The sequence below is a fragment of the Halopseudomonas salina genome (assembly GCF_014637955.1).
Taxonomy (GTDB): Bacteria; Pseudomonadota; Gammaproteobacteria; order Pseudomonadales; family Pseudomonadaceae; genus Halopseudomonas; species Halopseudomonas salina.
The window spans coordinates 681,513-737,792 of record NZ_BMFF01000001.1; the positions used below are offsets into that span (position 1 = coordinate 681,513).

50 protein-coding genes and 2 tRNA genes (1 of these 52 cut by a window edge) are annotated in these 56,280 nt (G+C 58.8%); 17 read left to right on the forward strand and 35 right to left on the reverse strand.

Going from position 1 to position 56,280, the window contains the following annotated elements; all coding sequences use genetic code 11:
- The 4 genes from IEV54_RS03300 to IEV54_RS03315 form a co-directional block, all read right to left on the reverse strand.
- Positions 1–481: the 5' portion of a poly(ethylene terephthalate) hydrolase family protein gene (locus tag IEV54_RS03300; protein ID WP_373286418.1), read on the reverse strand. Its footprint begins 389 nt before the window's first position; 481 of the gene's 870 nt are visible here — the first part of the coding sequence; it begins with the start codon at positions 479–481; the stop codon falls past the left edge of the window.
- A 250-nt stretch (positions 482–731) separates the two neighbouring features.
- Complete coding sequence (locus tag IEV54_RS03305) at positions 732–1,613, reverse strand: alpha/beta hydrolase family protein (protein WP_223825416.1); 882 nt, start codon at positions 1,611–1,613, stop codon at positions 732–734.
- A 215-nt stretch (positions 1,614–1,828) separates the two neighbouring features.
- On the reverse strand, positions 1,829–3,700 hold the full coding sequence (locus tag IEV54_RS03310; protein WP_150277249.1) for a carboxylesterase/lipase family protein: 1,872 nt from the start codon (positions 3,698–3,700) through the stop codon (positions 1,829–1,831).
- Between the two features lie 131 nt (positions 3,701–3,831).
- Positions 3,832–4,761, reverse strand: coding sequence for a LysR family transcriptional regulator (locus IEV54_RS03315; protein ID WP_150277248.1), 930 nt, complete (start codon positions 4,759–4,761; stop codon positions 3,832–3,834).
- A gap of 114 nt (positions 4,762–4,875) precedes the next feature.
- Between IEV54_RS03315 and metE the strand changes: the two genes are divergently transcribed.
- Positions 4,876–7,218 (forward strand): 5-methyltetrahydropteroyltriglutamate--homocysteine S-methyltransferase, encoded by a 2,343-nt coding sequence (gene metE, locus IEV54_RS03320; protein WP_150277247.1) that lies wholly within the window; start codon positions 4,876–4,878, stop codon positions 7,216–7,218.
- A 39-nt stretch (positions 7,219–7,257) separates the two neighbouring features.
- Positions 7,258–8,343: a 23S rRNA (cytidine(2498)-2'-O)-methyltransferase RlmM gene (rlmM, locus tag IEV54_RS03325; RefSeq protein WP_150277246.1), complete on the forward strand. Its 1,086-nt coding sequence runs from the start codon at positions 7,258–7,260 to the stop codon at positions 8,341–8,343.
- Between the two features lie 3 nt (positions 8,344–8,346).
- Here the strand turns inward: rlmM and IEV54_RS03330 are convergent, their stop codons facing one another.
- Positions 8,347–8,631, reverse strand: coding sequence for an antibiotic biosynthesis monooxygenase family protein (locus tag IEV54_RS03330; protein ID WP_150277245.1), 285 nt, complete (start codon positions 8,629–8,631; stop codon positions 8,347–8,349).
- A 143-nt stretch (positions 8,632–8,774) separates the two neighbouring features.
- Here IEV54_RS03330 and tusA point away from each other — a divergent pair, with 143 nt between their 5' ends.
- Positions 8,775–9,029, forward strand: a complete 255-nt coding sequence (gene tusA / locus IEV54_RS03335) for a sulfurtransferase TusA (RefSeq protein WP_150277244.1) — start codon at positions 8,775–8,777, stop codon at positions 9,027–9,029.
- Here tusA and IEV54_RS03340 read toward each other — a convergent pair.
- A complete protein-coding gene (locus tag IEV54_RS03340; RefSeq protein ID WP_150277243.1) occupies positions 9,012–10,088 on the reverse strand; it encodes a DUF3080 family protein in 1,077 nt (358 codons plus the stop codon). The two genes, tusA and IEV54_RS03340, sit on opposite strands and share 18 nt — an antisense overlap.
- Positions 10,089–10,154: 66 nt before the next feature.
- Positions 10,155–11,561 (reverse strand): MATE family efflux transporter, encoded by a 1,407-nt coding sequence (locus IEV54_RS03345; RefSeq protein ID WP_150277242.1) that lies wholly within the window; start codon positions 11,559–11,561, stop codon positions 10,155–10,157.
- Between the two features lie 63 nt (positions 11,562–11,624).
- Here IEV54_RS03345 and IEV54_RS03350 point away from each other — a divergent pair, with 63 nt between their 5' ends.
- From IEV54_RS03350 to IEV54_RS03360, 3 genes are read left to right on the forward strand one after another with little or no spacing between them, the layout of a single operon-like run.
- On the forward strand, positions 11,625–12,167 hold the full coding sequence (locus IEV54_RS03350) for an elongation factor P hydroxylase (RefSeq protein WP_150277241.1): 543 nt from the start codon (positions 11,625–11,627) through the stop codon (positions 12,165–12,167).
- On the forward strand, positions 12,158–13,309 hold the full coding sequence (gene pdxB / locus IEV54_RS03355; protein WP_150277240.1) for a 4-phosphoerythronate dehydrogenase PdxB: 1,152 nt from the start codon (positions 12,158–12,160) through the stop codon (positions 13,307–13,309). The genes IEV54_RS03350 and pdxB overlap by 10 nt, the downstream gene beginning before the upstream one ends.
- The gene (locus IEV54_RS03360) at positions 13,306–14,442 is read left to right on the forward strand and encodes an ATP-NAD kinase family protein (RefSeq protein ID WP_150277239.1); all 1,137 of its coding nucleotides are present in this window, start codon (positions 13,306–13,308) and stop codon (positions 14,440–14,442) included. Before pdxB ends, IEV54_RS03360 begins: the two co-directional genes overlap by 4 nt.
- Before the next feature lie 153 nt (positions 14,443–14,595).
- On the opposite strand, the gene htpX is transcribed toward IEV54_RS03360, so the two are convergent.
- From htpX to IEV54_RS03375, 3 genes are all read right to left on the reverse strand, one after another.
- Positions 14,596–15,483 (reverse strand): protease HtpX, encoded by an 888-nt coding sequence (gene htpX, locus IEV54_RS03365; protein WP_150277238.1) that lies wholly within the window; start codon positions 15,481–15,483, stop codon positions 14,596–14,598.
- A 160-nt stretch (positions 15,484–15,643) separates the two neighbouring features.
- A complete protein-coding gene (locus IEV54_RS03370; RefSeq protein ID WP_150277237.1) occupies positions 15,644–16,099 on the reverse strand; it encodes a hypothetical protein in 456 nt (151 codons plus the stop codon).
- A gap of 26 nt (positions 16,100–16,125) precedes the next feature.
- Entirely contained in the window at positions 16,126–17,337 is a 1,212-nt protein-coding gene (locus IEV54_RS03375) for a pyridoxal phosphate-dependent aminotransferase (RefSeq protein ID WP_150277236.1), read from the reverse strand.
- A 98-nt stretch (positions 17,338–17,435) separates the two neighbouring features.
- On the opposite strand from IEV54_RS03375, the gene msrB reads away from it, so the two are divergent.
- Both msrB and IEV54_RS03385 read left to right on the forward strand, forming a co-directional pair.
- Positions 17,436–17,831, forward strand: coding sequence for a peptide-methionine (R)-S-oxide reductase MsrB (msrB, locus tag IEV54_RS03380; protein ID WP_150277235.1), 396 nt, complete (start codon positions 17,436–17,438; stop codon positions 17,829–17,831).
- A gap of 33 nt (positions 17,832–17,864) precedes the next feature.
- Entirely contained in the window at positions 17,865–18,374 is a 510-nt protein-coding gene (locus tag IEV54_RS03385; RefSeq protein WP_150277234.1) for a glutathione peroxidase, read from the forward strand.
- Positions 18,375–18,403: 29 nt separating this feature from the next.
- On the opposite strand, the gene IEV54_RS03390 is transcribed toward IEV54_RS03385, so the two are convergent.
- The gene (locus tag IEV54_RS03390) at positions 18,404–20,755 is read right to left on the reverse strand and encodes an ATP-binding protein (RefSeq protein ID WP_150277233.1); all 2,352 of its coding nucleotides are present in this window, start codon (positions 20,753–20,755) and stop codon (positions 18,404–18,406) included.
- Positions 20,756–20,852: 97 nt separating this feature from the next.
- On the opposite strand from IEV54_RS03390, the gene IEV54_RS03395 reads away from it, so the two are divergent.
- The gene (locus IEV54_RS03395; RefSeq protein ID WP_223825415.1) at positions 20,853–21,746 is read left to right on the forward strand and encodes an ATP-binding protein; all 894 of its coding nucleotides are present in this window, start codon (positions 20,853–20,855) and stop codon (positions 21,744–21,746) included.
- Here IEV54_RS03395 and IEV54_RS03400 read toward each other — a convergent pair.
- Both IEV54_RS03400 and IEV54_RS03405 read right to left on the reverse strand, forming a co-directional pair.
- Entirely contained in the window at positions 21,743–22,399 is a 657-nt protein-coding gene (locus IEV54_RS03400; protein ID WP_150277232.1) for a glutathione S-transferase family protein, read from the reverse strand. The genes IEV54_RS03395 and IEV54_RS03400 overlap by 4 nt on opposite strands.
- A gap of 82 nt (positions 22,400–22,481) precedes the next feature.
- Positions 22,482–23,252, reverse strand: a complete 771-nt coding sequence (locus IEV54_RS03405) for a hypothetical protein (protein ID WP_150277231.1) — start codon at positions 23,250–23,252, stop codon at positions 22,482–22,484.
- A 385-nt stretch (positions 23,253–23,637) separates the two neighbouring features.
- Between IEV54_RS03405 and IEV54_RS03410 the strand changes: the two genes are divergently transcribed.
- A tRNA-Glu gene (locus IEV54_RS03410) sits at positions 23,638–23,713 on the forward strand.
- A gap of 15 nt (positions 23,714–23,728) precedes the next feature.
- Positions 23,729–23,804 (forward strand) — tRNA-Gly (locus tag IEV54_RS03415).
- Positions 23,805–23,951: 147 nt separating this feature from the next.
- Here IEV54_RS03415 and IEV54_RS03420 read toward each other — a convergent pair.
- A complete protein-coding gene (locus IEV54_RS03420) occupies positions 23,952–24,353 on the reverse strand; it encodes a PA2817 family protein (protein WP_150277230.1) in 402 nt (133 codons plus the stop codon).
- 108 nt (positions 24,354–24,461) lie between these two features.
- Positions 24,462–26,927, reverse strand: a complete 2,466-nt coding sequence (locus tag IEV54_RS03425) for an acyl-CoA dehydrogenase (protein WP_150277485.1) — start codon at positions 26,925–26,927, stop codon at positions 24,462–24,464.
- A 242-nt stretch (positions 26,928–27,169) separates the two neighbouring features.
- Here IEV54_RS03425 and IEV54_RS03430 point away from each other — a divergent pair, with 242 nt between their 5' ends.
- The 3 genes from IEV54_RS03430 (at position 27,170) to queF (ending at position 29,796) form a co-directional block, all read left to right on the forward strand.
- A complete protein-coding gene (locus IEV54_RS03430; RefSeq protein ID WP_150277229.1) occupies positions 27,170–28,111 on the forward strand; it encodes an ABC transporter ATP-binding protein in 942 nt (313 codons plus the stop codon).
- Positions 28,108–28,884 (forward strand): ABC transporter permease, encoded by a 777-nt coding sequence (locus IEV54_RS03435; protein ID WP_150277228.1) that lies wholly within the window; start codon positions 28,108–28,110, stop codon positions 28,882–28,884. The genes IEV54_RS03430 and IEV54_RS03435 overlap by 4 nt, the downstream gene beginning before the upstream one ends.
- Before the next feature lie 75 nt (positions 28,885–28,959).
- Positions 28,960–29,796 (forward strand): NADPH-dependent 7-cyano-7-deazaguanine reductase QueF, encoded by an 837-nt coding sequence (queF, locus tag IEV54_RS03440; protein WP_150277227.1) that lies wholly within the window; start codon positions 28,960–28,962, stop codon positions 29,794–29,796.
- A 16-nt stretch (positions 29,797–29,812) separates the two neighbouring features.
- On the opposite strand, the gene IEV54_RS03445 is transcribed toward queF, so the two are convergent.
- Positions 29,813–30,088 carry a DUF4404 family protein gene (locus tag IEV54_RS03445; RefSeq protein WP_150277226.1) on the reverse strand — a complete coding sequence of 92 codons (276 nt, stop codon included), beginning with the start codon at positions 30,086–30,088 and terminating at the stop codon, positions 29,813–29,815.
- 280 nt (positions 30,089–30,368) lie between these two features.
- Here IEV54_RS03445 and IEV54_RS03450 point away from each other — a divergent pair, with 280 nt between their 5' ends.
- Entirely contained in the window at positions 30,369–31,025 is a 657-nt protein-coding gene (locus IEV54_RS03450; protein ID WP_150277484.1) for an MlaA family lipoprotein, read from the forward strand.
- A 12-nt stretch (positions 31,026–31,037) separates the two neighbouring features.
- On the opposite strand, the gene IEV54_RS03455 is transcribed toward IEV54_RS03450, so the two are convergent.
- Positions 31,038–31,343 (reverse strand): PilZ domain-containing protein, encoded by a 306-nt coding sequence (locus IEV54_RS03455; protein ID WP_150277225.1) that lies wholly within the window; start codon positions 31,341–31,343, stop codon positions 31,038–31,040.
- Positions 31,344–31,589: 246 nt separating this feature from the next.
- On the opposite strand from IEV54_RS03455, the gene IEV54_RS03460 reads away from it, so the two are divergent.
- Entirely contained in the window at positions 31,590–32,777 is a 1,188-nt protein-coding gene (locus IEV54_RS03460; protein ID WP_150277224.1) for a PP2C family protein-serine/threonine phosphatase, read from the forward strand.
- Between the two features lie 2 nt (positions 32,778–32,779).
- A complete protein-coding gene (rssC, locus tag IEV54_RS03465) occupies positions 32,780–33,262 on the forward strand; it encodes an anti-sigma factor antagonist RssC (protein WP_150277483.1) in 483 nt (160 codons plus the stop codon).
- A gap of 21 nt (positions 33,263–33,283) precedes the next feature.
- On the opposite strand, the gene tal is transcribed toward rssC, so the two are convergent.
- From tal to tssA, 18 genes are all read right to left on the reverse strand, one after another.
- Entirely contained in the window at positions 33,284–34,231 is a 948-nt protein-coding gene (tal, locus tag IEV54_RS03470; RefSeq protein WP_150277223.1) for a transaldolase, read from the reverse strand.
- Positions 34,232–34,269: 38 nt separating this feature from the next.
- Positions 34,270–35,310, reverse strand: coding sequence for a tRNA dihydrouridine(20/20a) synthase DusA (dusA, locus tag IEV54_RS03475; protein ID WP_150277222.1), 1,041 nt, complete (start codon positions 35,308–35,310; stop codon positions 34,270–34,272).
- 96 nt (positions 35,311–35,406) lie between these two features.
- Positions 35,407–36,381, reverse strand: coding sequence for a serine/threonine-protein kinase (locus IEV54_RS03480; protein WP_150277221.1), 975 nt, complete (start codon positions 36,379–36,381; stop codon positions 35,407–35,409).
- 17 nt (positions 36,382–36,398) lie between these two features.
- On the reverse strand, positions 36,399–37,130 hold the full coding sequence (locus IEV54_RS03485; RefSeq protein WP_150277220.1) for a PP2C family protein-serine/threonine phosphatase: 732 nt from the start codon (positions 37,128–37,130) through the stop codon (positions 36,399–36,401).
- Complete coding sequence (gene tssM / locus IEV54_RS03490) at positions 37,130–40,669, reverse strand: type VI secretion system membrane subunit TssM (protein ID WP_150277219.1); 3,540 nt, start codon at positions 40,667–40,669, stop codon at positions 37,130–37,132. Before tssM ends, IEV54_RS03485 begins: the two co-directional genes overlap by 1 nt.
- A gap of 1 nt (position 40,670) precedes the next feature.
- A complete protein-coding gene (gene icmH / locus IEV54_RS03495) occupies positions 40,671–41,585 on the reverse strand; it encodes a type IVB secretion system protein IcmH/DotU (RefSeq protein ID WP_150277218.1) in 915 nt (304 codons plus the stop codon).
- Between the two features lie 4 nt (positions 41,586–41,589).
- Entirely contained in the window at positions 41,590–42,921 is a 1,332-nt protein-coding gene (gene tssK / locus IEV54_RS03500) for a type VI secretion system baseplate subunit TssK (RefSeq protein WP_150277217.1), read from the reverse strand.
- A 3-nt stretch (positions 42,922–42,924) separates the two neighbouring features.
- On the reverse strand, positions 42,925–43,419 hold the full coding sequence (gene tssJ, locus IEV54_RS03505) for a type VI secretion system lipoprotein TssJ (RefSeq protein WP_150277216.1): 495 nt from the start codon (positions 43,417–43,419) through the stop codon (positions 42,925–42,927).
- Between the two features lie 5 nt (positions 43,420–43,424).
- On the reverse strand, positions 43,425–44,630 hold the full coding sequence (gene tagH, locus IEV54_RS03510; RefSeq protein ID WP_150277215.1) for a type VI secretion system-associated FHA domain protein TagH: 1,206 nt from the start codon (positions 44,628–44,630) through the stop codon (positions 43,425–43,427).
- Positions 44,631–44,649: 19 nt separating this feature from the next.
- Complete coding sequence (locus IEV54_RS03515) at positions 44,650–44,784, reverse strand: type VI secretion protein (RefSeq protein ID WP_150277214.1); 135 nt, start codon at positions 44,782–44,784, stop codon at positions 44,650–44,652.
- A gap of 48 nt (positions 44,785–44,832) precedes the next feature.
- Positions 44,833–46,383 (reverse strand): sigma-54 interaction domain-containing protein, encoded by a 1,551-nt coding sequence (locus tag IEV54_RS03520; RefSeq protein WP_150277482.1) that lies wholly within the window; start codon positions 46,381–46,383, stop codon positions 44,833–44,835.
- Between the two features lie 34 nt (positions 46,384–46,417).
- Positions 46,418–49,003 carry a type VI secretion system ATPase TssH gene (gene tssH / locus IEV54_RS03525; protein ID WP_150277213.1) on the reverse strand — a complete coding sequence of 862 codons (2,586 nt, stop codon included), beginning with the start codon at positions 49,001–49,003 and terminating at the stop codon, positions 46,418–46,420.
- Positions 49,000–50,025 carry a type VI secretion system baseplate subunit TssG gene (gene tssG, locus IEV54_RS03530; protein WP_150277212.1) on the reverse strand — a complete coding sequence of 342 codons (1,026 nt, stop codon included), beginning with the start codon at positions 50,023–50,025 and terminating at the stop codon, positions 49,000–49,002. Before tssG ends, tssH begins: the two co-directional genes overlap by 4 nt.
- On the reverse strand, positions 49,989–51,779 hold the full coding sequence (gene tssF / locus IEV54_RS03535; RefSeq protein ID WP_150277211.1) for a type VI secretion system baseplate subunit TssF: 1,791 nt from the start codon (positions 51,777–51,779) through the stop codon (positions 49,989–49,991). Before tssF ends, tssG begins: the two co-directional genes overlap by 37 nt.
- A 97-nt stretch (positions 51,780–51,876) precedes the next feature.
- A complete protein-coding gene (gene tssE, locus IEV54_RS03540) occupies positions 51,877–52,281 on the reverse strand; it encodes a type VI secretion system baseplate subunit TssE (protein WP_150277210.1) in 405 nt (134 codons plus the stop codon).
- Positions 52,282–52,284: 3 nt separating this feature from the next.
- The gene (tssC, locus tag IEV54_RS03545; RefSeq protein WP_150277209.1) at positions 52,285–53,760 is read right to left on the reverse strand and encodes a type VI secretion system contractile sheath large subunit; all 1,476 of its coding nucleotides are present in this window, start codon (positions 53,758–53,760) and stop codon (positions 52,285–52,287) included.
- 21 nt (positions 53,761–53,781) lie between these two features.
- Positions 53,782–54,291, reverse strand: coding sequence for a type VI secretion system contractile sheath small subunit (tssB, locus tag IEV54_RS03550; RefSeq protein ID WP_150277208.1), 510 nt, complete (start codon positions 54,289–54,291; stop codon positions 53,782–53,784).
- Positions 54,292–54,309: 18 nt separating this feature from the next.
- A complete protein-coding gene (tssA, locus tag IEV54_RS03555) occupies positions 54,310–55,890 on the reverse strand; it encodes a type VI secretion system protein TssA (RefSeq protein WP_150277481.1) in 1,581 nt (526 codons plus the stop codon).
- Positions 55,891–56,280: the final 390 nt, after the last annotated feature.

Below are 56,280 nucleotides of genomic sequence, written 5' to 3' on the forward strand. Positions count from 1 at the left end.
CACCACCACCCTGCGAATGGCCTGTGGTAGCCACTTTGTTCACGTTCAGGTTGCCTGCATAGGTACCAAAGCTACGGCCGTTTTCCTGTACGAGGTAGTCCAGACAATCAATCATGTCCTCGCCAGAGCCGGCATTGGAAGTGCGGGCCGCGGCAACCACGAACCCGTGACTTGCCCAATGGTTGAGCAGGCTGCCGTAGGTACCCGGTGAGCTGCCCGTACCGTTGCCCCAGATGATGATCGGGTGGCGGCGGCCTTCGGCGCCCAGGGTGCGGGGACGATAGACGGTGCAACGAGGACCTTCGTTACCGCTGGTAGTGGCAAAGGGGCCGGAGCGGCTGAAATCAGAAACGGAAGGAAAGTCAGATCCACCGCCGGAAGGGGGCGGAGTGGGTGTTGGGTCAGGCGTGGGGGTGTAAGCCATGACGCTGGTCGACATCAAGAGGGCAGCGGCAAGGCCGGTCAATTTCAAGTTTGCCATTTTCATAGTGATCTCTCTTCGGTTTGTTGTTGTTCAAGACACTGAGCCTCTGGCATCCAACCGACTGTCAGGCTCTTAGCGAGGTTGAATATAGGCCCGGTACCCCCGGATAACACTCGCCTATTCGGGTGAAAATTGAGACAGATAAAAATAATGTGTCTAATTAATGCGTTTTACAGATCAATGACAGTTGGGCAAAAAAAGGCCAGCCCATGGGGCTGGCCTCCGGTTCCTGCCTAACGCTGGGCTATCAGTTGATACCCTTGCGGCGAACTTCCCAGTTGCGGTCGCCACACAGACGGCAGTTGCTGCCGTAGAACGTGCTTTGGGCGCTGTTGTCACCCATCAGGTGGAAACGGAACCAGGCAGTCGATGGGCCACGGAACCCGCCCGCATTGCCAACTGGCTCGAAGTGGCTGGCACCGCGCAGTTCACCCCAGAACACCGGGACGTTGGCATTGTTGAACACTGGCAAGGCGTTGAGGCGAGGTGATGCGATGGTATCGCTGCTGCCGGTCATCAGGAACATGGGCCCATTTTGCTGGCTCTGCGAGCTGGAGCGATGACCCAGGCCGATGGTGTAGGGTTGGAAGGGTGCAGTGACTGTAACGCGACCATCACGACCAGCCATGATTGAGCCACCACCACCCTGGGAGTGACCTGCGGTAGCAACGCGGTTGACGTTCAGCTTACCCGCGTAAGTGCCGCTGCTGCGGCCGTTTTCCTGCACCAGGTAATCCAGGCAGTCGATCATCTCATCACCGGACCCTGCATTGGAGGTGCGCGCTGCAGCGACGACAAAACCATGGCTTGCCCAGTGGGTGAGCAGGGCGCTGTAGGTGCTCGGCGAGCTGCCTGTGCCGTTGCCCCAAAGGATGATCGGGTGGCGACGACCTGACTCGCCCAGGGTGCGTGGCCGGAAAATGGTGCAGCTTGGACCAGCGTTGCCGCTGGTGGTTGAGAAGGAGCCCGAACGGCTGAAGTCGGATACTGAAGGAAAGGCAGTGCCAGTACCCGGATCGGGGGTGGGTGTTGGCGTAGGGGTGGGCGTAGGGTTGCTGGCCAGGGCGTTGACAGAGAGCAGCATGCCAAGGGCGAGACCGGTCAGTTTGAAAGCAAAGGATGCGTTCATGGAGTTACCTGTGGAGTTCGATTGTTGTTGGTTTTATTGACAGAGCCCAATGACTGAATGCCCAAAACAGCGCTCTGACGCAATCGAATGTATGCCTCGCCAGTGAGATTGAAACTCGCCCAATCGGGTGAAAGAGTCATTTTTTACAATTGCGTCATGAAAAACGGGACCCGAAGGTCCCGTTTAGTGGGTCACTAGCCGCTTGGCGGCGTACTTCAGGGGGTGGAGTACGCTGCAGACTGGCCAAAGAAGCCTTGCAGGGTGGCTTGCTCGAATCCATTGATACCGGCGGCCGTCATGGCTGCTGTCCAGGCAGTATTGACGCCTTCAAGGGTCAGCCCTTCGTTGGACATGCTGATATCGGTTTCGGTGTTGGTTGCGTCGAAGACGATGACCTTGTCTGCCCCTGGTGTGCTTGACCAGGGCTGCCAGGCCAGCTCGTCCTTACTGAACTCACCATTGGGATTGCCGCCCCGGGCGAAGTCCGCCAGGTAATCCATCATGGCGTTTTGCAGGGCCATGCGACCAGGCGCGTTCTGTTCGGTGAAGGGCAGATTGAACAGACCCTCGCCGGCGCCATGGAAGAAGGATATTTCCGCAGCATGGCCGGCACCGTAGATGAAATTGAACGGTGATGGCCCTGATTGGGTGCCCCAGCGGAAATCATAGGCATAGGTCTTGGGCTGGTGCTTGGTTATCAATCGCGCCAGTTCATCCACATATTTGGCGCGCCATGCACGGCCACCGTGATAACCGGTAATTTCATAGGTGTCCTTGTCCTTCTGGGTGGGCAGTACCTCATCGAGGGTCTGGTTGCCGGTGAAGGCCACATCCAGCAGGTCCAGCCAGGTCTTGCCGGCCGCGGAGGGAATATTGCCGCCGAACTGGGATGCTTTAAGTGCGCCGCCGTAGAGCGGCATGAAGGACTTCTGCTCGTATTCGTTGGCACCGAGCACAACGGGAACCTTGTTGAAATTGCCACTGGTGAAGGCCGGTATCCAGCCTCCCGCGGGAATCACAGCACCATCCTCGATAGCGCCATAAGAGCCCAACTGACTGTAATTGAATACCGCCTGATAGAGGTCTCGGCCTTCAGCTGCCCGCAGGTAGTTATTCAGTGTGCCAGCAGCCTCCATATCCAGGCGCATTTGTGTGGCCTGGGCGGGGCTGATGGGCGAATTGGGTGTCTTGCGGTCTTCCTGCAGGCGAATCAACCATTCGATATGGCTGTTGGCAGATGTGCGCGCACTGTTGGTGCTGCGGGTGGTCATCGCGCCGCTTTGTGAAACGGCCTGATGGAACAATCCGCTATCGGCCTGGGGCGATACCATCAGATTAAGTACGTTGTGCGCGCCTGCAGATTCGCCAGTGATAGTGACGTTGCCGGGATCACCGCCAAACTCGGCGATGTTTTCCTGAATCCACTTCAAAGCCTGAACCGTGTCCATGGTCCCGAAATTACCTGAATCGGAGATGGGGTCGGCGCCACCGGTCTGGACGTCCGGATGGAAAAACCAGCCCAGCGGCCCTAGACGGTACTGCAACACGACCATTACCACGTCAGAGTTTTCGACGAGGTTGCGACCGTCGTATTGTTTGGCAGTACCAAAGTTGTTCGAACCACCATGGATCCAGACGTAAACCGGCAATTTCTCGTTCTGGTAGTCAGCGCGGTTAGGGCGATAGACATCGACAATCAGACAGTCTTCACTGCCGACCATATTGGATGTGCGCTGCCATTGGGTGGTGGTCTCTGCCTGCACGCATTCGGCGTGCCGTTCGGTTGCGTCCCTAACCCCTGTCCAGTTCTCCATTGGCTGAGGTGCACGCCAGCGCAGGTCGCCGACTGGGGGCTGGGCGTAGGGTAGGCCGTGCCACACCAGTACATCGTCTTCGACGATGCCCTGCACCACGCCGTTGGCCAGGCTCAACTGGCCGGCCGGCATGATATTGCTGCTGGCGCCACCGCCGCCGCCCAGACAGCCGGATAACGTCAGGGATCCGACAACGGCAAGAGCGAGGGTAGACATAGAGGGGCGGGACAAAACAGCGGTGGGAATATTGGTCGTTCGGGTGCGGGAACGCATGGAATCTCTCCTGATTCATTATTGTTGTTAGTAGGGCTTCTTGCGGCCCAATAGTCCGGTCATCCGCCGGACTGAGTCAGGATAGCGGCAAAAAGCTTCTCAGGACGAGACATAAGCAGTGAATATATCGTTCATGGCCTTTTACTTATTTTCGCACTCACGCCCTCCAGCGTGGCGAAGGAGATGTCCTTGGCGGTCAGGAGAAAGTCCTGCAGATAGGACATTTCCAGCATATCTTCTCTCACTGCAGCGTAGAGGGTACCAAACAGCCCTTCCTGCCCCAGGGGTCTGGCGCTGACATAACCACGCTGTAGGTATTCGGCCATTGCCCAGTTTGGCAGGCAACAGACGCCGCGCCCCGATGCGACCAGCTGCATCATCATCACTGTGAGTTCCGCGTTGCGAATTGCGACAGGCTCGACGCCTGCGGGGTCGAGAAACTGAGTGAAGATATCCAGCCTGTCGCGATCCACGGGGTAGCAGATCAGCGTCTCCTCACGCAAATCTGTCGCTTCGACATGGCTGCGGCTGATCAATGGGTGCTGGTTGCTGATTGCCAGCATGGCTTCGTAGGCGAACAGGGGCACGTAGCTGATGCCGGGGATGTCCTTTGGATCGGAAGTGACTACCAGATCCAGTTCTCCCCGAGCCAGGGCTGGCAGGGGAGCAAAGAAGAATCCAGAAGCGAAATCCACTTCTACTTCCGGCCATGCATTACGAAACTGATCAATCGTGGGCATCAGCCACTGAAAGCAGCTATGGCACTCAATCGCCATGTGCAGCCGGCCGGCCTGACCTCCGGCGAGCCGTTGCAGGTCGCGCTCGGCCTGACGAAGTTGCGGCAGAAGATTATCTGCCAGCCGCAGCAGGCGCAAACCCGCACTGGTGAAACGCACAGGTTTGCTCTTGCGCGCAAACAGCGGCAAGCCCAGGCGGTCTTCGAGATCCTTGATCTGGTGCGAAAGCGCGGACTGGGTCAGGTGCAGGCGCTCGGCGGCTTCTACAAGACTTTCGGCTTCACGCAGCGTTGCCAGCGTGCGCAGATGGCGGATTTCGAGCATGGAAGGACTCTCAAACATGAGTGAAATCGAAGTTTAGCATTAACAGGATGAGTTTGATTCAGCTCCCGTCAACGCAGACCATAGTCGCCACACATGAACAGGATGGAGAGCGTTATGGCATTGGCACACAATCTCGGGTTCCCCCGTATCGGACGAGACCGGGAACTGAAAAAGGCACTGGAAGCATTCTGGGCTGGCGACTTAGAGCAGGAAGAGCTGTTGCAAGCCGGCCGCCAATTGCGCGCGCGGCACTGGCAACTGCAGGGTGAAGCCGGTCTGAGCCTGGTGCCGGTGGGCGATTTCGCCTGGTACGATCAGGTGCTTACTCACAGTCTGATGGTGGGTGCTGTACCCGAGCGCTTTGCCACTGATGTCGAGCCGGATCTGGATACCCTGTTTCATATGGCCCGCGGCGTCAGCCGCACTGGCAAACAGACCTTCGCCTGCGAGATGACCAAGTGGTTTGATACCAATTACCACTATCTGGTCCCCGAATTCACTCGTGGCCAGAAGTTCAGCCTGCAGTGGACCCAATTGTTCGAGGAAGTCGACGAAGCGATCGCGCTCGGTCATCTGGTCAAGCCCGTGGTGCTGGGTCCGCTGAGTTATCTATGGTTGGGTAAGACCAAGGGTGAAGTGTTCGACAAGCTGGAACTGCTCGACACATTGCTGCCGGTGTATGTCGAGATCTTCAACCGCCTGGCGGAGCAGGGGGTCGAGTGGGTACAGATAGACGAGCCGGCGCTGGTACTGGATCTGCCGGCCGACTGGAAGGCTGCCTATGAGAGCGTCTATAACCGACTGCAGTACGCACCACTGAAAAAACTGTTGACCAGCTATTTCGGTGGCCTGGAAGACAATCTGGGATTGGCTTGTAGCTTGCCGGTGGACGGTCTGCACGTGGATCTGGTGCGCGCGCCGGAGCAACTTCCCTACGTGCTCGATCGTTTGCCTACCTACAAAGTGCTCTCAGTGGGCGTGGTGAATGGACGCAACATCTGGCGCTGTGATCTGAACGCAACGCTGGATATCCTCCGTCAGGTTCAGGAACGCTGGGGCGATCGGCTCTGGGTGGCGCCGAGTTGCTCTCTGCTGCACAGCCCGGTGGACCTGCAACGCGAGGACCGTCTGGACGATGAGTTACGTAGTTGGTTGGCGTTTGCCACGCAAAAAGTGGGCGAGGTCGCGCTCCTGGCGCGAGCACTGGTCAGCCCGGAGGATGACGATATTCGCCTTGCGCTGGCAGAATCCACTGTAGTTCAGCGAGCCCGGCAGTCATCAAGACGTATTCATGATCCCGCGGTTGGCGAGCGATTGACCCGAGTGAGGACCCAGCATAGTCAGAGAGCCACTCCCTACGTGACCCGGGCTACGCTGCAACAGCAGCTGTTGGCCTTGCCCGCCTGGCCAACCACAACTATCGGATCCTTTCCGCAGACAAGCGAGATTCGCGCCAGCCGCCAGGCGTACAAGCAGGGCCGCATCGACAGGAAGGATTACACCGCCGATATGCGCGCAGAGATCGCCCACGTCATTCATGCGCAGGAAGCCTTGGGTCTGGATGTGCTGGTGCATGGCGAGGCGGAGCGCAACGACATGGTCGAGTATTTTGGTGAGCAACTGGCCGGATACGCCTTTTCCCGATTTGGTTGGGTTCAGAGTTACGGCTCGCGCTGCGTAAAGCCACCGATAATCTATGGTGATATCAGCCGACCGGCCCCTATGACTGTGGAGTGGGCGCGTTACGCCCAGAGCCTGACCGATAAGCCGGTCAAGGGTATGTTGACCGGGCCGGTAACCATGTTGATGTGGTCGTTTCCACGCGAAGACGTCAGCCGTGAGCTGAGTGCTCGGCAACTGGCGCTGGCGATTCGTGATGAAGTAGCGGATCTGGAACGGGCGGGCATCTCGATCATCCAGATCGATGAGCCGGCGTTTCGTGAGGGTTTGCCGCTGCGTGGGGCCGATCAGGCCAGATATCTGCAATGGGCAGCGAAGGTTTTTCGGCTTAGTGCCAGCGGGGTGGCGGATACCACGCAGATTCATACCCACATGTGCTATAGCGAGTTCAATGGCATTCTTGACTCCATTGCCGACATGGACGCCGACGTGATCACCATCGAGACGTCGCGTTCGGACATGGAGCTGCTTGAAGCCTTTTCCGGATACGCCTATCCCAATGCGATCGGGCCTGGCGTCTACGACATCCATTCCCCGCGCATTCCCGAGGTGGCTGAAGTGGTCAGACTGCTCCGCAAGGCCGCGCGGGTGATTCCGGTAGAGCGCTTGTGGGTAAATCCCGATTGCGGACTCAAGACCCGTGCCTGGCCCGAAACGCAGGCCGCTTTGGCAGCGATGGTCGAAGCTGCTCGACAGTTGCGTGAGGGCGATTCGAAGAATCTAGCCGACGTCCGGTCGCAAACAGTGGCCAAGCAACTGGCGCAGTCTGCCGGGTAGCCTGTAAAGTGGCGACCGGTCATTTTGCTGGAGCCTTACATGCGCGAGTTGTTGTTGCACTGCCGCCCCGGATTCGAGGGCGAAACGGCTGCTGAGATGCAGGAGCTATCGGGTGCCAAGGGGATAGCCGGCTACGCGGTTACCAAGGACAACTCCGCGCTGGTGCGCTTCGTATGTCCGCAGGAGGGCGATGCCGAGCGGCTGATGACCAAACTGCGTTTTCGCGACCTGATCTTCGCCCGCCAGTGGGCTCTGGGTGAGTGGTTGGATGTGCCGGTGGAAGACCGTATTTCACCGATCATTACCGCCTGCTCGAAGGGGCCGATTGCATCTTGTGTCTGGCTGGAAACCGCCGACACCAACGATGGCAAGGCGATGGCGGCACTGACCAAGAAGCTGTCACGGCCGCTGGAAACAGCGCTGACCAAGACCCGCTTCGTGCGGCCGGCGAAAACCGATGCGCCGCGTCTGCACCTGTGTTTTGAAAGCGGTCAGCGGGTGTTTGTTGGCTGGTCCTGGGCCAGCAATGCCGCGCCCTGGCCCATGGGCATCCCGCGTTTGAAGGTACCCCGCGACGCACCGAGCCGGTCCACCCTCAAGCTTGAGGAAGCCTGGCATCACTTTGTTCCCCGCGATGAGTGGGATAGCCGCATGGCGCCGGGTATGACCGCAGTCGATCTGGGTGCTGCACCCGGTGGCTGGACCTGGCAGCTGGTCAATCGACACATGAACGTGATTGCGGTCGACAACGGCCCCATGGCGCCGAGTCTTATGGACAGTGGTCAGGTTGAACATATTCAGGCTGATGGCTATATGTTCAAACCCAAGAGAACGGTGCACTGGATGGTCTGTGACATCGTCGACAAGCCCGCTCGATCCAGCGCCCTGCTGGGTCGCTGGATAGGCCGGGGCTGGTGCCGGGAAGCGATCATCAACTTCAAGCTGCCGATGAAACAGCGCTACCAGGAAGTCATGCAGTGCATGGAGCACGTGCAAGCGGACCTGGACGCGGCGGGGATCAAAGCGTCGGTTGCCTGTAAGCAGCTGTATAGCGATCGTGAAGAAGTGACCTGCCACGTGCGTGTGTTGCACGCGGGCAGTTTCAAGATTCAGGCGCTTGGCTGAGTCTTACAGGGGTTCCAGCAAGGTTACCCGTTCTTCCTTCTCCAGCATGGGCGCGAAGGCGCTGATGCTGTCGAAGCGGGCCTGGGAGTTTTCCCAGCGTTCCCATGAATGACGATTTTGCCAGGTAACCATGACAATGCGATGGTTGGGACGCTCCAGATCACGAAATGACTCGCCGGAAATGAACCCCGGAGACTGGATCGCCTGTTGGATAACCTTGCGGGCGGCTTGTTCGTAGGGCTGTTCGAGACCTTCGGCAATTACGCGTTCGATCAGTACTTTGATCATCAAATATTCCTTGATACGAGTGTCAATGGCGTCTTGGTTGGCGCTTCTGTCATATGTTAGAAGTCATAGTTTCGGCGCTCCCGGCGCCGCTGGCAAGGGGGCGCACTTTTGCGGATAATGCTTTTTTATCCAGCAGGCTGATCATGAACGACGCAATTTCCCCCAGACAACTCGATACACGCGGGCTTATGTGCCCTGAACCGGTCATGTTGCTGCACAACGCAGTGCGCGACATCGACAATGGTGAGCTCCTTGAGGTGTTGGCCACAGACCCCTCCACCCAACGGGATATTCCCCGATTTTGCAGCTTTCTTGGCCACGAACTGGTGGAAACAAGCGAAGAAGAGGGTATTTTCCGCTATCTGATTCGTAAACAGACTTCAGCCCTCAGCGGTTGATTGCCAGCCTGATTGACCGGGCCGCGACTGACATGCCCCCAGCACCTCCTGCCAGGCTTCACTGTGAGCTGTCAGTTGGCGTTGGTAGCGCTCCCACAAGGCCGTATTCTCACCCACCAGCGTGCCAAGGTACTGCGCGGTAGCAACGGGAATGGCGGGTACTTTTTGCAAATGCGTGATGTTTTCCTGCCAGGGTTGGCCGAGGCGTTGGATCTGCGCCATGTATGGCTGAATCTCACCGGCGTAAAACAGCACGAAGACGTTCAGCAGAATACGCGAGCGCGAGGTTGGTTGGCCCATGGGGCATAGTCGCAGGGCCGCGGGGCTGTCGAGCATGGTGGTCGCCTGCTCCAGGGTATGGGTCATTCGGCTCAGGCTGTGGATCAACTGGCTACTACGCTCGCTCAGGTGCAGGGCCTGAAAATGGGCTTCCAGCTCAGGCTGGGAAGGAGGGAGCTGGTCTGGCAAATCCATGCCGATTTGGGCCAGTTCCCCCAGAGCCACAATGCCCTGTCGGTCTTCCAGTGCGTGTTCCTGAACGGGTAATGGCTCGCCTGCGAACCGTAGGTAGTACTCGAACTCTTCGCTGGCATTCAGGGCATTCCAGAAAACAGCAGACAACTGCGCGCGCTTTTGTGCAGCCAGTTGCTGCAGTTCGGCGATCAGCTCTTCACGGTCGGGGTCATCCGAGAGAACGACGACACAGTCCTCTATGGCACGGATCAATTCACCTTCAAAGGCCAGCCTGTGAGACCAGGGCATAACCTTGCCGAGAATGCTGTTGCGTTCACTGACCCTTTGCTGGAGCGCCTTGCAGCTGCGTGTGTCGACAAGAAGTTCAATCAGACTGATGCGCAGGGGCTCGATGGCGATCACCCGCTCGCGGCGCTCGGGCAATCGGTACTCGCTCAGCTTCGCGGTATCGTACTGAGCGTGCTCCTGCTCGAGCACACGGCCCAAACGCTCAAGATAATTGTCCATTTGCTGCACAGCAGGGGGCGAACGCTCGCAACCGGCAAATAACAGGCACAAGGCTATGAGTGTCAACGACGTACGCATCGAGGTTCCTCGAACTGGTATGGCGCGAGTATGGCACGCAGCGCCGAACCATATAGCAGCCACCCGTTACCGAAGTTTTCCGGCACTGCCCCAGGGCTGGCGCCGTTTGCGCGCTGCGCTGACCCAGTAGAGGCGCAGCGACAAAAAAACAGCGGCAGCTGTCAGGCCGATAATCAGCCCCTGCCAGAATCCGACCGGACCACGCGCCGGCCCGACCATGTCGGTCAGGCCCAGAATGTAACCGCTTGGCAGACCGATCGCCCAGTAGGCGGTCATGGTCAGCACCATCGGCAGGCGAGTGTCCTGGTAACCGCGCAGCGCGCCGGCACAGGCCACCTGTATCGCATCTGAAAACTGATAGAGGGCCGCATAGAAAAACAGCAGCGAGGCGAGTTGGATAACCTCGGGGTTGGTGGTGTAGAGCAGGGGTATCCAGTCGGCCAGGCCGAGCATGATGGCCGCAGCGATGAAGGCAAATACCAGCGCCACGCCCAGGCCCATCTTCGCGGCAAAAAGCCCGGCCCGGGCTCCGTTGAGGCCCAGGTTATGGCCAACGCGTACGGTAATCGCCAGGCCCAGACTGAAAGGCACCATGAAGGTCAGCGAGGAGAAGTTCATGGCGATCTGGTGGCCGGCGACGACGATCGCCCCCAAACCGCCGATCAGTAGCGCGATCACGCAGAACATGCTGGTTTCGGCAAAGAGCGCCATACCGATTGGTAGCCCGAGCCCCAACAGGTGGCGCTGCTCACTCCAGCGCGGCCAGTCAAAGTGCTCGAACAGTCCGGTCACCGCGTAGAGTTTCGAGCGTTTCAGATAGATCAACATGCAGCCCAACATGAACCACATCACCAGCGCCGTTGCGACGCCGCAGCCTACGGCGCCCATCGCTGGCAGCCCCAGCTTGCCGTATACCAGTACGTAGTTGGCGGGCACGTTAAGAGCCAGGCCGAGAAAGCCGATCAACATGGTGGGTTTGGTTTGTGACATCCCATCGGTCAGGCCACGCAGGGCCTGGAACAGGGCCACTGCGGGAAAGCCGATCGCTACTGCTATCAGATACTCTACTGTAATCGGGATCAGCTGTGGCTCGACATCCATCCAGTGCATGATGGGTTCAACCGAGCTGAGAAAGACTGCGCTGAGACAACCGATAATCAGGCCCAGCCAGGCACCCTGGCGTACCAGACTGCCGGCATCGGCCAGGTGGCCACTGCCGTTGGCGGCTGCCACCTTGGAGGTGACGATCATCAATACGCCGGTCAGAAACAAAAAGGTGGGTATCCAGAATGCGTTTCCCAATGCCACGGCTGCCAGGTCCACGGCGCTGACCCTGCCGGCCATGGCAGCGTCGACAAAACCGAGCAGGGTATGCGACATCTGGGCGGCGATGATCGGCAAAGCCAGCCAGATCAGAGAGCGCAATTCTGTTACACTGCGGCGCCTGTAGGTGCCGGATTCGCGGGTGGTCATAGCCGGTTAGTCCGAGGAAAAGCGACCCATCCTAACAACTTGCCGAACATTGTCCAGCCGTCCATGACTCACGATTGCCAGGATCTGATCCGCCTCTTCAACGCCTGTTTTTCCGGCGATTACAACACTGTGCTGGTGGGTGGAAGTGCGGAGCCCGAATACCTTCCGGCGGACGAGCATCACCTGCAGCACCGTATTCTCTTTACCCGGGACTACTTTCGCAGTGCGCTACATGAGGTGGCCCACTGGTGCGTCGCTGGCGCGCAGCGTCGCTTGTTGGTGGATTTCGGTTACTGGTATGCGCCCGATGGCCGCAACGCTGATCAGCAAAAGGCATTTGAGCAGGTAGAGGTCAAACCCCAGGCCCTTGAGCTGCTTTTTTGTGAGGCGGCGGGGCACCGGTTCAGTGTGAGTATGGATAACCTGGGCGGCGAACGGACTGATCCGCAGCCCTTCATTGACGCAGTGCAGCGGCAGCGAACGCAATATCTGGTTGAGGGTTTGCCGGAGCGGCCGGCACGCTTTATTGCTGCGCTACGGGACTATTATTTCCCGGACTGCTCATCTGCTGTCGCTTTCGATACAGGGTACGTTTCATGCGCATAGTGGCTGACGAAAACATTCCTCTGCTTGATGGTTTCTTTGCCTCCTTCGGCGACATCATCCGGATGCCAGGTCGGGCCATAGACAGGGCAGCCGTGTCTGATGCTGATGTATTGCTGGTGCGCTCGGTGACGCGGGTGTCAGCCGAGCTTCTGGCCGGCACGCCGGTGCGCTTCGTTGGCACCTGCACGATAGGTACAGATCACCTGGATCTTGCCGGTCTGGCTGCTGCGGGGGTTCGGGTCGCCAGCGCGCCGGGCTGCAACGCGCGCGGTGTAGTCGAGTATGTCTTGAGTTGTTTGCTGACCCTCGCTGAACGCACGGGTGAGTCGTGGTGGGGCAAGACCGTAGGTGTGGTAGGTGTTGGAGAGGTGGGAAACCGCCTGATTACTACCCTTGAGGCGCTCGGCGTGCGCTGTCTGCGTTGCGATCCGCCGCGGGCTGATGCCGGTGAGAGAGGATTGATCGATATCGATCAGCTGCTTGCTGAAGCGGACGTCATCAGTTGCCATGTGCCTTTGACGAGCGAAGGTGCGTATCCGACCAGCCATCTGTTCGATGAGCAACGTTTGCAGGCGCTGAAAAAGGGCGCCTGGTTCATCAACAGTAGCCGCGGGCCGGTTATCGATAACCTGGCGCTGGCCAGGGTTCTGTCCCAGCGTCCTGATTTGCAGGTGGCACTGGATGTATGGGAGTACGAGCCAGAGGTGAGCCCAGCCCTTGCAGCCCTCTGCGCGCTGGCCACGCCGCACATTGCGGGTTACAGCCTGGATGGCAAGCTGCGAGGCACTGCCCAGATCTATGCTGCACTCTGTGATTTCGCGGGCGAGCCTGTTGCGGTGCGGCTGGAGGCTCTTGCTCCCAATGCCGGTGAGGCGACGTGGCAGGTAAATCCTGAGGTCTGCGCCGACTGGTTGCTGGCGCGAGCGTTACGCTGGGTATATGACGTACGAGATGATGACGCCCGTATGCGCCATATGCTGCGCACTGCTGCAGACGAGTCACAGCGCCGCGCCGGGTTTGATCAGTTACGCAAGATGTATCCGCTGCGCAGGGAAACCGGTTTGCTGGCTTTTGCTGGCTCGGATGTTTTACCTGTGAATGTGCAGAATGTGTTGCTGGCAGCGGGGTTTACACTGTCATGACAGAACAACCCAAACAACGTTTTCGCATTGGATTGATCATCAATCCGCTCGCCGGTCTGGGCGGGCAGGCGGCTCTCAAGGGGTCAGATAATGTTGCAGCTCAGGCTCTGGCGATGGGCGTCAAACCTCTTGCCATAGAGCGGGTTCGCAAGGCTTTGGAAGTCGTGCTGCCCCACGCCGAGCGTATTGAATTTATGGTGGCACCCGGTGCCATGGGTGCGGAGTTGGTCGCCGGAATGGGCTTTGAGCATCAGGTGGTCGGCAGTCTGAGCGACGGGGTCACAAGCGCTCAGGACACCATGCGCCTTGCGGAAGAACTGGTCACACAAGGGGTTGATTTGCTGCTGTTCGCGGGCGGTGACGGCACCGCACGGGACATCTGCAGCAGCGTGCCGGCGGGGCAGCTGGCGCTGGGTATTCCGGCGGGGGTAAAGATTCACTCCGGAGTCTATGCCGTCAATCCCCGCGCTGCCGGTGAACTGGTGTCGCTGCTGGTCTGTGGCGAGCTTGTGCGTCTCGGCGAGGCGGAGGTGCGAGATATTGACGAAGAGGCCTTTCGTCAGGGAAGGGTACGTACTCGTCATTTCGGCGAACTGGCGATCCCGGAGGAGGGACGGTTCGTACAGCAGGTCAAGCAGGGCGGCCGTGAGACCGAGACCCTGGTGCTTGACGATATCGCCGGCTGGTTGCAGGAAGAGGATGCGGACATCGGCTGGATCATGGGTCCCGGCTCGACCAATCTTGGTCTGCTGGAAGCCATGGGTCTGGAAGGTACTCTGCTGGGTGTGGATGTTTTGCGGGACGGCCAATTGCTCGCGGTGGATGCGACTGAGCAGACGCTGTGGGAGCTGCTTCAGAACGGCGGCGAATGGCGGATTCTGGTTACCGCCATCGGCGGACAGGGCCACATCCTGGGTCGCGGCAATCAGCAGATATCTCCGCGCGTTGTGCGTGCTGTCGGCACAGATAACCTGCTGGTAGTAGCGACCAAGACCAAACTCAAAACCCTGGCTGGCCGGCCTTTTCTGCTGGACAGTGGCGACGCTGAACTCGATCAGGAGCTTACGGGACTGCGAAGGGTGTTGAGCGGGTATCGGGAAGAGATGTTGTATCCGGCGAGTTGGCGGGCCTGAAGGCAGCGGCAAGCTGCAAGCTGCAAGCCGCAAGCCGCAAGCCGCAAGCTGCAAGCCGCAAGCTACAAGCGAACCCAAAAGAAAAACCCCCGTAGCTTCAGACTTCGGGGGTTTTTGGTTTTAACTTGCAGCTTGAGGCTTGCAGCTGGGGTGTTACCTGAACCCCGCCGTTTTCAGTGCGGCAATACGCTCTTCCAGAGGAGGGTGGGTCATGAACAGGGCTGCCAGGCCCTTGCGCAGACCACCGTTGATGCCGAATGCAGTCATTTCGCCGGGTAACTCGACCGGCACGCCTTGCTCGGAGCGCAGGTGCTCAAGTGCAGCAATCATGTTGCCTGCGCCTGCCAGCTGAGCGGCCGCGGCGTCAGCGCGAAATTCCCGTTGGCGGGAGAACCACATGACGATGATGCTGGCCAGAATACCCAGGATGATCTCGGCAAAAATAGTAGCAATGATAAAGCCGAATCCGGGACCGTCTTCGTTCTTGAAGATCACCCGGTCCACAAAGCTGCCGATGATGCGTGCAAAAAACATGACGAAGGTGTTTACCACACCCTGAATCAGCGTAAGCGTGACCATATCTCCATTCGCCACGTGTCCAATTTCGTGGGCCATCACGGCCTTGACTTCATTGGGGCTGAAGCGTTGCAACATGCCTTCCGAAACCGCTACAAGGGAGGAGTTGCGGTTCCAGCCAGTAGCGAAGGCGTTCGGCGCGCGGGAAGGAAAGATAGCCACTTCCGGCATGCCGATGTTGGCCTGCTTGGCCAGCATGGCGACGGTATCAACCAGCCACTGCTCCTGACGATTCTGCGGCGTTTCAATGACACGGGCACCGGTGCCGCGTTTGGCCATCCATTTGGATAGAAAAAGAGATACGAAAGCACCGCCAAAGCCGAACAGGGCGCAAAAGATAAGCATGCCGGTCAGATCGATGCCGCCTGCGGCGTCGCGTGTACCTATACCCAGCAAGCTGAGGGTTACGCTGGCTACCAGCAAAATGGCCATGTTGGTGGCCAGAAAAAGAACAATGCGCATCATGGACTACAGTCTCCTCAAAGGATCAAAGAGGTATTTGCCGACGTCTTCCCACGACGGCAATTACCCAAGTATTCAAGCGGTAATAATGGGTGTTTTCTGGCGGCTTTCAATAGGCCGTCTGTTGCAAATCGTGTGGCCATGTAAAGCGCTGACTTGCGTGCTAGACCGAGTCCCTGGGCAGGCCCTGCGCGGGCGATCGAAGGAAGCAAAGATGAGCCGTTTCCGCCATGCGAACAGACGAGCCGCTTGCCTTGGCGTCGCGTAACTGTTGCGCCAGTGTTGCCCGTTGGCGGGCTATGCTGGCGGGCAGGTTGGTATCGAGCATGTGCTTGGCCGGGGTACTGAGCAGCACGAAGGCCCGCTCCGTCAGGCAGCACTGGTCTATCGCTTCCTGACGAATGACGTCGGTGTAACGCAGGAAGCCCTCTTCTGCCAGCCAGAGCATGGCGCTGAAGCAGGCCTGGTGCCGTGGCGCCGGAACGCCAAAGGCGTCTGGTTCGTGCTCGCCAATCAGGTCTGCCACAAACAGCGTGGTTGGCCGCGGGAAGCTGTTGTAGAGCCCCAGCAGGATGCCGGCAACATCATGATAGAAGTCATCGATATGCAGGTCAGCCACATCTGTCTCCGCGTTGGGTAGTGTTGCTACTGGCGGTAGTGCTTGAGGAACTTGCCGATCCTGCCGATCGCCATTTCCAGGTCGTCCTTGCGGGGGAGAGAGACGATGCGGAAATGGTCCGGCCAGGGCCAGTTGAAGGCGGTACCCTGCACGACGAGGATCTTTTCCTGTAACAGCAGATCCAGCACCATCTTTTCATCGTTATGGATCGGGTAGACCTTGGGATCCAGTTTCGGGAAAAGATAAAGCGCGCCCTGGGGCTTGGTGCAACTGACGCCGGGGATTTCGTTCAGCAGTTCCCAGGCAGTGTCGCGCTGCTCCAGCAGGCGGCCACCGGGCAGAATCAGGTCGTTGATGCTCTGGTAGCCACCCAGTGCTGTCTGTATTGCATGCTGCGCGGGCACGTTGGCGCACAAACGCATTGAAGAGAGAATATCCAGGCCTTCTATATAACTTTGTGCCTTGTGTTTGGGACCACTGATAATCATCCAGCCGGAGCGGAAGCCAGCGATACGGTAGGATTTGGACAGGCCGTTGAAGGTCAGGCAGAACAGGTCCGGGGCCACTGCAGCCACCGAGTCGTGCTCGACGCCGTCGTAGAGAATCTTGTCGTAGATTTCATCGGCAAACATGATCAGGTCATTTTCGCGCGCAACCTGAGCGAGTTGTTCCAGCATGTCACGGGAATACACTGCCCCGGTGGGGTTGTTTGGATTGATCACCACGATCGCGCGGGTGTTTGGGGTGATCTTGCTGCGAATATCGTCGATGTCTGGATACCAGTCGGCCTGCTCATCACACAGATAATGAACAGCTTTACCGCCTGACAGGCTCACGGCGGCGGTCCATAGCGGGTAATCGGGTGCCGGAATCAATACTTCGTCACCATTATTGAGCAGCGCCTGCATCGCCATCACGATAAGCTCTGACACACCGTTGCCCAGGTAAATATCCTCAATGCTTACATTGGGGATGTTTTTGGTCTGGGTGTAGTGCATCACTGCCTTGCGTGCGGAAAACAGCCCTTTGGAATCGCTGTAACCCTGGGCTGTGGACAGGTTGAGAATAACGTCCTGCAGGATTTCCTCAGGCGCCTCGAAGCCGAACGGAGCAGGGTTGCCGATGTTCAGCTTGAGAATCCGGTGGCCTTCTTCTTCAAGGCGCTTGGCATGGCGCAGAACGGGCCCGCGGATGTCGTAACAGACATTGGCCAACTTGTGCGATTTGCTAACCTGCATGGTGCTTTCCTGGGGCTGTGCGAATGGGCGTAAAACCCTCATCATACGTTGTGCGGCCCTGACTGGGAAAGTCTGAATCGACCCCTTGAGGAGTAGATATGAACAAGATCACGAAGAGCGAGCAGGACTGGCGCGAGCAGCTTGACCCCGAGCAATACCAGGTGTGCCGGCTCAAGGGCACCGAAAGGCCGTTTACCGGTGCCTACTATGCCAATACCACGCCGGGGCGCTATCACTGCGTTGCCTGTGACGCCGAACTGTTTGATACCGAGACTCAATTTGATGCCGGCTGTGGCTGGCCGAGCTATTACGCACCCGTAAGCGAGGAGGTAGTGACCGAGGTGGAGGATTTCAGCCACGGCATGCACCGTACCGAGGTGCTCTGTAGCCGCTGCGACTCACACCTGGGGCATGTATTCCCTGATGGACCTCCACCTACCGGCTTGCGGTACTGCATCAATTCCGTTGCTCTCAGGCTGGATCCACGGGCTTGATAGCGTCACAGAACTTTGACAGGAGTGCGAACCATGACTGACACACCGGGCGACGCCCAGCAGAACGAAGTGCTGCAGATTCCCATTACCACAATCGATAACCGGGAGATTACCCTGGGAGAGCTGGGTGGTAAGGCCTATCTGGTAGTCAATACTGCCAGCAAGTGTGGCTTCACGCCTCAATACAAGGGGCTTGAGGAGTTATGGCAGAGCTATCGTGAAAGGGGCCTGCAGATTGCCGGTTTTCCTTGTAATCAGTTTGGCGGGCAGGAGCCGGGCAATGAAGAGCAGATTGCAGCATTCTGCGAGAAAAACTACGGAGTCAGCTTTCCCATGTTTGCCAAGGTGGAAGTCAATGGCAGCGAGGCTCATCCGTTGTTTCGCAAGCTCAAGTCCGATGCGCCTGGTTTACTAGGCAGCAAGGGCATCAAATGGAACTTCACCAAGTTTCTGGTAGACGGCCAGGGCAAGATAATTGCCCGATATGCACCCTCAACAGCGCCCGCTGACATTGCCAGGGACATTGAGCCCCTGCTCGATTGAGATAGGTTCAGGTTCCGTGGTCGCTGGGATCAGTCGGCCGCGGGAGCCTCCAGCCATTTGATCATTAACGCCTGCAGGTCCTCGCGCTTGAAAGGTTTGGCCAGATAATCGTTCATGCCGGCTTCTTCGCAACGCTGGCGATCTTCATGAAGGGCATTGGCGGTCAGTGCGATGATGGGTATGTTCTGCCAGCGGGGGTCTTCGCGCATACGTCGACTGGTTTCATAACCGTCCATCACCGGCATATTGCAATCCATCAGTACCAGGTCGAAGTCTTCCCGCTCCAGGCGCGCCAGGGCAGCTTCGCCATGCTCGGCAATGTCCACTTCATAGCCCAGGCGCGTCAGCATGCCGCGGGCAACCAGCTGGTTCACACTATTATCCTCAACCAGAAGAATCCGCTGACCGGTTGGCTTTGATTGGCTTGAATGTGTTTCCTGAACCTGGTCTGCAACGCCCATGCAGCGATCTATCGCTCGCGCCAGGCGCACTCGCGATGGCGGGCTGGCAACCTGCGCGCAAATCCCCATCTCCTGGCTATCTGCTCCACTGAGTTGCTCCGGGTAGGGGCAGACCAGGATACGAGGCAGCCCGGCTTGCTGGTTTGCCAGCGATCGGGCCAGGTCGGGGTGGTCCAGAATCCACAGATCGGCATCGCCTTTGCTCCCACAGGGCGCCAGCGCATCGGAATACTCCTGCAAGGTGCAGTCAATCTTCCAGTGGCGCAGTAACTCCAGCATTATCTGGCCCTGCAGGCGGCCTTCGTGACTCCAGATAATTATCCGACAATGCCTGGGGTAATCGTAACTGGCTTCGTGCTGGTGCAGGGTTATCGGCAGGGTGACGGTAAAAGTGCTGCCCTCGCCGTAGCGTGACTCGACTTCCAGTTTGCCATGCATGGCATCAGTCATGCTCTTGCACAGGGCCAGCCCCAACCCGGTGCCACCGAAACGACGCGATATCTGAGCGTCAGCCTGGGTAAAGGGCGAAAAAATACTGGTCAGTGCGTTTTGCGCAATACCTATACCGGTATCGCGCACGGTAATGCGTACCTGATGGCCGCTCGCGAGCGTGGGCTCCAGGTCGAGCCGCAGGTTGACGTGACCCTGCTCGGTGAACTTCAGCGCGTTGGATAGCAGGTTGCTGACGATCTGGCGGATGCGGGTCGGATCGCCCAGTACCAGGCCGGGCATAAGGGGGTCGATTCTACAGGTGAGTTCGACCTCCCGCTTGCCGGCGTTCTGGGATAGCAGGCTGGCAGTGTCTTCCAGCAACGCACCAAGATCAAAAGGAATCTGCTCAAGCTGCAGTTTGCCCGCCTCGAATTTGGACAGATCGAGAATATCGTTGAGCAGCTCCACCAGAACCTTGCCGGAATCGTAGGCGATAGTCAGTTGTTGGCGCTGCTCGTTACTCAATGGGCTGTCGAGCGTCAGTCCAATCATGCCCAGCAGGCCGTTGATCGGGGTGCGGATCTCGTGGCTCATGCTGGCCAGGAAGGAGGAGCGTGCGCGGGCCATGCTCAGGGCTTCTTCCCTTGAGCTTTCGAGGTCGCGATTGGAGCGGCGCAATTGGGCGTTGGTTTCCTGCAGCTCGGTGGTGCGCGCCTCGACAATGATCTCCAGTTCTTCCAGGTACTGACGCAGACGCTCCTCGGCACGCAGCTTCTGGCGCATATTGACGTCGATACTCTGTAGCTGGCGGTTGATCACTTCAACCAGGGCGCCGATTTCGTCACGCTCGTGGTGGGCGGGGCAGGGTAACCGGCTGCGGTCATCATCGCCGGTTTTCATGTTCAGCAGATCGTCGATCAGATGCACCAGCGGTTTGGTCAGCATGCCGTAGAACAGCACCATCAGCACCAGGGAGAGGATCAGGCTGAGGATGAATCCTGACAGCATGGTGAGGCCGGCGCGGCGCAGGAAGTTGGCACCCTGATGAAAGGTGTCGACTTCAATAACCAGATAACCAAGCAGCTCGTTCGGTGCATGATCGACATACAAGGGGCGGGAGTAGGTACGGCGGCGGTCGAAAAGGGCATCACTTACCGCCCGATAGGGGCTGCTCGCCATCGGACGGCTGACGCTGGCAAGAGCAATGGCGTTGTTGTCGATGATTTCCGCGCGCACCACGGGGGGAGCCTTTAGCAGGCCGTTGACCAATTCCAGGGCCAGCTCGGTGTCGATGTTGTAGGCGATTCGTGAAGCTGGACCGAGGCTGACGTTGATCTGTGCGCGAACTTCCTCGTCGATAGCTGTGTTCTGCGCCCGATAGTCCACTATTACCTGCACAAGCCCCAGCAGGGTGCCGAGGATGAAGGCAGCCAAAACCCCTAGGCGTGTCTGCTTGAAGGAGAGGCGGTCGGTGAAGCGGATGTTCATTAGCGTCCTGCCACTGTCGTCTGCCGTTCATGGTAGCCCAACTCTGGCTGGAGAGTCCGCTCCATGCGTGGCATTCTTCGGTTATTTGGAGACCAGTATGTCAGAAATTACTCCGCAGCAATTCATGCAGCGCATTCTGGGTCTGGTCGATCGGCTGGAAGCGAGTGTCAATGATGTTCATCAGTCTGTCGACTGGGACACGGTGACCGCTGCGCGCTGGGTGTCGCAAGGTGACGCAGGCTGGCTGCGGCCGCTGGCTGTCAGTCAGGACATGCGCCTTGACGACCTGCTGGGGGTGGAACGCCAGAAGGCTTTGCTGGAGGCCAATACCAGACAGTTCGTGCGTGGTGTTCCTGCCAATAACGCGCTGCTCTGGGGCGCCCGCGGAACTGGAAAGTCGTCACTGATCCGTGCGCTCCTGGCCGAGTACGCGGACAAGGGCTTGCGTCTCATCGAAATTGACAAGACTGATCTACTTCACCTGCCCGCCCTGGTGCGCGAGATCGAGGGCAGGCCCTGGCGGTTTCTGCTGTTCTGCGACGACCTGGCATTCGAGGCGGATGACAGTGCCTACAAGTCCCTGAAAACGGTGCTTGATGGAACGGTTGAGGCTGCACCTGACAATCTGCTGCTGTACGCCACATCGAACCGGCGCCATCTGCTACCCGAGCAGCGCAGCGACAATCTCGGTGCGAGCATGGTGGACGGAGAGCTGCATCCGGGTGAGGCGATCGAGGAGAAGATTGCGTTGTCTGACCGGTTCGGTCTCTGGGTGTCTTTCTACCCGTTTACCCAGGAACATTACCTGCTGGTAGTGCAGCATTGGTTAGACCAGCTCGCCAAGGAGCATCATCTTGAATGGGAATGGTCCGAGTCTTTGCAGAAGCAGGCCTTGCGGTGGGCGTTATCGCGTGGGAATCGCAATGGCCGCTGCGCCTACCAATTTGCCCGTTCCTGGGTAGGTAGTCAGTTGCTGGAGCAACAGCTCTAGCGGTTGCCCAGTTTGGCAATCAACTGATGCTCGGCCGGCAGCAGGCTGCTCAGGCTCGAGCGTGCGGTCATTCTTGCCAGCAGGGAAGAGAGACAAGGCCAGCGATCCTCATCAATCAACTCTCCAACGTGGGCCATGTTGATCAATTGAGAGGTGACTGCGATATCAGCGATGCTCATGCGATCGCCAAGAAAGAACGCCTTGCCGTTCAATTCCCTGGTGAGGTAGTCAAGCAGCGGTGGCAGGTGATCACTCAGAGCTGTGGCTACGGCCTGCTCATTTGTCCGGTTGCCCTTGAGTGGTTCGAGGAACCGCTCTGCAAATACCGTGAAGGTGGCGTGGGCGGCCAGTTCGTAATCGGCGTATTTTTCCAGCCAGCGGACCCGCGCGGCTTCGGCAGCTGTCTCTCCATATAAGGAGGGTCCGCCATAGGCCTCCTCCAGGTATTGCGCGATCACTGCAGAGTCCGCCAGTTTCAGATCGCCGTCCTGGATAGCCGGAATGCGCCCGAGAGGGCTGATGTCAAAGTACCAGTCGGGCTGTCTCATGGGTGCAACGATTACATGATCATGGGCAATCGCCTGTTCAGCGAGTTGAATGCGGATCTTGCGAACAAATGGCGAGAGTATTGCGCCGTACAGGGTCAGGGCCATGCGGGGAGGCTTCCGTTGAGGTTATAGGCAGAGCACAGCTGGACTGTATTAGCAGCCCCAGGCTATTTTGGAATCGGTAGGCTCAGTCGTCGTAGACGGCTTTCTTTTTCCATTCTTCGTCGTTCTTCTCAAGTTCCTGTAGACCGGCACTCAGTTCGCTGGATTCGGTTCCCGTTGCCTGTTCACTACGGGCAGTGGTATCGGAGGCCTGTTTGAGTAGCTCCTTGAAACGCAATACCTGAGCGGCCAGGGCTGGATCATTTTGCTGATGCAGGTAGGCTATAGCGCGCTCGTATTGCAATTTGGCTACGCGAGGCTTGCCCTGGCGCATGCCCTGTCTGGCCAGCACTTCGAATACTTCGAGGGAGGTGCTCAGCAGGTGCTTACGAACCTGGGCAGACCATTGCTGCAGCGTGAGTTGATCAATCATGCTGTCCTTCTGGGCCTGCTTGAGCAGACTGAGCAGGTTTTCAAGCATTAACCGCGCTTCCTTGGCCTGAATCTCACTCTCCATTTTAAGTGGCGGGTTGTCCACGCTCACCTCTGGCTTTTTCAGTTCCTGGCGCGCACTCTCGAGCATCTGTCTGGCCCGCTCATCCTTGCGGTCAAGGCGGGTTAGCTTTTCCAGCAGGCTGATTTCGATGCCGGTGAGCAGGACCTTGAGTTCCGGGCTCATGTATTGGCCGGGAAGATGTGCGTTTATGTTGCGACAGACTTTGAGGCGGGAGGCCAGTTCGGCAATGCTACGGGCACGCTCGATACGTGCGCGCTCAAGGCCGTGGCTGATAAAACCAATGCTCAACAGAATCAGCACGCCGCCTGCAACGAGCAAACCTATAACTAACGGAGACATGATCAATCTCTCTTCTTGGAAACTGGCACCGGGCATGATGCCGGCGGTGCCCCGGTGTAAACCCATGCCTGGGGTTGCCGGTTGGTTGTGCAGCAGGTCCCTGTGCTGCGTGCAAATCAGTCGATATACATTAGTATCAGTCAACATTAACCCAATAGTGGCACGGCGTCATCCAACTGGCGTCAAGTTGCAACAAGAAATGTCTATCCGTGATGGTTGGCAGTTGCAGAGCAGGTTTGCACAGGGGTTGGGAAATAAACCGGAAAAAGATGGACTTAGGGGTTGACGACAATTCAGTGCATGCCTAAAATGCGCGCCACTTGCAGCGAACAATGTTCAGCAAGAAAGTCGGGGTTAACGCCCTGATGATGAAAGACCGGGTAATGTCCCCTTCGTCTAGTGGCCTAGGACACCGCCCTTTCACGGCGGTAACAGGGGTTCGAGTCCCCTAGGGGACGCCATTCGGCGTCAGATTTGCGGGAATAGCTCAGTTGGTAGAGCACGACCTTGCCAAGGTCGGGGTCGCGAGTTCGAGTCTCGTTTCCCGCTCCATATGTAACAAATAAACCGCCCGAAAGGCGGTTTTTTTGTGCCTGTTATTCGGCCCGTGAGGGCGTGGCTCCACCTCGATCAAAGGGTTCAGCAAATCAAACCCGTCGAGATGGAGTTCGACATTCCCGGGAAACCGGCAATCCGAATTTAGGGGCTCTGAATCAGTTGCCTTGCCTGCTCCCAGTTGAATTCTTCACCGCGCTCTTCCGCTGCGGCACGGTGTTCGTCAATCAACTGGTATTGGGCTATTTCTTCGTCGGGCATGAAATGCAGACAGTCGCCCCCGAAATACCAAAGCAGGTCACGGGGTATAAGGTGTGCGATCTGAGGGTAGCGGCTGATGATCTGGCAGAGGATTTCCTGTCCGCTATACATCGCGTCGTGATCCCCGGCCTCGAGTTGGCCGATCATCTCGTCAAAGCGCTCCAGAAATAGAATATTACTCTCTTCGGGCACCTGCTCCATGAGCACGGATTGGGCGCGCAGGGTGTCGAACAGGCTCTTGAGCAAGGCCATGTGATAGCGGTGATAGGGTAGATCGGGATTCATAGTGGGACTCCTGAGGCTATGCCGCGGAGTCTAACAAAAAGCGCCAGTGCTGGCTTGCACTGGCGCTGGCAAAAGGACCCACCGGCGCTGATGGCCGGTGAGTATTGCTTACGCCGGTTTGGCGCTAGTAGCTTTGCGTTTCCTGGGTTTGGGAGTCATCTCTTCCTTGGTGAAGTCATCCACGGCAATAACCGCATCGCGGGCCACCCTGGCATCGCGGATCACCTTGGCGTCGTCGGCAGTGATTACACCTGCTTCCACCGCGGCATCCACTTCATCGGCTCCTGGAGCAATCTCCAGTTCCTTCTTGTGGATCGCCTTGCCAATACGCGCTTCCAGCGGATCGGCAGCGATGACCTTGTACAGGGTGTCGTTGACCAGGCCCGTGACATCGTCAGGGTCCTGGCTCTGATAGCAGCCATCGAGGAGACGATCCCTGGCCGCGCCGGGCGTCATCAGCCTTTTGGCCACTTCGGCGGTAACGCTGTCTGCAGGTGGCGACATGTGCCGTCCAAGCGGGAACACCAGTACCCTCAGCAGGACGCCCATGCGGGTATCCGGGAAGTTATGAATAATCTCGTGCATGGCCTGTTCTGTCTTGGCCAGCAGATCTTCCACGCCCCATTGTACAAACGGCAGGTCTTCCTCAGGGCAACCCTGATCCTGGTACTGCTTGAGCGTGGCGCTGGCCATATACAGATTGCTCAGGACATCGCCCAGGCGAGCCGAGATGCGCTCACGGCGTTTGAGCTCGCCGCCCAGAATCATCATGGTGACATCAGTGAGGGTCGCGAACGAGGCCGCCAGGCGCGACAGCTGCTGGTAATAACGGCGGGTATGCTTGTTACCTGGCGTTTTGACGAAGCGGGCGCCGGTAAGGGCCAGCAGGAAGCTCCCAGAGGCATTGCCCACGGCGAACCCGATGTGCTCGAACAACAGGTTGTCAAAGCGCTTGAGTGCGCGGCTCTCATCCTCATCCTGGGTGGCCTGCATTTCCTTGAGCACAAACGGATGGCAGCGTATGGCGCCCTGGCCGAAGATCATCATGTTGCGCGTGAGGATGTTCGCGCCTTCCACGGTTATCGAGATCGGCACGGCCTGATACGCACGCCCCAGGTAGTTCTTGGGCCCCATGCAGATACCCTTGCCGCCGTGGATGTCCATGGCATCGTTGATGCACTGACGCATCCGCTCGGTCAGATGATACTTGACCACAGCTGACAGCACCGATGGCTTCTCGCCCAGGTCTACTGCGCCGGCGGTCATGGTACGTGCGGCATTCATCACGTAGGTATTGCCGCCGATGCGTCCGAGTGCTTCCTGAATGCCCTCGAATTCACCGATCGGCATGCCGAACTGGCGACGGATGCGCGCGTAGGCTCCGGTCGTCATGCTCGCCATCTTGGCTCCGCCGGTGCTGCCGGCCGGCAGGGAGATGGAGCGTCCTACGGACAGGCAGTTCATCAACATGATCCAGCCCTTGCCGATCATCTCCTCGCCGCCGATCAGATAGCTGAGCGGGATGAAGACGTCCTTGCCCGAGTTGGGTCCGTTCATGAAGGCGGCGTTCAGCGGGAAATGGCGGTTGCCAATTTCCACGCCGGGTGTTTCGGTGGGGATCAATGCGAGGCTGACCCCACGTTCTTCCTCGTCACCCAGCAGCTTTTCGGGATCGTAAACCTTGAACGCCAGGCCCAGAATCGTCGCCACCGGACCCAGGGTGATGTAACGCTTGTCCCAGGTAACACTGAGACCGATAACCTCTTTGCCTTCCCACTGGCCTTTGCATACTACTGCGCGGTCAGGCATGGCGCCTGCATCCGAGCCGGCGTCGGCAGAGGTCAATGCAAAGCAGGGAATGTCTGTCCCGTCAGACAGTCGGGGCAGATAGTGATTCTTCTGCTCCTCGGTGCCGAACTGCATCAGCAGTTCCGCTGGCCCCAGTGAATTGGGCACCATCACGGTGGAGCCCAGGTCGCCACTGCGGCTGGCCAGTTTCATGGCAATCTGCGAGTGTGCATAGGCGGAGAAGCCCTTGCCGCCATACTCCTTGGGAATGATCAGGCCGAAAAAACCGTTGCTGCGAATGTACTGCCAGACTGGCTCGGGGAGGTCCTGCAATTCAGTGGTGACTTCCCACTCATCTGTCATGCGGCAAACTTCTTCTACCGGGCCATCAAGAAACGCCTTTTCTTCCTCGGTCAGCACCGGCTTGGGGAAGCTGTGCAGCTTGTTCCAATCAGGGCGGCCGGTGAAAAGCTCACCATCCCACCATACCGTGCCGGCCTCGAGGGCTTCCTGCTCGGTATCTGAAATCGGTGGCAGCACCTTCTTGAACCATTTGAACAGCGGCTTGCTTATTGCCGAGCGCCGCCAGTCTGGCATGTTGAGGGGGATTGCGATGCCCAGGAACAGTGCCCATAGCACCAGGTAGACCAGCCAGTGCGCGGAGGAAAATACCGTCATCGCCAGCAAGTAGACGCCAACAGCGATACAGCTGTTGAGCAGGCCGGCGCGCATGTAAGCCAGCACGGCTATGCCCAGCACCAGGCCGACGAGCCATAGCAGGATCATCATTCAACACTCCTTGATTACGTAAATTCAGATTCCAGCATAGACGCTAGAGCCCATCAAGGGTAATCGGCTGATGTAACTGAATGAGCGCAGGAGGTAAGAGCGGTGCTTGAAGAGGGCGGAAGGGACCCGCGGTTTCGGGGGTTTCCCGCCTGTCGGGGCGTACCTGTGTACAGGGCTCTTGATTTTGCGGGGCTGCGACCCCATATAGGCTCATTCCAATGCCTAGACGGGAAGTATGCATGACGTCAGCAATCAGTATTCGAGGCCTGCACAAAACCTACGGTAACGACTTTCAGGCGCTCAAGGGAGTTGATCTGGAGGTACAGCAGGGTGATTTTTTTGCTTTGCTGGGGCCCAATGGGGCCGGCAAGTCGACCACCATCGGTATTCTTTCTTCACTGGTCAACAAGTCTTCGGGCCAAGTGAGCGTATTCGGGCATGACCTGGATACCGATCTGATGAATGCCAAGCGTTGCATTGGCGTTGTGCCGCAGGAATTCAATTTCAGTCAGTTTGAAAAGACCATGGATATTCTGGTCAATCAGGCGGGTTATTACGGTATACCCTTGCGCGAAGCCAGGGAGCGAGCCGAACGGTATCTCAAACGCCTGGGTCTATGGGACAAGCGCGACGAGCCTTCGCGGATGCTGTCTGGCGGCATGAAGCGCCGATTGATGATCGCGCGCGCGTTGATCCATGAGCCAAAACTCCTGATTCTTGATGAGCCCACAGCGGGTGTGGATATCGAGATCCGTCGGTCGATGTGGCAATTTCTTCAGGAAATAAACGGTCGTGGCATCACCATCGTGCTTACCACCCATTATCTGGAGGAAGCTGAGCAGCTGTGCAAGAACATCGCGATCATTGATCAGGGTCAGATCATTCATAACACCAGCATGCGCGAACTCTTGCTCGAGCTGCATACCGAAACCTTTCTGCTCGACTGTCAGACAATCATGGACGAGCCTCCTGAGCTGAAAGGTTATCCCTGCAGTCTGCTGGATGAGCATACGCTGGCGGTTCAGGTTGAAAAGAGTCAGGGGCTCAACGCTCTTTTTGCCCAGCTGAACGAGATGGGTTTGCACGTACTCAGCATGCGCAACCGCAGTAATCGGCTGGAAGAACTGTTTCTGGCTCTGGTTGATGAAAATACCGAAAAAGCAAAAGGGGCCGCCCGATGAATCACTGGCGCACAACCTGGGTGGCTTTCAAGACCATCCTGTTCAAGGAAATACGCCGATTTACCCGGATCTGGCCACAGACCCTGCTGCCCCCGGGCATTACCATGGCCCTGTACTTTGTCATTTTCGGCAATCTGATCGGCAGCCGTATCGGCACCATGGACGGGTACGCCTATATCGATTACATCGTGCCCGGTCTGATCATGATGTCAGTGATTACCAATAGCTACTCCAACGTGGTGTCGAGCTTCTTCAGCACCAAGTTCCAGCGCTCGATCGAGGAGTTGATGGTTGCTCCGGTCTCGCCACATACCATCCTGCTGGGGTATGTGTTCGGCGGTGTTGCACGCGGGCTGGCGGTGGGTCTGATCGTGACTATCATGTCCCTGTTTTTCACCCGCCTGCAGGTTCAGCATCTGGGGCTGACAGTAGCTGTGGTCTTTCTTACCTCTCTGGTTTTTGCACTTGGCGGTTTCATTAACGCCGTATTCGCCAAGACCTTCGATGACATTTCGATCATTCCGACCTTTGTACTGACGCCGCTGACCTATCTGGGCGGTGTTTTCTACAGCATCAGCATGCTGCCGGAGTTCTGGCAGAAGGTGTCGATGGTCAATCCGATTCTGCACATGGTCAATGCCTTCCGCTACGGTATTCTGGGTGTTTCGGATATCCCCATAGGTGTGGCTCTGACCCTGATGGGTGTGTTCATCGTCCTGCTCTATTCGATCAGCTACTGGCTGCTGTCACGTGGTATTGGTATGCGTCAATAGCCACAGGCACTGACAGTAGTGGCCTGCAGGGAAGGCGCGGAGTATGATTTGCGCCTGTCTGCAAGGAGATTCATCATGAACCAGCACCCCGCTGAGCAGTCGCCTCTGGGCAAGAGTAGTGCCTATGTAAGCGTTTACACGCCATCTTTGCTGTTTCCCATTGCGCGCGAACCGAAATGGCAGGAGTTGGGGCTGGAGGCTGATAATCTGCCGTTCCATGGCGCGGATATCTGGAACTGCTATGAGTTATCTTGGTTAACCCCCTCGGGCAAGCCGGCAGTTGCCGCCGCTGAATTCATTTTTCCTCTCAAGGCCCGACGTATTGTCGAGTCGAAGTCGTTCAAGCTGTATCTCAACTCCTTCAACCAGACCGTCTTTCGGGACCGTGCGGAGGTATTACGCACCTTGGAGTCCGATCTGAGCGTGGCGGCGCAGGGGCCTGTAATGGTGCGCATGTTTACCATGGGGCAGTTACACGCGACGGGCATGGCACATTTGCCCGGGGAGTGCATTGATGATGCCGACGTGCGGATCGACTGCTACGAGTACGATGCGTCATTGCTGGCATTGGCTGATGCTGGCGGTTACGCCCGTGAAATGCTGCACAGCCATCTGCTCAAGTCCAACTGCCCGGTAACCGGCCAGCCGGACTGGGCCAGTGTCGCCATTACCTATGCGGGTAAACGGTTGGATCACGCTTCGCTGCTGCGTTATCTGGTGTCTTTCCGCCAGCACGCGGATTTTCATGAACAGTGCGTGGAGCGTATTTTTACCGATCTGTTGCCGTTGCTGGGTGAGGGGGCCGAGCTGTCGGTCTATGCGCGCTATGTGCGTCGCGGAGGGTTGGATATCAACCCATACAGGTCAACGGCGGCGAGCTTCCCCGAAAATCTGAGGTTGGCCCGCCAGTAAAGAGTCTTGTTGTGCTTCAGATACCCATGTCCGACAGTGCCTGCACAACTCGCTGAAGCGTTCCTGCCACGGTCGGATGGCGGGCGTAGAAATGCTCGATTGACAGATTTACGCTGTCAACCAGATTGGCATCCTCGGGGTTGGACTCGCCCTGGGTAGCCAGAAGCCGCGCTTCGATTCGGTCATGCAATTGCTGTAACGATTGACGCTCTTGCGGGGAGAGCGGTTGATCGGTCTCCGCCAGCAGGCGCTGCAGATCTTCCAGCTGATTCTTCAGTTGTTGCGCGGGCATTGTCTGCTCCTGTTTTGATTGATGGTCTGAAGTCACTATAGCTGCCTGTGTCGTTGGCGTCTTGTTGCTTGGTGCTCTCGCGGGGAAATGAAGTTACAGGTTAAACCGGTGATAGGACGATGACTTTTGCATTACACTGACCCTCTGCGAGCGCTAGAGGTATAGGTGGGAAGCGTGCGCGCCGAATCCAGAATCAGGGAGAGTCCCAATGAAGGTGTTGCCATTTACAGTATCTATTGTGTTTGCCGGATTGGTATCCGTTGCCGGCGCAGGTGGGGTCATGGCTCAGGAAGACTATGACGACTACGCAGCGGAGTCTGTTGAGCCGGATCCATGGGAGCCAGTCAATCGAGCTATCTTCAGCTTCAATGATACCGTTGATCGTTTTACTCTCAAGCCCGTAGCGAAAGTCTATGACCGTGTTGTGCCCGAGCCTGTAAGCAACAGCATCAGTAACGTGTTCAGTAACCTGGGTGAGCCCCGTAATTTGGTAAACGACACCCTGCAGGGCAAGTTTCATGCTGCAGGTATCGACACAGCACGCTTCCTGCTCAACTCGACTGTAGGTGTTCTGGGTGTTTTCGATGTGGCCACGAAGATGGGCCTGCAACGCAATGACGAAGATTTTGGTCAGACTCTGGGAGCCTGGGGTGTGCCTAGCGGTCCATACATCGTATTGCCACTGCTCGGACCAAGCACTGTGCGCGATGGTGGCTCGAGGATTCCGGAAAGCTTTGCCAGATATACCTATGTCGAACAGGTCGATCACGTACCAACCCGGAATACCGCTATAGGTACCGCTCTGGTCGATACACGGGCCAGCCTGCTGTCACGTGAGAAGTTGATCAGGGGCGATCGTTACCGTTTCGTTCGCAATGCCTTTCTGCAGAATCGCGAATTCCAGGTCAAGGACGGCGAAGTCGAAGATCCGTTCTAAGCCCCTGATTGCTCATTTAAGGCTGTTGAAATAGACACCTACAATGAACTGTCCACTATCTATCGGTTCGCACCGCATCACCTGACCTTCTGCTTCCAGCCCCTGGAGGCCGGGGGTCGGGGAGGGGATGGACAGGCTCAGATGAGTGTTCTCCGGCAAGGGGCGATCAAGTACGATCTGCACACCCTGACTTGAAAGATCCTGACAATCTGCCTGAATTACCTCGCCACCCTCCTGCAGCGTCAGGGTTGCCCGTGCTTCAACTTTCATGCGGATGAAATCGCGTTTTTCTCTGTATTGCTGGTCATGGAACGACATGCGATAACTCCCTTGCTGGCTATGCTGTAGCGAATCCTGAGAGCGTGCTTACCGGTTTCGCCTGTCCACCCTATCCTAGTTCTACGCTCTGTTGCGCACAAGCGTTCTGGCACCATGCCATGACGGTTGCCTGGGCAGGCGGATGGGAGTACTGTTTGGCCCTTGAAAACGTCAGGTTATCTGGCTTCGACACACACCCTGTGGCCCGCAGCCCGCTGAGCTGTCGCGCATTGACGTAGGGACTCTATGCAGCTTACTGGCACGACCTTGCTGGTTATCGATGATGACAGCGCTTTCCGGCAGAATATCGCCACTCGATTGCAGAACTGCGGCTTTGAAGTATTGCAGGCCGCGAGCGCGGCCGACGGCTTGCAGCAGTTCTCCGCCCAACGGCCCGAGCTGGTTCTGTGCAATCTGCATCTGGCCGAACCCGAGGGTTTTGCATCCGTGCTGCAGGCCGTTTCGGCAGCCGCGGATGCATCGCTGGTCGTGATTGCTCCCTCTACTCAGATGCCCCAGGCAGTCGAGGCGTTGCGTGCCGGCGCCCAGGACTACCTGATCAAGCCGATGCTCGATATCGCAATGGTCGAACTCGTGGTCAAGCGGACATTGGATCAGAGTCGCCTGCGTATTGAAAATCGCCGTATTCGCGAGCGGCTCGAGGCGGCCAACAGCGAGCTTGAGAATCGTCTGCAGGAGCTCAAGGATGATCAGGCCGCCGGGCATCAGGTGCAGCTGAACATGTTGCCCCAATCACCCTGGGTCAGCGGGGAGTACACCTTCGAGCGGCGAATCATACCGTCCTTGTATCTTTCTGGAGATTTTGTCGACTATTTCCGGATATCCGACACGCAGCTCGCATTTTATCTGGCTGATGTTTCGGGCCACGGGGCGTCCTCCGCGTTCGCTACCGTCCTGCTCAAGTTCATGACAACCCGGCTGCTTTATGAACAGCGACGCCAGGGTGACAGCAGCCCCATCGCGTTCTTGCCGTCTGATGTGCTTGGGCACATCAATCGTGGCCTGATCAGCTGCAAACTTGGCAAACACGTGACCATGCTTGGCGGAGTAATTGACGAAACCGATAACACCCTGACCTATAGCATCGGCGGGCATCTGCCATTACCGCTGCTCTATGCCAACGGTCAGGCCACCTACCTGCAGGGTAAAGGTAAGCCGGTGGGCTTGTTCGTCGACGCGCAGTATGAAAACCACAAGATTGATCTACCAACTGCCTTCAGTCTGGTTTTATGCTCTGACGGCGTGCTCGATTGCGTGGAAGGGACTACCCTGAGAAACAAGGAAGCACATCTGCCAGCGATGGTAGAAAAGTGCGAAGGCAACATGCAGGCGCTGCTGGGTAGTTTCGGCTTGCAGCCGGGCAAGGTAATGCCGGATGACATTTCACTCATGGTACTGAGCAGGAACCGCTAATGATGACTACTGGCAAGATCCAGTTTGCAGAGTCCGAAGGCACGTTCGTTCTCAAGTTCATCGGTGATGTGCGGTTGACCCTGTGCGCCGCATTGGATGCTTATATCGAAAAGATATTCAGTGTTCTGACGTTTAACGCCATCATCATTGATCTGACCGAAACCGACGGCATAGACAGTACCTCCCTGGGCCTACTGGCCAAGCTATCGATCCTGTCTCGAGAGAAGGTCGGGTTTCTGCCTACCCTGGTGTCTACCCAGGATGACATGAACCGGCTTTTGCAAAGCATGGGATTCGATCAGGTATTCAATATCGTGTCCGAAATAACTCCCACCGAGACCGAGCTGGCCGATCTGCCGGGTCAGGAGCTTTCGGAGGACCTGGTAAAGGATAAAGTGCTTGAGGCCCATCGCATTCTGATGGACCTCAACGACCATAACCGCGAAGCTTTCCGCGACCTGGTCAGCGCGCTGGAATCCAACTGATATGGTGCTGGATTTTTCTGCCTAGGCCTGCACCATACGCAGACGCAACAATTGCTCGAGCTTGACCTGATCTGCCGCAAAAGCCCTGATGCCTTCGGCCAGTTTTTCCGTGGCCATGGCATCTTCGTTGTGTGCCCAGCGGAAGGTGCTTTCAGTCAACGCGTTGAGTGGGTCCTGAGACGGCTGTGTGAGGATTGGCGAGGGTTGCAATTCACCCTCATCCTCCGCCAATTGCTGCAGCAGGGCGGGGCTGATAGTCAAGCGGTCGCAGCCGGCCAAGGCTTCAATCTGCCCGCTGTTGCGGAAGCTGGCGCCCATGACAACGGTGACGAACTGGTGCTGCTTGTAATAGCGGTAAATACGCGCTACTGATTGCACGCCAGGATCTTCCATCCCCTGGAAATCGCGACCTTCACTCTTTTTATACCAGTCGTAGATGCGCCCGACAAAGGGCGAAATCAGATAGACGCCGGCATCTGCGCAAGCCTGTGCTTGAGCAAATGAGAAGAGCAACGTGAGATTGCACTGGATGCCTTCCTTTTCCAGTTCGGCAGCAGCCTGAATGCCCTCCCAGGTAGAAGCGATCTTGATCAGTACGCGGTCACGGGTGATGCCTGCTTCTTCGTAGCGCTCTATCAGACGGCGCGCCTTGTCCAGAGTGGCGGCGCGGTCAAAGGACAGACGGGCATCGACTTCGGTCGACACTCTACCTGGAACCAGCTTGGTGATTTCCGCGCCCAGGGCAACAGCAAAGGCGTCGCAGGCATCGGCGACCGGGTCAAAACTGCCGGCCGAAGCCTTGAGTGCCTGATCAAGCATGGCACTGTAGGTCTCCTGCTGGGCCGCTTTGAGCATAAGTGAGGGGTTGGTGGTGGCGTCCACCGGTTGTAACTTGCGGATGGCTTCTATGTCGCCGGTGTCGGCAACGATCTGCGTATGTTTTCGCAGGCTTTCGAGTTTGCTTGGCATTGTGGACAGACCCTCTGGATATATCCTCTGACCTTAACTCAAGCCTGCTGGCGCGGGCAATCCCGAGGCTCCAGCCGTTGCGTCATGTCGGCCAGCAACTCATCGTAAAGCGCCAATGGATCATCTGTCTGGTGCAGGGCGCTGCTCAATTGACGACGGAAATGTCGTGCCCCTGGAAGGCCCTGGAAAAGGCCCAGAATGTGACGGGTTACGTGGTTCATTACCCCGCCCTGTTCCAAGTGAGCGACTATATAGGGACGCAGTAACTGCAGTACCTCGATACGGCTTGGGCGAGCGTTGGCGTCGCGGTAAAAACGTCGATCTACGTCAGCCATAAGATAGGGATTGTGATAGGCCTCACGGCCCACCATCACGCCATCAAGCGCGGTCATATGCTGCTGCATCACGTCCAGATCGGTCAGTCCACCGTTGAGGATAATCTCCAGATGCGGGAACTCAGCCTTGAGCTGGTGCACTACTTCATAACGCAGCGGCGGTATGTCTCTGTTTTCCTTGGGGGAAAGCCCTTCGAGAATCGCAATACGGGCATGCACGATAAAAGTATCGCAACCAGCCTCATGGACCTGGCCGACAAAATCGCGCAGCTGTTCGTAACTGTCGTGGCCATTGATACCGATCCGGTGTTTGACCGTGACCGGAATGCTGCAGGCGTCGTACATGGCCTTCACACCTTCGGCCACCAGACCGGGATGGGCCATCAGACAGGCGCCGATCATATTGTTTTGCACCCGATCGCTGGGGCAGCCCACATTCAGGTTTACCTCGGCAAAACCGGCCTCTTCGGCCAGGGCTGCGCAGGTCGCCAGCTCAGCCGGGTTGCTTCCGCCCAACTGCAAGGCTAGCGGCTGCTCCGCGGTGTTGAAGCCGAGAAAGCGTGAACGATCGCCGTGGATGACGGCACCGGTGGTGACCATCTCGGTGTAGAGCAACGCGTGCTGGCTTATCAACCGGGCAAAGAACCGGTAGTGCCTGTCCGTCCAATCCATCATCGGCGCCACGCAGAAGCGCCTGGACGGGCCGGGGCGACGGAGAACAGGTGTGGAGGGGACAGTGGTCATGACGGCAATCGGGTTGTGACGTGGCCGGGTATTGTGCCTGAATCGGCTATTGAATCAACACCAGCCATCGCCACTGTGGCGCACAAGTCCAATCATTCATCCTGGCCTGCGGCTGCAGATTCGCCGGAGCAAACTCGGTCGGGGCGCAGTAAAAGCATCAAGCAACCTCTGCGCATCTATCTCCCGGTTTTCCTTGTCGAAGGCCAGGGCGGTGCGCAGGGCTGGCCAGCAGTGGGCGGGCAGCTTTGCCGGTTTTTGCAGGGTTTTGTCCTGCTCCATGGCTTTCGCCTGCTTGGCGGTCAGGCGGCTGTAGGGGTGTATGCCACTGGACAGCTCATAAAGAATGCACGCCATGCCGTAGATATCCGAAACCGTGGTCAGTGGCTCACCATTAAGCAATTCCAGGGCTGCATAGCGTGGCGTCCAGGCAGCAATACGCTTGCGGCTCAGGCGGGGCAGGCTATTGAGCAGCCCCTTGAGTGGCTGGCCCAAACCGAAATCAAATAGCCTCAACCCATCGCGCGCGAGCATGACGTTGCTGGGCTTGAGGTCACCGTGCAGGACGCCCATCTCGTGTGCACAGGTCAGTGCTTCAAGTAACGGCAGGGCAACACTGCGAAATTCGAGCCAGGGCAACCCGTCAGGGTGCTGCTCCAGCAACTGGTCCAGCGTAGGCCCCTTCAATTCTTCCATGGTGAAGAAGGCGCGCTGGCTGGCGGGATCGATATCAAAGGCATGCAGGCGAATCACATTGCCATGGCGCAGCCGGCTGGTCAGTGCAAACTCGGTATAGAGCAGGGCGCTGGCGTCGGGATACTCGGCAAACTCTTCATTCAGTGTCTTGATGGCGATATAGGGGTCGGGATCGCCATACTGTTCGCGTAGCAGATCCCGCGCGCGGTAGACCGCGCCCATGCCGCCCACGCCGAGCAGACGCTCAATCTTGTAACGCTTGCAGAGCAGCTCCGGCAGTTCGCAGACCCGGTGGGTTTTCTCGTTCGCCACCCGATGCTGCGGACTGTCGGCCAATCGAGTCAGGACAGAAGACGGTTGCTGGGCAGATTCGATCATGGGGGACTCCGAAATACTCATGGGCGGATTACCACGGCGCTGATGTTGTCCCGCGCGGGGCCGCTCAGGGCCTGGCGAAACAATCTATGCAGGGCCCGTTCGGTGGACTCCAGGCTGAGAGCGTCGCTGATGTCATCACGCGACAGGTCCTGATAGAGCCCGTCACTGCAGAGCATCAAGGTGTCACCGGGGTAGATGGTAAAGTCGACGATATCCAGCAGCAGATCATCACTGGCGCCTACGGCCCTGGTCAGCGCCCTGGCTGAGGGATGGCTGGCCGCTTCGGCGGGACTGAGCTGCTGCTCCTGGATCAACTCCTGCATCAGGCAGTGGTCCCGCGACAACTGGTAGAGCTTGCCGCTGCGCCAGAGGTAGCCGCGGCTGTCTCCCGCCCAGACGCATATGGCGCGCTCACCCTGGGCCAATAGCATGACCACGGTACTACCCATGATGCTGTCAGGTTTGTCTGCGGTCATGGTGATCTCATGACCGAGCAACCGGTTGACGCGATACAGGCAATCACGCACATCCAGCAGCCGGTCATCGAGGCTGCCACCCTCGGGCAACTCGACGATTTCCTCTACGATCAGCCTGCTGGCCAGCGCGCCATTCTGGTGGCCGCCCATGCCGTCGGCGACCAGCCAGAGGCCTCGCTCGGGAAGAGCCAGCACGGCGTCCTCGTTGCGGGCACGCACTTTACCGCGATCGGTGCGTGCTGCACTTTTCCAGCGTGTTCCCACCTCGGCCATCACAGGCGAGCCGGCAGCGAAAAGTCGCGCAGCAGACTCAGATCGAAGGGGTTCGGCGAGCGCTGGCTGTGTAGCAGGTAATTGGCCCGCAGGCCCCCCAGGTTGGCCTTGAGCATCAGCACATCGCGGTCGGTATGGTGGGCGACTTCCATCATGTCGAGCAGGCGGAACAATGACCAGGGACCCGTATTCTGTTCGATTCCCACACGCCGGCCACCCAGGTCCTCCACGGTCAAACTGGTGCGACTTTCACCATCATTGGCGGGCCAGCGGAAAGCGGTCTGGATGATCGGGCCGTGCCGGTATTCCATGTTCTGGGCGCCAAACCGGAAGTTGGCTCGTCCCAAGCTGGAGTCCAGTGAGTGCGGTTCCAGCTTGAACAGGATCTGCGGCTCGTTGGGGTTCTCTGCAAAGAAGCTGCGACGGATGGTCTGCAACTTGCTCATCTGCGCGAGAAACTCCCGTGATAGCGGCAGGGCGCGGCCATCCACCCAGCGGAGATTGAAAGCGCCGCTGCTATCGGTGACAAAGGCTTTAAGGTAGTTGTCGAAAAACACATCGGCGGTGCCTTGTTCCTTGAAAAATTCGCGGAAGTCCGCCAGTACGACATCGCTTTCGCTTTCGATGACAAACGGATAACGCTTCCCCAGGGAGCTGGTGTAGGAGTTGAACAGCTCACTGCGATAGCGCTGGTTGAGATAGGTGTAGGCATCGCCCAACACCAGCATCCAGCTGTCCTCAGCGAGGTTCTCCATCCAGGCGCCCAGAGGCTGCGGCAGATTGCTGGAACTGTTTCGTAGCTGGTTGATAGCGTCACGGCGACCCTGCATTCGCGCCTTGGCCATGTTGAATGCAGCCTGCTCCGGCACGCTGGCCTGGGCGAGTGTCGTCAGCTGTAATTTCAAGCCGTCGAGCGCCTGCATTGTGCTGGTGAGCTCGGAACCGGGAGCCCCCTGTTCATCGAGCAGGCGGTGCAGTGGCTCGAACTGACGCTGCAGGTTCTTGCGTGCGGTCGCCGGCAAGCTCTGGGCTGCTACCGACTGAGCTTCCTCGGCGGCGATGGCCGCCAGGCGGCCTTTTCGTCCCAGGGATACGCCGGCAGACTGCGCTGCGCCGGTGAGGTCCTTGGCCGACACATCGGCATCTAGCATGCCCGCCAGCAGGGTGTTTTCTCGCACTTCGGTCAGGAGCATCAGCAGAGGCGAGTTGGCTGCGGTGAGGCCCGCCAGTTGATTGGCCCCCGCGGTCGCACTGCCTAGTGGTTCGATATGCAAGCGGGAAAGGGCGTCAGCCCATTGTCCGGCATAGTCTTCGAAGTACAGTTGCTCCATCTCGACCATGAGCCGGTTGAGGTCAGCCACACTGAGCTCATCACTCTCTCCAAGGACCCAGTTGTCGCGCAGGATCTCGCGTACGAGATCACCACCTTCGGCCATGAACGTCTGGCTGTAACCATCACGGGTGAAAAAGCCCGGGATGATATTGTCATTGCTGGTGAGCAAGGCTGCCTGTGGACCCAGATGCTGGGCAAGCCGGTAATCAGGGAGGCTGGCGGCCTGTTCGCGCAGCATCCGGTAGACCACCGTGGCGAGTGACTCACTGCGCAGTTCCGCCCGGGCGTCGGCTACCAGGCGATCATTCAGCGCATAGGGCGTGAAATCGTCGCCGAGCAGTCGAGCAAAATGTCGGTTGAGGCCTTTTTGCGCCTCGGTGTTTCCGGGGTAGCCCAAGGACCAGGCCCTGGCCATCCAGTCCTGCAGGAAAACCGGATCGCGGCGATCTTCCAGATTCAGCATCAAATAGGCCCGCAGGCTGCCGAGCAAACTCTCGCGATTGGTCAGGTTGTCGTTGATCTGCTGCTCGAGTTGCTGGCCGACCCGGGTCAGTAGCAGGCGTTCCAGGTCGGCTCGATAGGCCGCGTGCAAGGCGGGGGCAACCTTTTCGCCCTGGTAGAGTCCGCCGCGTTGTGTCCACACGACCTGATCCTCTGAGGGGAAGACTCTGGTTGCGGCGTAACTGATATCCAGCGCTTGCAATATCCCCAGGGCGTCGTCCTCATCGCTGAGCAGCGCCTTGTGGCGGTTCAGCGCCTGGCCTACGCTCTGCAAGCGTTCAAGGCCCTGATGGTTACTCGAAAAGCTGTTGCCCCAGACCACGCCGAATACGATCAGACAGCCGAGGGCGGCCGTATACAGAGCCCGCTGACCCCAGTTGATGCGGCGTACCTCGCGCTGGTCGAGTCCGGTCAGATCTGACTCGGGGAAAATGACCCGGCTAAGCAGATTGTTGATGAAGCGACCGTGGCTGGCATGGAAGGTGGGTAGGCTGCCACGTGCTTTACTCGGCGTCTGACCCAGGGAGCCGTGCTGAGCGCGGGCTGCGGCAATCACCTGCGGAGCGCTGGTCAGATAGAAACCACGTAACTGGCTGGCGCGCTGGTAGCGGTTACCGGAAAAGGCCAGCTCGATAAACAGCCCCAGGCGCTCTTCGATCTGCCCCAGGCGGAGGGGGAAATCGAGAATGCGACCACGGCGCTGGCTGTCGCGCTCCTGGTGCATGCGCATGACCACCTGGCTGTTCAGACGGCGCATCAGCTCTTCGAACTCCTGACGCACCACCTGAATGTCGGTGCTGTTCTGGCCCTTGCGGAAACTGACTCCCAGCACCTGGTCGCTTTCCTCGCGGGACAGCTGATCGAAAAATTCATCAAAACCCACCAGTTCGTCTGCCTTGCTGACGACCAGGTAGACCGGCACATCGGCGCCCAGACGCTGATTGATATCGTGCAGGCGCTGGCGGGTCTGGCGTGCCAGGGTCTCCAGCTCCAGTTCCGAGCCACTCATCAACAGGCCGACCGGTACGCTGATCAACACCCCGTTGAGCGAACGTGGGCGGCGTTTGCGTAGCAGGCCCAGCAGGCTTTGCCAGCCGGCGGCATCCACCTCGGGGTCGTCGTGGGTCAGATAGCGGCCCGCGGTATCGATCAGGATGGCGTGCTCGGCGAAATACCAGTCCGCATAGCGCGTACTGCTGACATCCCGGGTGAGGCGCTGTTTGTCGCCCTTGTTGAGCGGGAACTCCAGGCCGGAGAAATCCAGCAGACTGGTCTTGCCGGCGCCTTCCGGGCCCATTACCAGGTACCAGGGCAGTTCGCGTCGGCGGCGATCGCTGTGGCCGCTGTACAGGCTGGAGCGACGCAGAGTACGCAGGGCCTCGCGGAAACGGCTGTGCAGCGCCATGTGTTCTTCTATGACCAGTTGCTCCCGCTGCTGCCGCGCCTGGTAATCGGCGTCCTCTTCGTTGGCTTTCTTGCGTACATTACCGCGCCAACTGACGAATACCATCGCCAGGCCCCAGGCCAGAAACAGCAAGCTGATAGTCAGCAAACGGCTGCTCGATGAAGCCCAGAAGCGATGATCATTGACCGCCAATAGCGGGCCGACAAACCACACCAGCAAGGTCAACAGGAGCACCAGGCACAAGCTCCATACCCAGTTGCGTCGGAAGAAACGACCGACATTGATAAGAAAGTTCTTCATTTCAATTCATCCCTGACAAGGCGTTGGCATCAGCCGCTGGTGCAGTGCTGTCGATGCTCTGTTCGATTTGCAGACTGTCTTCGAATGGCGCGATGGCACCGGCGCGCTCTTCATTGAGCATCCAGGTGAATACCCCGTAGATCACCCCGAGGCAGATCAGGGTGAACAGGGTGATCAGCCACCAGGGGACGATGCGCACCAGCCGCCGCCGGGTTTCACGCAGCCCTTCCCAGTGGGGCGAGATGTCCCGTGGCACGTCACCCCGCAGCTGGCGGATCTGGCGATACAAACTGTCGCGGATGTTGTCCAGCTCCAGCATGCCCCGTGGCAGCACCCGGTATTTGCCCTCGAAACCCAGGGACATGCAGATGTACATCAGCTCGAGCATGGGCAGGTGCTTCACCGGGTCTCGCGAGAGTCGCTCCAACAGCTGAAAGAACTTCTCACCGCCGAATGTCTCGTTATGGAAACTACTCAGCAGACTCATCTGCGACCACTCGCTCTCGTTCCCCCAAGGGGTGGTGACCACAGCTTCATCCAGTGCGGTACAGAGCACGTAACGGGCTGCCATGACCTGGCTGCTTTCGGCACCTTCCTGCAGGGCGCGGTGTTCGAAGCGTTTGATTTCGGAGGTCAGGCGATCCTTGAGGATGTACAGATCCTCGCGCTCGTAACTCTGTTGCAGCCGCACGATTTCTGACAGGAGCGCCGATGCCACCGCCACCAGAGGGTTGATCCCCAGGTTCACGTCCTCGGTGGGGCGCAGGCGGGCGGCATAGACCATCCGCTCCTCAAGCTTGTCGAATTTCTGCGGTGGAGGCGCGAAGTCGGTCAACGTGCTCTGGGCCGCTGCGCTTCCCTGGCGATTGAGGATGACGGTGTGGTCATCCTGGCTGTAGTCCATTTCCCTGATCATGCGTTCAGCTCCTGATGGCCCAGAAAGTCAGCTCAAGTCCGGAGAAATCTCCGGACACGTGGAAGGCGAAACCACCCGAGCGCTCCAGCTGGGATAGCTCTTCGGCACTGAGTTCCAGCGCAAAATACGTTTTGCCTGAGTGGAAAGGGATCTGCCGCGGCGCTACGGGCAGCGGCTTGACCTTGATCCCCGGCAGATGCAGATTGACCAGTTGCCGGATGCGTTCCACCGGCCCGATCTTCAGGTGCGATGGCAGACGCCGGCGCAGCTCTTCTGAGTCGCAATCGGCGCTCGCCGCCAGCACAAAGGACGCACTGCCGAGCAGCTTGTGGTCCTGCAACGGCGACACCTGAATGCCATATTGGCGCTGCTGCAACGCCAACTCGACGGCGTGCTGTTCCAGCACCATCGACAACACCTGGCGGATCGCATCCATCAGCTTGCGGAAGCTCTGTCCTAGGTCGTTGTGCTGGTAGCGGCTATCCAGACGCGGGCGCTTGCTCTCGCTGGCAAAGGTCGACAGCTCTCCGAGCAGGCCAAGAAACTCGCGATAGACCTGTTCAGGATGCAACTGCTCGACCCCCTGAAGATGCCGAAGCACCGGCTCGAAGCGGTTGATCAGTTGCAACATCATGAAGTCGCCCACTTCGGCGCCGCTGACCTTGCCGGTGGCGCGGATGCGTTCGGCCAGAATATCGCCGCGGTGAGCCAGCATGCTGATCACTTCGGTCAGGCAGGATTCGAGAAAGGCGCTGGAATGGAAATACAGCCAGGCTGGCACATAGTCCGGATCCAGGCTGGTAACGCCGTCGGGCGTAGTGTCCAGCACATCACAGACCTTGAGCTTCACATAGGCATTCTCATTGTGCTGCTCGCCTAATAGAAGCCGGAAATCCGGCAGCCCGCAGCTGACCTGGCTGCTGCTGCTATCTCCTGCATTGGAGTCGGCGACCTGAACCTCCTGGCTGGTGAAGCGGGCAAGCACGTCGCGCTGTTCTATACGCCGGGTCTCGACGTGGTTGCCGGTCACCAGTGGGAGCGCCAGGTAAACCGGTGTGTTGCTGGTATTGGCGGGCACATCCATGGCCAGGGGCTCGCGGCCATTGCCGATCTCGAACAGACTGCCGTCGGGCAGGACACCACTGGCTTCACTGATAACCAGTTTGCCCATGCCGAGAAACTGGGTATCGATTTCCAGATGGAAGAAGCCCCAGCCAAAACGGTTAAGGCGGCAGGTGCGGGCTTTCAACTGATGATCATGATAGCGATCGTTCTGCTGGAAATGCTGCGGGCGCAGGAGCATCCCTTCCTGCCAGACAACTTTCTGGTTACTCATGGTTCAGTCCCTGTCCTTGCGCTTGTCTTGCTCGTCGGTGCGCAGTTCCCGGATGCCTTCAGCGTCCAGCGCCAGGTCGATCTGTGTTGTCTCTTGTTCGTCCACGGGTATGACGTAGCGCCAACTGGTTTCCGGCAGATTGCGGTAGGCGGCAACGAGGCCGACATAGCGCGTGCCTTCTTCCACGGAGAGTTTCAGTTTGCGTGTCTCGCCAGGACGCAGTTCCAGTTCTTCCACAGTAATCAGGTCGGGGGACAGGGCCTCGCGTGGACGTTGATAAAGGGAGAAAAAGTCTGCGTTCTCGAAGGCGACCGGATGCTTGAGCGCCATAAGACGCAATACGATGGGCGACGGGCGTCCATTCAAGTCCGGGTTGAGTTCGGCGCTGCCTTCAAGCGTCAGGTCCAGCTTGGTCAGATCAGAGTACGGCGACAGGGTCGAGCAGCCGGCCAGGGCAAGCAGGCAAAGGCAGAACGCGAGGGTGTTCAAGCGTTTCATGGATATCATCCTTGGAGGTCGGTGTTCAGGGTGGCAATCAGTCGAATCTGCTCTTCGTAGGCCATCACGAAGTCGCGGGCAAATAGCTTCTGGCTCCAGTCCTCTTCGCGCTGCAGAGCCTGATAGAGGTGGGTATACGCCCGCCAGCGGCTTCCCGCGGTGCTCAGCCTGGATTTATTTTCGCGCTCGAATCGCAGGGTCAGTTGTTCTGGCGAAAGATGTTCGAGAATGCCTTTGACCGCGGCACGGCTGGCAGCAATCAGGGCTACCTGGTGGGCCTGGAGATCGCGGTACGCGCGGTTTACTGCCTGTTCCGCAGGCATCTGCCCGGTAACGCCCGGACGCAGCATGGCGTTCAGCGCCTGATTGGCGCTGGCGCAGAATTTCAGCGGGTTGCTGCTGCCGCCCTCGATGCTGGTGGTAGCCAGTTTGAGTTCTGCCTTGAGTTCGTTGCGGTTGCGCAGGCTCTGCTGCAGGTTGCCGACGCTCTGGCGCAGCAGCCTGGCGCTGCGCAGAGCGACGGCCTGACGTTGTGTCTCGTCCATATCGTCCAGGGGCATCCCCAGAGCCTCGCTGAACTGAGTCCAGAACCCGTCGGCGAGTGGCGTGGCCGCGGGTGCCGGGGCAGGGCGCTGCTGCACCGGAGGTGCTGGCGGCTCGACCAGCTCGGGCACGGTCAGGTTGACCATGTCGATGCGCGCGTGGTCCTGAGCCTGTTGTGTGTCACTCCCGGCATGTTGGTTGAGCAGGTCCAGCTCTTCGGACTCGGCGTAGAGCTGCTCCTGCTGGTCCAGCGCGGCCAGGGGGTCAAGGTCCAGGAAGGCGTCGTCCGGGATGATGCTCCCGGCGGGCTGCGGCTTGCCGAAGTCCTGACTGAACACCGCGGGATCCTGAATGATCCTCGCGCGGATGTCGAAGTCACCGAAGGCATACAGCGCGCCATGTTCAATACGCTGGGGTTGGCCTTTGGGGAGCAGGGTGTTGGTCGCCTTGAGCAGTATGCCGTTGCTGCTGGTGTCGGTCAGGTAGAAGGAGCCCTCGTGAAAACTCACCTCGGCGTGCCGGCTGGACACCACGCGCTTGCGGTCGGGGATGACCCAGTCGCATTCCTCGGCCCGGCCGATCATGCCTCCGGCCTGTCTGAAGGTCTTGCTTACGGGCGTGTCGGTGACGAATTGCTGGTTACCGACCAGGTCCATTATCAGTTCCATGCTGCAGTGCTCCTTGCGTTCATTCGTCACGCGTCGCTTTGGGGTCGCCCAGGGGGCGGTACTCGTCGTCATTGAATTTGTGATTCGCCGAACAGCCGGCAAGGCTTATCGCGAGCATCAGTAGGGCGGCGGACCACAGAGTTGCGTACTTCATATCGGTTTCCTCGGGTACTGGGTGGCGGCTTCCGCCAGGTTTCGGCGATCAGGTGGCAGACTGGGCATGCAGCTTCTCCCTTGCGAGTTTCAGCTCGGCAGGACTGATGTTCAGCCGCTGCATGCGGTACAACAGGGTGCGGCGAGGCAGACCGAGCTCATTGGCTGCGCTGGTCTGGTTGCCGAGGTTCTTGCGCAGGCAGTCGACCAGCAGGTTGCGCTCGACCCGCTCCATGCGCTCGCGCAGGCTCAACCGGACATTGCTGGTGGGGCTGGCTTCGAGATTGAAATGTTCGGCGAGCAGCTCGTTGCCTTCGCAGAGCAGCACGGCGCGCTCGACCAGGCCCTTGAGCTCGCGCACGTTGCCCGGGAAGCCGTATCCGGCCAGTTGCTCCAGCGCTGGGTCGGTCCAGCGGCAGGCAGGCCGGTCGAGGAATGCGCAGGCGTTGGCGGCGAAATGGCGGGCCAGGTGCAGGATGTCGTCGCCGCGGTCGCGCAGGGGCGGCAGTTCGATCGGGAAACTGGCCAGGCGGTAGAACAGATCTTCGCGGAACAGACCCCGCTCAGCCTGGGCCCTGAGGTCACAATGGGTGGCGGCGATAATCCGCACATTCACTTTGTGCGTCTGCATGCTGCCCAGGGGTCGTACTTCGCCTTCCTGCAGGACCCGCAACAACTTGGCCTGCAACGACAGCGGCATGTCGCCGATCTCGTCGAGGAACAAGGTACCCCCGTCGGCCGCATCGAACAGACCGGGCCGGTCGCTATCGGCCCCGCTGAAGGCGCCCTTGCGGTAACCGAAGAGTTCGGATTCAAGCAGGTTGTCGGGGATAGACGCACAGTTCTGTACTACAAAGTTCTGACTGCGCCGCGACCCGCAATCATGGATGGCCCGTGCGACTAATTCCTTGCCGGTACCGGTTTCGCCGGTGAGCAGCACGCTGACTGGGGTATGCAGCACCTTGCCGATCAACTGATAGACCGCGCGCATGGGCGGGCTGTCACCGATCAGACCATAACCGCGGGGCATGGCCTTGGTGGCAAGACTGGTCTGGGGTTCGTCGATCGGCCGTGCCCGCAGGTTCTGTAACAACTGCAATTGGGCCACTACAAAATTGCCCAGGTGGCCCAGTGAGTCGCTGTAATGCTGCATGTCCAGCGCCCGTTGATTTGCCCAGAGCAGCAGCCCGATCACATGACCTTGGTCATTTTTAAGGGGCAGGCACAGCAAGCTGCGCCACGGGTTGCTGGTTGCCGGCAGAAAATCGGTAGCGAACAGGCTGCTCTCCAGGGACGCCAGGCTCAGCGTCTGGTCCTGACACAGGCAGTATTGCAGCAGATGCGCGTCGGTGTAGTCGCTGGGCACACTGGCAGAACTCACCGGTTGCAGCGTTCCGTCACAGTACTCCGCGCACAGGGTCAGGCGCGTGTGGGTCTCATCCAGCAGATACAGCTGGCTGAGCTGGGATTCGCTGAGTACTGCAACGGCTTCGACCAGGCCGCCGAGCAGCCGGTCCCGGCTGGTCATGCCGGCGAATAGGGCGTAGCGTTCAAGCAGCGCCTGGGCATAACGCAGCGGGTCTGCCATCCGTGCAAACATCCGGGATGAGTCCGGCGAAACAGCAGACGACAGATCAGGCGAATTCACAGGTCACGGCTCCTTCAGCATTCAAGGTCGCGTGGGCCCGTTGCACACTTTTGCCGCTGGCCATTGCGGCGAGAAGCCGGTCCACCGCCAGTGGCTGCAGTTGCTGGTCAATCAGCCGGTCAATCAGACGAGCGCCGGTTTCCCCCTGGGTGCAGCGGTCGACAAAATGCTCGACCAGAGCGGGGCAATGGGTGAACTCAACATCGCGGCCTTGCAGGCGTTGAGCGAAGCGTGCGAGCTTCAGGGTGATGAGTTCGCGCATCACCCTGTCGGCTACCGGGTAATAGGGCACTATCTGCATGCGGGCGAGCAGCGCCGGCTTGAAATGCCGGCTGAGGGTCGGCTGGATGGCCTGCTCGAGTTGTTCGGCGTCGGGTCGCTGGCCGTTCTGGCACAGGTGCAGAATCTGCTCGCTGGCCAGGTTGGAGGTCATCAGGATCAACGTATTGCGAAAGTTGATTTCCCGACCTTCCCCGTCATTGGCGACGCCCTTGTCGAAGATCTGATAGAAGACATTCATCACGTCGGGATCAGCTTTTTCCACCTCATCAAGCAGCACCACGGAATAGGGCTTCTGCCGCACTGCCTCGGTCAGCATGCCGCCCTCGCCGAAACCGACGTAGCCGGGGGGCGCACCGATCAGACGCGAGACGCTGTGCTTTTCCTGGAACTCGGACATGTTGATAGTGGTGAGAAAGCGCTCGCCGCCGTAAAGCAGGTCAGCCAGTGCCAGGGCGGTTTCGGTCTTGCCGACGCCGCTGGGCCCGACCAGCAGGAACACACCAACGGGCGCGTCGCTGCGATTAAGCCCGGCAGCGCTGGCGCGCATGGCGCGATCCAGGGCCACAATGGCTTGATTCTGGCCACGCAGTCGCGCTCCCAAGTCTTGGGCGAAGTGCGCTACCCCGGCATTGTGTTCACGGGCCAGTTGACTCAAGGGCACGCCGGTCCAGTGACTGATGACTTCGGCGATCAGACGCGGACACACCTCATGGCTGACCAGTCTTTCTTCAGTCTGCGCCTGATGCAATTCCTGCTGGGTAGCCTTGAGCTGGTTTTCCAGTTCGTCCAATGCAGGAGCGGACTCGGCTTCGTCGCGCCGGGCGTCTGCGCACTGCTTGCGCAGTTCCAGCAGTGTCTCGACCAGCCGGCGCTGCAGCTTCCATCGCTCCTGCAACGCCTGCTCGTCGGTACGTGCCTGTGCCAGCGAAGCCTCCAGATCATTGAGCGCTGATTTCTCGACTGCCAGGCCCGATTGGTAGTCCCGAAACAGAGCCTGGTGCTGGCGCTGCTGCTCGGCGATATGGTTGCGCAGCCTGTCCAGTTTTACCGGAGCGGCGGCCAGGCTGATGCGCACCCGCGCGCAGGCGGTGTCCAGTACATCCACAGCCTTGTCCGGGAGCTGACGGCCGGTGAGATAGCGCGCCGAAAGCTGTGCAGCGGCAGTCACCGCGTCATCGCGCAGATAGACGCCGTGGCTTTGTTCATACACGCCGGCCAGACCGCGGAGGATGGTGGTGGCCTCATCCACCGTGGGTTCATGCAGTTGCACCGGCTGAAAGCGCCGCGCCAGGGCCGGGTCTTTCTCGAAGTAGCGTTTGTACTCGCCCCAGGTGGTGGCGGCGATCGTGCGCAGTTCGCCACGGGCCAACGCGGGCTTGAGCAGGTTTGCCGCATCGCCGCTGCCGGCATGGCCGCCGGCACCGATCAGCGTGTGGGCTTCGTCGATGAACAGAATGATCGGTGTGACCGAGGCTTTTACCTCGTCGATCACGCCCTGCAAACGCTTCTCGAATTCGCCCTTGATGCTGGCGCCGGCTTGCAACAGGCCCAGGTCCAGGCAACGCAGATCCACTCCCTGAAGAGTGTGCGGCACTTCGCCGGCGACGATGCGCAGGGCCAGGCCTTCGACGATTGCAGTCTTGCCCACCCCGGCTTCACCCACCACGATCGGATTGTTCTTACGCCTACGGGCGAGAATATCAACCATCTGACGGATAGCGGCATCGCGGCACAACACCGGATCCAGCTTGCCCTCGCGGGCCTGTCGAGTCAGGTTGTGGGTAAAGCGCTCGAGCGCCGAGCCGGTGCCGGCGGGTGACGGCACCCCCAGGGTTTCAGCGTGGGAAGCACGGGCAAACCCCAACAGGCGCTCGGCATTGAGCGCAGTGAGGAACGGATAGAGATGGCTGCCGGCATAGCGGGCCGGCTCGCGTAACAGGGCGAGGATCAGCGCTGCCTGATCGACCTGCGTGCGACCAAGTTCCAGATTGGCTACCAGCAACGCATTCTGCAGCCACTGCACCAGCTCCAGGGAAAAGGCCGGGTTGCGCGAGGCGCTGTCTTCACTGCGCGGCTGCAATGCTTCGGCGAAGTCGCCGGGGGCCAGCTCGGCATCCAGCAGGGCCCGGTTGAGCAGACTGTCGGTGCGCTCCAGAAGGCACAGCAGCAGGTCTTCTACCAGTACCTGGGTGCCATTGCGCGTGACGCAGCGCTGGGCCGCGGTTTCCAGATCCTGGCGGGTGGCCGGGTCAAGTGCCTGCACCAGTTGCTGTAGATCAACATTGATCATGGGTTTATCGGTCCTTGATGGGGTGTGCTGCTTAGGGTGACCGCGGCGTCGGCATTGCCACAGCCAAGCCAACTGGTCCAGCCGAGCAGGCAGGGGGTTGTCGCATCCAGACGGGGTTCGCGGATGGCGTCGGGGCGCAATTGCAGCCGTATGTCGTAGTCGAGCGGATCGCGCAGAGTGAAACGCACCAGGGCGCACAGGGAGCTGTAGCCGGTACCGGAGGGCAGAAACTCGTGGAAGCGTTCCCAGCTCAGTTGCTGGATATGCACGCGAAATTTGCCACCGCGATCACGCACTTCATTACCCAGCACCAGACTTTCGCCCAGGGCACTATTGGCCAGTCCGAGGCGGTTGCGCTGACCCTCATGGATGCTCACCTGACGCTCGATGCATTGTTCGATATGCATCGAGGCGTGGGAGAAGTAATAGCGCAATACCGATTCGATCAGCGCGGCCGATTGCACCCGCAGGCTAAGCAGGCCCAGGTAGGGCAGCAGCCGTTTCCAGTTCAGTTCGGGCTGGTCGCGGATGGCGTCGCCGCCCAGGCCAATCAATGAGAACAGCTGCGAGGAAAAGGGGTCCCGGGCGCCACTGGCAAAGCGCGAGTAATAGCGATACTTCTGCCAAATGGGCAGCAGCAGACGTTGCAACCGGTCGTTGAACAGATCCAGGAAGTCCCGCGTGGGATTGCCATCGGCAGTATCACCCAGTGCCTGCTCGCCATAGAACGCGGGCAAGGGCGACCCCGCACCAAACAGGCTGATCAGGTTGACCCGTAGCCGCGCACGCAGCTTGCCGCCCTCGCGGAAGTATTCCACCCGCTCGATATCGCTGCCGGGAAACCCCATGCTCGGGTTGGCCTGGAATTCGATCAACTGATAGAGCCGGGTGTCATCCAGGTCCGGATGAGCATCCCGGAGCCGATCGAGCACCAGCAGTACACCCTGGAACAGGCTGTACTCGCGAATGCCGCGGCTCAGCTCGGTCAGAGCAGGGGCTGTTGCCCCATGCGTGGTGTCCATTGGTAAAGCTCTCCCTTGGTGCTTTTGACGACCAGCTCGTGAAAGGAATTGAGGCTGGCGTAGAGTGCGAAAAAGTCATTGAGGATCGAGGCGAACAGAAACAGATCGCCTTCGCCCAGATAGCCGTCGCTGTCCATGTGCAGTTCGGTGCGCACGCCGCGAATCGGCAGGCCGCGATAGAGGCGGTCCACCGGTTTGTGCTGGATCGCCTTGAGGCCGTTGAGCAGCTGTTGGCTGACCTTGGCGGCGTGCTGGTCGTAGTGCCTGGGCAGGTCGTAGGTTTCCAGAATGACCTTGAGCGCGTCGACATTGGCCAGCGACAGGTAGTTGAGCGACATGTTGCTGATCAGCTTCCAGAGAAAATCCTGGTGTAGTGGCGGCGCGTAATGGGGGGTCACGGCACTGATGTTGCGAAAGCGCAGGAACTCGGGTGTACCTTCGCTGGCTCGGCAAATGTCCCCGAGGGCGAGCTCCAGGGGCAGATTCTGATTGGTACAGGTCAGCTCGACGGACAAGGTTTCGTGTATCTCCAGGCTGCGCTGGCCGAAGCTCAGGTAGGTATCCATACCGTCATTCAGCAACGAGGGGTTCTGCCGCAGGCTGTAATAGGGCCGTGCTTCAGGAAAGTCGAAGCTGGCGTCATGCTCGAAGGATTCAAACGGTACGTATTCCTCGTAGCCCATGCCGCCGGGCTTCCAGCCGGTCACCCGGTCTACCGAAAACACGCCGCACTGGGCAGTGTCGTATTCGGCCGGGCGCAGCATGTACTTGTCCTGCCGTCCATCGAGCCGGATAGGGGTGGCATCGTGGGAGAACAGGTTAACGATCGGCGTGCAGTGCAGGCGAATGTTGTCGACGCTGGGCTGGATGCGCTGCGCGCTGGTCTGGCGCAGGTCGAAGCGCAGCTCGAAGCCGCCGGCACGCTTGAGCAGGTCCTCGTGCACGCTGTGCAGCACGCCGAGGCCATGCAGGTCGACAAACAGGAATTTCTCCTGGAAAGCGAAATACTCCTGCAGGTAGCGGTAACCGCGGAAGGTGTTGACCGGGTAGGGGACCAGCGCCTCGTCTTCGGCAAAACCCGCCGGTTGCAACTGGTCTGCGGCTATTTTCAGCGGCGCAACCTCCTTGCCGAAACTGTCCTTGAGCGGCTTGCCCTGGGTGTCGAGCAGCACGATCCGGATGTCCTCCAGGTGGCGCATCATGCTCAGGTACAGGGTCTGGCTGACGTAGCGCTCGCCGGCAAGGTGCAGACGCAGCCGGTCGAGCTTGAGGTCGACCAGACGCGCGCCGCCATTGATGCCCATCTGTACGCTGAGCAATGCGCCCTGACCCTTGACCGAGTAGTCCACCTGACGAATGTTCAGCGCGGTCAGCTCGATGTTCGAGGTGGTTCGGAAGCGACATGCCACGCCCTTGACCGGCCGTGATTCCACTGGTGTGCCGCGCGGTACCATGATCGCTGCACCGGGGTTGTCCAGGGATTCGAACTGCAGGATGCTGAATGCCGGCAGGGGCCGCATGTAATTGGGCCACAGCAGGTACATCAATGAATGGGTGAGCTCGGGTAGCTCATCATCGAGCTTCTGCCGCAGCCGCCCGGTGAGAAACGCAAAGCCCTCCAGCAGCCGCTCGACGTCCGGATCACGACCGCTCTGCCCTAGAAACGGGGCCAGCGCCGGACTGCGTTCGGCAAAGCGTTTGCCCAGTTGACGCAGGGCTGTCAGCTCGCTCTGGTAGTAATGATTGAAGGACATTTACAGCTCTTCCTCGTGCACGAATGCGGATCGCCTGACCGCGGCGATCGGATAAATGTGTTACCTGATGGTGTCTTTCCGGCCTGAAATGGGCCTTCTAGCGAACCTGGACCTGACCGCTGCCGTTGAGCCGCGCAGTGAAACTGACGGCCCGTCGATGACCATCCATATCGACCATGCCTTCCAGCGCGAATGACAGGTTGAGCGGGTCGTGGTCGCGGGGTAACGCGACCACACGCACCTGACTCAGTCTGGGTTCGTACCGCTCGATGAAGCTTTCGATCGCGATACGCGCCTGCTGCAGCGAGTCGTGCAGCGACAGGCGCATATCATTCAGATCGGGCAGCCCGTAGTCCGGCAGGGCCTGAACACTGCCCGCACGGGTACTGAGCATCTTGGCCAGGTGCGCGGCGATCGAGGCGACTACCGCCTGGTCGTGACTCCAACCGGCGCGTCTAGTCGTTTCACCGGCCAGACGCTCGAACAGGCTGCCGTAGCTCATCGGTTATTCCTTTTCCATCTTCCCGACCAGCGACAGGGTGAAATCGGCGCCCATGTACTTGAAGTGCGGGCGCACGCTGAGGTTGACCCGATACATCCCCGGCTGGCCTTCGATATCGGTGACGCTGACCTGTGCCGCGCGCAGCGGGCGGCGACCACGCACCTCGGGGTTGGGGTTGTCCTGGTCTGCGACGTACTGGCGGATCCACTTGTTCAGTTCCAGCTCCAGATCCGTGCGCTCCTTCCAGGAACCGATCTGCTCGCGCTGCAGCACCTTGAGGTAGTGGGCCAGGCGGTTGACGATAAACATGTAGGGCAACTGCGTACCCAGGCGGAAATTCAGTTCCGCTGCCTTGCCTTCTTCGCTGTTACCGAAAAACTTGGCCTTCTGGGTGCTGTTGGCCGAGAAGAAAGCAGCGTTGTCGCTGCCCTTGCGCATGGTCAGCGCGATAAAGCCCTCATCGGCCAGCTCGTATTCACGGCGATCGGACACCAGCACTTCGGTCGGAATCTTGGTCTCGATCTCGCCCATGCTTTCGAAATGGTGCAGGGGCAGGTCCTCTACTGCGCCGCCGCTCTGCGGGCCGATGATATTCGGGCACCAACGGAACTTGGCAAAACTGTCAGTCAGACGGGTACCAAAGGTGAACGCGGTATTGCCCCACAGATAATGCTCGTGGCTACCGGCGACGTTTTCCTTGTAGACAAAACTGCGTACCGGGTTGTCTTCCGGATCGTAGGGGTTGCGCAGCAGGAAGCGCGGCAGGGTCAGGCCGACATAACGGGCATCTTCGCGCTCGCGGAAACCCTGCCATTTGGCAAACTGCGGACCTTCGAAGTGGTCCTTCAGGTCCTTGATGTCAGGCAGGCCGGTGAAGCTTTCCAGACCGAAGAATTTGGGGCCGGCAGCGGCGATGAAGGGCGCATGGGACATGCTTGCCACGCTAGCCACATGCTGCAGGGTCTTCATGTCCTGGGAGCTGGGGTCGAAGAAGTAGTTGGCAATCAGCGCACCGACCGGCTGGCCACCGAACTGGCCGTATTCGGCGGTATATACGTGCTTGTAGAGGCCGGACTGGACGATTTCCGGGCTGTCTTCGAAGTCTTCGAGCAGGTCCTGCTTGGAGGCGTTGATGATCTCGAGCTTGATGTTCTCGCGAAAATCCGTGCGATCAACCAGGATCTGCAGGCCGCGCCAGGCGGATTCCAGAGCCTGGAACTCGGGCTGGTGCAGAATCTCGTCCATTTGCCGGCTGAGCTTGGCGTCTATCTCGGCAATCATCCGGTCGACCATGGCCTTCTTGACCGGCTCCTTGTCGTTCTGCGGCTTGAGCAGTTCGCCGATAAATGCCGAAACCCCACGCCGGGCGATGCCGTAGGCTTCATCGTCCGGAGTCAGACGGGTTTCCGCGATGATGCGATCGAGGATGCTGGTTTCTTCGGCTTGCTGCCCGTTCTCTGCTGCTGCTTGGGTGCTCATGGTGGCGTCCTTGTCAGATGATCAATTGTCAGGCGTGGGCTGGGCAGTCAGGCCGAGTTCGGCAAGAACCTGGTCGCGGGAAGCGTCATCACTGAGCACGCTTTCGATCGCCTTGCGGAAAGCCGGAGCGTTGCCCAGCGGGCCCTTGAGCGCTACCAGTGCGTCGCGCAGCTCCATCAGCTTCTGCAGTTCCGGAACCTGATCCACCAGACTGGTCGGGCTGAAGTCCTTCATGGAGTTGATGCGCAGATCGACATTCAGCGAAGCATCGCTGTTGCTGTCGTCTTGCAAACGATTGGGCACGGTGAAGCCGAGACTCAGCTCCTGCTTGGCCAGCACGTCATCGAAGCTGCTCTTGTCGATCGCGATCGGCTTGCGTTGCTCGATGGTGCGATCATCCGGGCGCTGGGTGAAATCCCCGAGGACCATGAGTTTCAGTGGCAGCTCGACTTCCTCCTGAGCGCCCCCGTGGGTCGGGGTGAAAGTGACATTGACGCGTTCCTTGGGGGCTACTGAGCCTTCTTTGGCCATGCTGTTCTCCATTGGGGTTTATGACCCTGGGGTCTGGTCGAGTGCTGCCTCGAGGTCGAGGTGGCAAAGGCGTTGGTAAACTTCCTGACGACGTTCTGCCGCGGCCTGCTTGCGCGGCAGACGCTGATAACTGTCGGCGAGTAATTGCAGAACACTGATTGCCAGCTCTGGCTCCCAGCGATCGAGCCTTGTCTCCTGCAGGGTCTGAGCCAGCGCTTCCAGTTGGTAAGCGGCCAGTTCGTAATGTTTGGCGATGTGGCATAGCCGCGCTTGTGCGAACTGCCAGTGGAAGCGCTCGCGCTCATTGCTAGCGGTCTGCATGCCCTGCTTGAGCATGGCGACGCCGGCCTTGAGATGATCCTTGCGGGTCAGAGTGATAGCGGTATTCAGTGACTCATCCCAGGGAGCCTGCTGGTTGCCTTGGACGTTGATCGCTGCATTGACTGGACGATCCGGAACCGTGGTGACGGAGGCGGCCAGCCAGGCCTGCGTTTGTTCGTCTGCGAAGGCGTCGCCGTCGTGAAACCGCAGCTGTTCCAGCCCGGGCAGGCGCGTCAGCAACAGGCGGACCTGCGCCTCTAATTCGCTGCGGGCCTCGTGAGCGCCCAGAGCTTCCAGGCATTCCCAAACCATGCGCTGGCCATCTAGCCAGAACGGAGATTTGGCCACACTGGTTTCCAGTTCGCTCAGCAGCTTGCTGCGCTGATCCGGGCTCAAATTTTGTCCTAGCCGCTCGGCATAGGCGGCAAGCCGGTCTGCAGGCAGGCCGCGCAGGGGCGTTTGCTGGTGGGCGTCGTGCTCGGGTAATGAATCGATTGGAAGCCAGAGTAGCGTCCGGGATAGGCGAATCGCGCGTGGGTCAGTGGCAGACTGATCCAGCCACCAATCGCACAGATTACGACCCTGGTCCTGCAATGCGCGCAGCACCTTTTGGGCGTCCCGGGCATTGCTGATTTCTGCGGGTCCAGTATTTACCTGGCGGTGGATCGGTGTAACCGTGGCGCTGGCGGCTTGCTGTGCGGTCGGAGCCGGAACAACCGCTGCCGGCACAGTCCGCGCAGCCAACTCGTCAAGCCGGCGACACAGTGGCAGAAGCAGCGGTGCCCCGGATGCCATCTGTGCTGACAAGCACGCGTCGAGTTCTCTGAGTTGTGCGCTCAGGGCGCTGATCGTCGCCGGCTCGATCCGTTCCGGGGCATCTGCGCCTTTAGCTATGGCCTGTTCAAGCCTGGGTAGAAGCCAGCCGAATGCGGCCTGTCGAGTACGCGGCTTGCGTGGATAAAGTGCTTCCCAATGCTGTGTGCACAGGTAGGCCAGTGCGGCGATACCTGCCTGCAAGCCGGAGTAGGAGTCACTCTGGTAAAGGCTCCAGGTCAGCCATACGGCTGCACGAAGATCCTTTGAATGTTGCTGAAGGAGGCTTTCGCTGCCCTCACGTATCGCGCTCCAATCCGGGCCGGTGGTGGCATGCAGGGAGTCGATCTTGGCCAGCTCCAACTCCAGAGCTTCGAATTCTGCAGAGTAGCGCACGTCCTCGCCGCAGAAGTGCTCGGCGCTGATAGGGGTTTTGGCCAGTTCGATGTACTGATTTGCGAGCATGTTGAGATAGTCGTTCCCTGACACTTCGCATACCTGACAGCACGAATCCTTGGCTGAGTATCTGATAGGCGAATATATTCTTTAAATACTAGAGCCGCAAAATATGCGCAGGTAGTTGCACATTAAAGTTTGAATGCGCAACTTTTTGCGCACTTTCTCTGTGCAATAAGTTGCGCATTAGTGCGGTGAACGGGGTGTATCCTATTCTCGGGAGGGAGGGGTAGCAAGACGTTAAACTGTGAACTGTTTTGCTTTATGAACAAATATCGATAAGCGCAAAAATTAACGTCAGAAAACTGGCTGGTAATAGATGTACCTGGGTTTTATTAGTCCGACCCTGCATTTTTTCTACAAAAATATACGTAACTCATTGTTTTTATTGTGACTATT

What these genes read in the sequence shown, in the direction of transcription:
- IEV54_RS03305 (WP_223825416.1), bottom strand. Translation starts at nt 1,613, where the DNA reads ATGAACGCATCCTTTGCTTTCAAACTGACCGGTCTCGCCCTTGGCATG.
- IEV54_RS03310 (WP_150277249.1), bottom strand. Translation starts at nt 3,700, where the DNA reads ATGCGTTCCCGCACCCGAACGACCAATATTCCCACCGCTGTTTTGTCC.
- IEV54_RS03315 (WP_150277248.1), bottom strand. Translation starts at nt 4,761, where the DNA reads ATGCTCGAAATCCGCCATCTGCGCACGCTGGCAACGCTGCGTGAAGCC.
- metE (WP_150277247.1), top strand. Translation starts at nt 4,876, where the DNA reads ATGGCATTGGCACACAATCTCGGGTTCCCCCGTATCGGACGAGACCGG.
- rlmM (WP_150277246.1), top strand. Translation starts at nt 7,258, where the DNA reads ATGCGCGAGTTGTTGTTGCACTGCCGCCCCGGATTCGAGGGCGAAACG.
- IEV54_RS03330 (WP_150277245.1), bottom strand. Translation starts at nt 8,631, where the DNA reads ATGATCAAAGTACTGATCGAACGCGTAATTGCCGAAGGTCTCGAACAG.
- tusA (WP_150277244.1), top strand. Translation starts at nt 8,775, where the DNA reads ATGAACGACGCAATTTCCCCCAGACAACTCGATACACGCGGGCTTATG.
- IEV54_RS03340 (WP_150277243.1), bottom strand. Translation starts at nt 10,088, where the DNA reads ATGCGTACGTCGTTGACACTCATAGCCTTGTGCCTGTTATTTGCCGGT.
- IEV54_RS03345 (WP_150277242.1), bottom strand. Translation starts at nt 11,561, where the DNA reads ATGACCACCCGCGAATCCGGCACCTACAGGCGCCGCAGTGTAACAGAA.
- IEV54_RS03350 (WP_150277241.1), top strand. Translation starts at nt 11,625, where the DNA reads ATGACTCACGATTGCCAGGATCTGATCCGCCTCTTCAACGCCTGTTTT.
- pdxB (WP_150277240.1), top strand. Translation starts at nt 12,158, where the DNA reads ATGCGCATAGTGGCTGACGAAAACATTCCTCTGCTTGATGGTTTCTTT.
- IEV54_RS03360 (WP_150277239.1), top strand. Translation starts at nt 13,306, where the DNA reads ATGACAGAACAACCCAAACAACGTTTTCGCATTGGATTGATCATCAAT.
- htpX (WP_150277238.1), bottom strand. Translation starts at nt 15,483, where the DNA reads ATGATGCGCATTGTTCTTTTTCTGGCCACCAACATGGCCATTTTGCTG.
- IEV54_RS03375 (WP_150277236.1), bottom strand. Translation starts at nt 17,337, where the DNA reads ATGCAGGTTAGCAAATCGCACAAGTTGGCCAATGTCTGTTACGACATC.
- msrB (WP_150277235.1), top strand. Translation starts at nt 17,436, where the DNA reads ATGAACAAGATCACGAAGAGCGAGCAGGACTGGCGCGAGCAGCTTGAC.
- IEV54_RS03385 (WP_150277234.1), top strand. Translation starts at nt 17,865, where the DNA reads ATGACTGACACACCGGGCGACGCCCAGCAGAACGAAGTGCTGCAGATT.
- IEV54_RS03390 (WP_150277233.1), bottom strand. Translation starts at nt 20,755, where the DNA reads ATGAACATCCGCTTCACCGACCGCCTCTCCTTCAAGCAGACACGCCTA.
- IEV54_RS03395 (WP_223825415.1), top strand. Translation starts at nt 20,853, where the DNA reads ATGTCAGAAATTACTCCGCAGCAATTCATGCAGCGCATTCTGGGTCTG.
- IEV54_RS03400 (WP_150277232.1), bottom strand. Translation starts at nt 22,399, where the DNA reads ATGGCCCTGACCCTGTACGGCGCAATACTCTCGCCATTTGTTCGCAAG.
- IEV54_RS03405 (WP_150277231.1), bottom strand. Translation starts at nt 23,252, where the DNA reads ATGTCTCCGTTAGTTATAGGTTTGCTCGTTGCAGGCGGCGTGCTGATT.
- IEV54_RS03420 (WP_150277230.1), bottom strand. Translation starts at nt 24,353, where the DNA reads ATGAATCCCGATCTACCCTATCACCGCTATCACATGGCCTTGCTCAAG.
- IEV54_RS03425 (WP_150277485.1), bottom strand. Translation starts at nt 26,927, where the DNA reads ATGATCCTGCTATGGCTCGTCGGCCTGGTGCTGGGCATAGCCGTGCTG.
- IEV54_RS03430 (WP_150277229.1), top strand. Translation starts at nt 27,170, where the DNA reads ATGACGTCAGCAATCAGTATTCGAGGCCTGCACAAAACCTACGGTAAC.
- IEV54_RS03435 (WP_150277228.1), top strand. Translation starts at nt 28,108, where the DNA reads ATGAATCACTGGCGCACAACCTGGGTGGCTTTCAAGACCATCCTGTTC.
- queF (WP_150277227.1), top strand. Translation starts at nt 28,960, where the DNA reads ATGAACCAGCACCCCGCTGAGCAGTCGCCTCTGGGCAAGAGTAGTGCC.
- IEV54_RS03445 (WP_150277226.1), bottom strand. Translation starts at nt 30,088, where the DNA reads ATGCCCGCGCAACAACTGAAGAATCAGCTGGAAGATCTGCAGCGCCTG.
- IEV54_RS03450 (WP_150277484.1), top strand. Translation starts at nt 30,369, where the DNA reads ATGGCTCAGGAAGACTATGACGACTACGCAGCGGAGTCTGTTGAGCCG.
- IEV54_RS03455 (WP_150277225.1), bottom strand. Translation starts at nt 31,343, where the DNA reads ATGTCGTTCCATGACCAGCAATACAGAGAAAAACGCGATTTCATCCGC.
- IEV54_RS03460 (WP_150277224.1), top strand. Translation starts at nt 31,590, where the DNA reads ATGCAGCTTACTGGCACGACCTTGCTGGTTATCGATGATGACAGCGCT.
- rssC (WP_150277483.1), top strand. Translation starts at nt 32,780, where the DNA reads ATGACTACTGGCAAGATCCAGTTTGCAGAGTCCGAAGGCACGTTCGTT.
- tal (WP_150277223.1), bottom strand. Translation starts at nt 34,231, where the DNA reads ATGCCAAGCAAACTCGAAAGCCTGCGAAAACATACGCAGATCGTTGCC.
- dusA (WP_150277222.1), bottom strand. Translation starts at nt 35,310, where the DNA reads ATGACCACTGTCCCCTCCACACCTGTTCTCCGTCGCCCCGGCCCGTCC.
- IEV54_RS03480 (WP_150277221.1), bottom strand. Translation starts at nt 36,381, where the DNA reads ATGATCGAATCTGCCCAGCAACCGTCTTCTGTCCTGACTCGATTGGCC.
- IEV54_RS03485 (WP_150277220.1), bottom strand. Translation starts at nt 37,130, where the DNA reads ATGGCCGAGGTGGGAACACGCTGGAAAAGTGCAGCACGCACCGATCGC.
- tssM (WP_150277219.1), bottom strand. Translation starts at nt 40,669, where the DNA reads ATGAAGAACTTTCTTATCAATGTCGGTCGTTTCTTCCGACGCAACTGG.
- icmH (WP_150277218.1), bottom strand. Translation starts at nt 41,585, where the DNA reads ATGATCAGGGAAATGGACTACAGCCAGGATGACCACACCGTCATCCTC.
- tssK (WP_150277217.1), bottom strand. Translation starts at nt 42,921, where the DNA reads ATGAGTAACCAGAAAGTTGTCTGGCAGGAAGGGATGCTCCTGCGCCCG.
- tssJ (WP_150277216.1), bottom strand. Translation starts at nt 43,419, where the DNA reads ATGAAACGCTTGAACACCCTCGCGTTCTGCCTTTGCCTGCTTGCCCTG.
- tagH (WP_150277215.1), bottom strand. Translation starts at nt 44,630, where the DNA reads ATGGAACTGATAATGGACCTGGTCGGTAACCAGCAATTCGTCACCGAC.
- IEV54_RS03515 (WP_150277214.1), bottom strand. Translation starts at nt 44,784, where the DNA reads ATGAAGTACGCAACTCTGTGGTCCGCCGCCCTACTGATGCTCGCGATA.
- IEV54_RS03520 (WP_150277482.1), bottom strand. Translation starts at nt 46,383, where the DNA reads ATGTTTGCACGGATGGCAGACCCGCTGCGTTATGCCCAGGCGCTGCTT.
- tssH (WP_150277213.1), bottom strand. Translation starts at nt 49,003, where the DNA reads ATGATCAATGTTGATCTACAGCAACTGGTGCAGGCACTTGACCCGGCC.
- tssG (WP_150277212.1), bottom strand. Translation starts at nt 50,025, where the DNA reads ATGGACACCACGCATGGGGCAACAGCCCCTGCTCTGACCGAGCTGAGC.
- tssF (WP_150277211.1), bottom strand. Translation starts at nt 51,779, where the DNA reads ATGTCCTTCAATCATTACTACCAGAGCGAGCTGACAGCCCTGCGTCAA.
- tssE (WP_150277210.1), bottom strand. Translation starts at nt 52,281, where the DNA reads ATGAGCTACGGCAGCCTGTTCGAGCGTCTGGCCGGTGAAACGACTAGA.
- tssC (WP_150277209.1), bottom strand. Translation starts at nt 53,760, where the DNA reads ATGAGCACCCAAGCAGCAGCAGAGAACGGGCAGCAAGCCGAAGAAACC.
- tssB (WP_150277208.1), bottom strand. Translation starts at nt 54,291, where the DNA reads ATGGCCAAAGAAGGCTCAGTAGCCCCCAAGGAACGCGTCAATGTCACT.
- tssA (WP_150277481.1), bottom strand. Translation starts at nt 55,890, where the DNA reads ATGCTCGCAAATCAGTACATCGAACTGGCCAAAACCCCTATCAGCGCC.